Source organism: Methylosinus sp. Sm6 (assembly GCF_019802345.1).
GTDB lineage: Bacteria > Pseudomonadota > Alphaproteobacteria > Rhizobiales > Beijerinckiaceae > Methylosinus.
In genome coordinates this window covers 1-55,821 of sequence record NZ_JAINDZ010000015.1, presented here as the reverse complement: position 1 = coordinate 55,821, position 55,821 = coordinate 1, and the positions used below count along the sequence as shown (strand labels likewise).

General features: G+C 66.4%; 52 protein-coding genes, 1 tRNA gene and 1 riboswitch (1 of these 54 only partly in view). Of the genes, 31 read left to right on the top strand and 22 right to left on the bottom strand.

Annotated features, from left to right (window positions below):
* A protein-coding gene (rpoZ, locus tag K3F48_RS11840; protein ID WP_222575647.1) for a DNA-directed RNA polymerase subunit omega crosses the window boundary here: on the bottom strand, positions 1-65 show its start. 322 nt of this gene lie to the left of the window's left edge; 65 of the gene's 387 nt are visible here — the first part of the coding sequence; the start codon lies at positions 63-65; the stop codon falls past the left edge of the window.
* Between the two features lie 77 nt (positions 66-142).
* On the opposite strand from rpoZ, the gene K3F48_RS11835 reads away from it, so the two are divergent.
* The 3 genes from K3F48_RS11835 to K3F48_RS11825 all read left to right on the top strand — a co-directional run bounded on the left by K3F48_RS11835 (position 143) and on the right by K3F48_RS11825 (position 1,789).
* Entirely contained in the window at positions 143-286 is a 144-nt protein-coding gene (locus K3F48_RS11835) for a hypothetical protein (protein ID WP_222575646.1), read from the top strand.
* Positions 287-504: 218 nt separating this feature from the next.
* On the top strand, positions 505-1,113 hold the full coding sequence (locus tag K3F48_RS11830) for an NYN domain-containing protein (RefSeq protein ID WP_222575645.1): 609 nt from the start codon (positions 505-507) through the stop codon (positions 1,111-1,113).
* A gap of 76 nt (positions 1,114-1,189) precedes the next feature.
* Entirely contained in the window at positions 1,190-1,789 is a 600-nt protein-coding gene (locus K3F48_RS11825; protein ID WP_222575699.1) for a uracil-DNA glycosylase, read from the top strand.
* Positions 1,790-1,871: 82 nt separating this feature from the next.
* Here K3F48_RS11825 and smpB read toward each other — a convergent pair whose 3' ends face one another.
* Positions 1,872-2,348, bottom strand: a complete 477-nt coding sequence (gene smpB, locus K3F48_RS11820; RefSeq protein ID WP_222575644.1) for an SsrA-binding protein SmpB — start codon at positions 2,346-2,348, stop codon at positions 1,872-1,874.
* A 13-nt stretch (positions 2,349-2,361) separates the two neighbouring features.
* Positions 2,362-3,252: a 4-hydroxy-tetrahydrodipicolinate synthase gene (dapA, locus tag K3F48_RS11815; protein ID WP_222575643.1), complete on the bottom strand. Its 891-nt coding sequence runs from the start codon at positions 3,250-3,252 to the stop codon at positions 2,362-2,364.
* 405 nt (positions 3,253-3,657) lie between these two features.
* Between dapA and K3F48_RS11810 the strand changes: the two genes are divergently transcribed.
* Positions 3,658-5,856 carry a lytic transglycosylase domain-containing protein gene (locus tag K3F48_RS11810; RefSeq protein ID WP_222575642.1) on the top strand — a complete coding sequence of 733 codons (2,199 nt, stop codon included), beginning with the start codon at positions 3,658-3,660 and terminating at the stop codon, positions 5,854-5,856.
* A 153-nt stretch (positions 5,857-6,009) separates the two neighbouring features.
* On the top strand, positions 6,010-6,807 hold the full coding sequence (locus K3F48_RS11805; protein ID WP_255608883.1) for a hypothetical protein: 798 nt from the start codon (positions 6,010-6,012) through the stop codon (positions 6,805-6,807).
* A 44-nt stretch (positions 6,808-6,851) separates the two neighbouring features.
* On the opposite strand, the gene K3F48_RS11800 is transcribed toward K3F48_RS11805, so the two are convergent.
* From K3F48_RS11800 to K3F48_RS11780, 5 genes are all read right to left on the bottom strand, one after another.
* Positions 6,852-8,474: an ABC-F family ATP-binding cassette domain-containing protein gene (locus K3F48_RS11800; protein WP_222575641.1), complete on the bottom strand. Its 1,623-nt coding sequence runs from the start codon at positions 8,472-8,474 to the stop codon at positions 6,852-6,854.
* 101 nt (positions 8,475-8,575) lie between these two features.
* Positions 8,576-8,983 carry a bacteriohemerythrin gene (locus K3F48_RS11795; protein WP_222575640.1) on the bottom strand — a complete coding sequence of 136 codons (408 nt, stop codon included), beginning with the start codon at positions 8,981-8,983 and terminating at the stop codon, positions 8,576-8,578.
* 223 nt (positions 8,984-9,206) lie between these two features.
* On the bottom strand, positions 9,207-9,710 hold the full coding sequence (locus K3F48_RS11790; protein WP_222575639.1) for a class I SAM-dependent methyltransferase: 504 nt from the start codon (positions 9,708-9,710) through the stop codon (positions 9,207-9,209).
* Positions 9,711-9,785: 75 nt separating this feature from the next.
* Positions 9,786-10,325 carry a hypothetical protein gene (locus K3F48_RS11785; protein ID WP_222575638.1) on the bottom strand — a complete coding sequence of 180 codons (540 nt, stop codon included), beginning with the start codon at positions 10,323-10,325 and terminating at the stop codon, positions 9,786-9,788.
* 174 nt (positions 10,326-10,499) lie between these two features.
* Positions 10,500-10,688: a hypothetical protein gene (locus tag K3F48_RS11780; RefSeq protein WP_222575637.1), complete on the bottom strand. Its 189-nt coding sequence runs from the start codon at positions 10,686-10,688 to the stop codon at positions 10,500-10,502.
* A gap of 132 nt (positions 10,689-10,820) precedes the next feature.
* Positions 10,821-10,910: riboswitch (glycine riboswitch) on the top strand.
* A gap of 143 nt (positions 10,911-11,053) precedes the next feature.
* On the opposite strand from K3F48_RS11780, the gene gcvT reads away from it, so the two are divergent.
* The 4 genes from gcvT to gcvPB all read left to right on the top strand — a co-directional run bounded on the left by gcvT (position 11,054) and on the right by gcvPB (position 15,551).
* Entirely contained in the window at positions 11,054-12,223 is a 1,170-nt protein-coding gene (gcvT, locus tag K3F48_RS11775; RefSeq protein ID WP_255608882.1) for a glycine cleavage system aminomethyltransferase GcvT, read from the top strand.
* The gene (gcvH, locus tag K3F48_RS11770; protein WP_222575636.1) at positions 12,220-12,606 is read left to right on the top strand and encodes a glycine cleavage system protein GcvH; all 387 of its coding nucleotides are present in this window, start codon (positions 12,220-12,222) and stop codon (positions 12,604-12,606) included. The genes gcvT and gcvH overlap by 4 nt, the downstream gene beginning before the upstream one ends.
* 99 nt (positions 12,607-12,705) lie before the next feature.
* Entirely contained in the window at positions 12,706-14,040 is a 1,335-nt protein-coding gene (gcvPA, locus tag K3F48_RS11765) for an aminomethyl-transferring glycine dehydrogenase subunit GcvPA (RefSeq protein WP_222575635.1), read from the top strand.
* Positions 14,040-15,551 carry an aminomethyl-transferring glycine dehydrogenase subunit GcvPB gene (gene gcvPB, locus K3F48_RS11760; protein WP_222575634.1) on the top strand — a complete coding sequence of 504 codons (1,512 nt, stop codon included), beginning with the start codon at positions 14,040-14,042 and terminating at the stop codon, positions 15,549-15,551. Before gcvPA ends, gcvPB begins: the two co-directional genes overlap by 1 nt.
* 61 nt (positions 15,552-15,612) lie before the next feature.
* On the opposite strand, the gene K3F48_RS11755 is transcribed toward gcvPB, so the two are convergent.
* Entirely contained in the window at positions 15,613-16,809 is a 1,197-nt protein-coding gene (locus tag K3F48_RS11755; protein WP_222575633.1) for a sorbosone dehydrogenase family protein, read from the bottom strand.
* A 157-nt stretch (positions 16,810-16,966) separates the two neighbouring features.
* Between K3F48_RS11755 and K3F48_RS11750 the strand changes: the two genes are divergently transcribed.
* Entirely contained in the window at positions 16,967-17,581 is a 615-nt protein-coding gene (locus tag K3F48_RS11750) for a TetR/AcrR family transcriptional regulator (RefSeq protein ID WP_370631406.1), read from the top strand.
* 107 nt (positions 17,582-17,688) lie between these two features.
* The gene (locus K3F48_RS11745; RefSeq protein WP_222575631.1) at positions 17,689-18,825 is read left to right on the top strand and encodes a methyltransferase; all 1,137 of its coding nucleotides are present in this window, start codon (positions 17,689-17,691) and stop codon (positions 18,823-18,825) included.
* Between the two features lie 132 nt (positions 18,826-18,957).
* On the opposite strand, the gene K3F48_RS11740 is transcribed toward K3F48_RS11745, so the two are convergent.
* Together K3F48_RS11740 and K3F48_RS11735 are read right to left on the bottom strand one after the other, a co-directional pair.
* Positions 18,958-20,178: a glycosyltransferase family 2 protein gene (locus K3F48_RS11740; RefSeq protein ID WP_222575630.1), complete on the bottom strand. Its 1,221-nt coding sequence runs from the start codon at positions 20,176-20,178 to the stop codon at positions 18,958-18,960.
* 46 nt (positions 20,179-20,224) lie between these two features.
* On the bottom strand, positions 20,225-21,298 hold the full coding sequence (locus K3F48_RS11735; RefSeq protein ID WP_222575629.1) for a radical SAM protein: 1,074 nt from the start codon (positions 21,296-21,298) through the stop codon (positions 20,225-20,227).
* A gap of 310 nt (positions 21,299-21,608) precedes the next feature.
* Here K3F48_RS11735 and K3F48_RS11730 point away from each other — a divergent pair, with 310 nt between their 5' ends.
* Positions 21,609-22,349: a serine protease gene (locus tag K3F48_RS11730; RefSeq protein ID WP_222575628.1), complete on the top strand. Its 741-nt coding sequence runs from the start codon at positions 21,609-21,611 to the stop codon at positions 22,347-22,349.
* A gap of 68 nt (positions 22,350-22,417) precedes the next feature.
* Here the strand turns inward: K3F48_RS11730 and K3F48_RS11725 are convergent, their stop codons facing one another.
* A complete protein-coding gene (locus tag K3F48_RS11725) occupies positions 22,418-23,812 on the bottom strand; it encodes a chromosome condensation regulator RCC1 (protein ID WP_222575627.1) in 1,395 nt (464 codons plus the stop codon).
* 299 nt (positions 23,813-24,111) lie between these two features.
* Here K3F48_RS11725 and leuD point away from each other — a divergent pair, with 299 nt between their 5' ends.
* The 5 genes from leuD to ptsN all read left to right on the top strand — a co-directional run bounded on the left by leuD (position 24,112) and on the right by ptsN (position 29,039).
* A complete protein-coding gene (gene leuD, locus K3F48_RS11720) occupies positions 24,112-24,717 on the top strand; it encodes a 3-isopropylmalate dehydratase small subunit (RefSeq protein ID WP_222575626.1) in 606 nt (201 codons plus the stop codon).
* Positions 24,718-24,840: 123 nt separating this feature from the next.
* Positions 24,841-25,788: an LPS export ABC transporter ATP-binding protein gene (lptB, locus tag K3F48_RS11715; protein WP_222575625.1), complete on the top strand. Its 948-nt coding sequence runs from the start codon at positions 24,841-24,843 to the stop codon at positions 25,786-25,788.
* 167 nt (positions 25,789-25,955) lie between these two features.
* Positions 25,956-27,536, top strand: a complete 1,581-nt coding sequence (rpoN, locus tag K3F48_RS11710) for an RNA polymerase factor sigma-54 (RefSeq protein WP_222575624.1) — start codon at positions 25,956-25,958, stop codon at positions 27,534-27,536.
* A 261-nt stretch (positions 27,537-27,797) separates the two neighbouring features.
* Complete coding sequence (gene hpf / locus K3F48_RS11705) at positions 27,798-28,364, top strand: ribosome hibernation-promoting factor, HPF/YfiA family (RefSeq protein WP_222575623.1); 567 nt, start codon at positions 27,798-27,800, stop codon at positions 28,362-28,364.
* Between the two features lie 210 nt (positions 28,365-28,574).
* A complete protein-coding gene (ptsN, locus tag K3F48_RS11700; protein ID WP_222575622.1) occupies positions 28,575-29,039 on the top strand; it encodes a PTS IIA-like nitrogen regulatory protein PtsN in 465 nt (154 codons plus the stop codon).
* Between the two features lie 56 nt (positions 29,040-29,095).
* Here ptsN and K3F48_RS11695 read toward each other — a convergent pair whose 3' ends face one another.
* Both K3F48_RS11695 and K3F48_RS11690 read right to left on the bottom strand, forming a co-directional pair.
* Complete coding sequence (locus K3F48_RS11695) at positions 29,096-29,365, bottom strand: KGG domain-containing protein (protein ID WP_040567183.1); 270 nt, start codon at positions 29,363-29,365, stop codon at positions 29,096-29,098.
* A 164-nt stretch (positions 29,366-29,529) separates the two neighbouring features.
* Positions 29,530-30,345 (bottom strand): response regulator, encoded by an 816-nt coding sequence (locus K3F48_RS11690; protein WP_222575696.1) that lies wholly within the window; start codon positions 30,343-30,345, stop codon positions 29,530-29,532.
* 188 nt (positions 30,346-30,533) lie between these two features.
* On the opposite strand from K3F48_RS11690, the gene K3F48_RS11685 reads away from it, so the two are divergent.
* From K3F48_RS11685 to fumC, 3 genes are all read left to right on the top strand, one after another.
* Positions 30,534-30,893 carry a NepR family anti-sigma factor gene (locus K3F48_RS11685; protein ID WP_222575621.1) on the top strand — a complete coding sequence of 120 codons (360 nt, stop codon included), beginning with the start codon at positions 30,534-30,536 and terminating at the stop codon, positions 30,891-30,893.
* Positions 30,893-31,471, top strand: a complete 579-nt coding sequence (locus K3F48_RS11680) for a sigma-70 family RNA polymerase sigma factor (RefSeq protein WP_222575620.1) — start codon at positions 30,893-30,895, stop codon at positions 31,469-31,471. Before K3F48_RS11685 ends, K3F48_RS11680 begins: the two co-directional genes overlap by 1 nt.
* A 65-nt stretch (positions 31,472-31,536) precedes the next feature.
* Complete coding sequence (fumC, locus tag K3F48_RS11675) at positions 31,537-32,934, top strand: class II fumarate hydratase (RefSeq protein WP_222575619.1); 1,398 nt, start codon at positions 31,537-31,539, stop codon at positions 32,932-32,934.
* A gap of 45 nt (positions 32,935-32,979) precedes the next feature.
* Here fumC and K3F48_RS11670 read toward each other — a convergent pair whose 3' ends face one another.
* A complete protein-coding gene (locus K3F48_RS11670) occupies positions 32,980-35,229 on the bottom strand; it encodes a transglycosylase domain-containing protein (RefSeq protein ID WP_222575618.1) in 2,250 nt (749 codons plus the stop codon).
* 113 nt (positions 35,230-35,342) lie between these two features.
* On the opposite strand from K3F48_RS11670, the gene K3F48_RS11665 reads away from it, so the two are divergent.
* Both K3F48_RS11665 and K3F48_RS11660 read left to right on the top strand, forming a co-directional pair.
* On the top strand, positions 35,343-36,287 hold the full coding sequence (locus K3F48_RS11665; protein ID WP_222575617.1) for a metallophosphoesterase: 945 nt from the start codon (positions 35,343-35,345) through the stop codon (positions 36,285-36,287).
* A gap of 120 nt (positions 36,288-36,407) precedes the next feature.
* Positions 36,408-36,483, top strand: a tRNA-Lys gene (locus K3F48_RS11660).
* 42 nt (positions 36,484-36,525) lie between these two features.
* Here K3F48_RS11660 and rtcA read toward each other — a convergent pair.
* Positions 36,526-37,542: an RNA 3'-terminal phosphate cyclase gene (rtcA, locus tag K3F48_RS11655; protein WP_222575616.1), complete on the bottom strand. Its 1,017-nt coding sequence runs from the start codon at positions 37,540-37,542 to the stop codon at positions 36,526-36,528.
* 7 nt (positions 37,543-37,549) lie between these two features.
* Positions 37,550-38,806, bottom strand: a complete 1,257-nt coding sequence (locus K3F48_RS11650; RefSeq protein ID WP_222575615.1) for an RtcB family protein — start codon at positions 38,804-38,806, stop codon at positions 37,550-37,552.
* 218 nt (positions 38,807-39,024) lie between these two features.
* Between K3F48_RS11650 and rtcR the strand changes: the two genes are divergently transcribed.
* The 4 genes from rtcR (at position 39,025) to hemH (ending at position 43,619) form a co-directional block, all read left to right on the top strand.
* Positions 39,025-40,620, top strand: a complete 1,596-nt coding sequence (gene rtcR, locus K3F48_RS11645; protein ID WP_222575614.1) for an RNA repair transcriptional activator RtcR — start codon at positions 39,025-39,027, stop codon at positions 40,618-40,620.
* Between the two features lie 155 nt (positions 40,621-40,775).
* Positions 40,776-41,366: a L,D-transpeptidase gene (locus K3F48_RS11640; RefSeq protein WP_222575613.1), complete on the top strand. Its 591-nt coding sequence runs from the start codon at positions 40,776-40,778 to the stop codon at positions 41,364-41,366.
* A gap of 451 nt (positions 41,367-41,817) precedes the next feature.
* Positions 41,818-42,630: a 3-methyl-2-oxobutanoate hydroxymethyltransferase gene (gene panB, locus K3F48_RS11635; protein WP_222575612.1), complete on the top strand. Its 813-nt coding sequence runs from the start codon at positions 41,818-41,820 to the stop codon at positions 42,628-42,630.
* Entirely contained in the window at positions 42,627-43,619 is a 993-nt protein-coding gene (gene hemH / locus K3F48_RS11630) for a ferrochelatase (RefSeq protein WP_222575611.1), read from the top strand. Before panB ends, hemH begins: the two co-directional genes overlap by 4 nt.
* A 5-nt stretch (positions 43,620-43,624) precedes the next feature.
* Here hemH and K3F48_RS11625 read toward each other — a convergent pair whose 3' ends face one another.
* Positions 43,625-44,422 carry a uracil-DNA glycosylase family protein gene (locus tag K3F48_RS11625; protein WP_222575610.1) on the bottom strand — a complete coding sequence of 266 codons (798 nt, stop codon included), beginning with the start codon at positions 44,420-44,422 and terminating at the stop codon, positions 43,625-43,627.
* 161 nt (positions 44,423-44,583) lie between these two features.
* Between K3F48_RS11625 and K3F48_RS11620 the strand changes: the two genes are divergently transcribed.
* The 5 genes from K3F48_RS11620 (at position 44,584) to K3F48_RS11600 (ending at position 50,441) form a co-directional block, all read left to right on the top strand.
* Complete coding sequence (locus K3F48_RS11620) at positions 44,584-46,449, top strand: ATP-binding protein (protein WP_222575609.1); 1,866 nt, start codon at positions 44,584-44,586, stop codon at positions 46,447-46,449.
* A gap of 274 nt (positions 46,450-46,723) precedes the next feature.
* Positions 46,724-47,473 carry an ABC transporter ATP-binding protein gene (locus tag K3F48_RS11615; RefSeq protein WP_222575608.1) on the top strand — a complete coding sequence of 250 codons (750 nt, stop codon included), beginning with the start codon at positions 46,724-46,726 and terminating at the stop codon, positions 47,471-47,473.
* Positions 47,470-48,297 (top strand): ABC transporter permease, encoded by an 828-nt coding sequence (locus K3F48_RS11610; protein ID WP_370631405.1) that lies wholly within the window; start codon positions 47,470-47,472, stop codon positions 48,295-48,297. Before K3F48_RS11615 ends, K3F48_RS11610 begins: the two co-directional genes overlap by 4 nt.
* Positions 48,298-48,316: 19 nt before the next feature.
* On the top strand, positions 48,317-49,750 hold the full coding sequence (locus tag K3F48_RS11605) for a deoxyribodipyrimidine photo-lyase (protein WP_222575607.1): 1,434 nt from the start codon (positions 48,317-48,319) through the stop codon (positions 49,748-49,750).
* 37 nt (positions 49,751-49,787) lie between these two features.
* Positions 49,788-50,441, top strand: a complete 654-nt coding sequence (locus tag K3F48_RS11600) for a hypothetical protein (protein WP_222575606.1) — start codon at positions 49,788-49,790, stop codon at positions 50,439-50,441.
* 28 nt (positions 50,442-50,469) lie between these two features.
* Here the strand turns inward: K3F48_RS11600 and K3F48_RS11595 are convergent, their stop codons facing one another.
* The 4 genes from K3F48_RS11595 to K3F48_RS11580 form a co-directional block, all read right to left on the bottom strand.
* Positions 50,470-50,727 carry an acyl carrier protein gene (locus tag K3F48_RS11595; RefSeq protein WP_222575605.1) on the bottom strand — a complete coding sequence of 86 codons (258 nt, stop codon included), beginning with the start codon at positions 50,725-50,727 and terminating at the stop codon, positions 50,470-50,472.
* On the bottom strand, positions 50,724-52,649 hold the full coding sequence (locus K3F48_RS11590) for an HAD family hydrolase (protein ID WP_222575604.1): 1,926 nt from the start codon (positions 52,647-52,649) through the stop codon (positions 50,724-50,726). The genes K3F48_RS11595 and K3F48_RS11590 overlap by 4 nt, the downstream gene beginning before the upstream one ends.
* Complete coding sequence (locus K3F48_RS11585) at positions 52,646-54,025, bottom strand: lipopolysaccharide assembly protein LapB (RefSeq protein WP_222575603.1); 1,380 nt, start codon at positions 54,023-54,025, stop codon at positions 52,646-52,648. Before K3F48_RS11585 ends, K3F48_RS11590 begins: the two co-directional genes overlap by 4 nt.
* 293 nt (positions 54,026-54,318) lie before the next feature.
* Positions 54,319-55,260 (bottom strand): hypothetical protein, encoded by a 942-nt coding sequence (locus K3F48_RS11580; protein WP_222575602.1) that lies wholly within the window; start codon positions 55,258-55,260, stop codon positions 54,319-54,321.
* Positions 55,261-55,821: the final 561 nt, after the last annotated feature.

Sequence of the window (55,821 nt, the reverse complement as noted above, 5' to 3'; positions counted from 1 at the left end):
AGCAAAACGAGATCGAAGCGGTTCTCGATCTTGTCGATGCAGTCCTCGACGGTAACGCGCGCCATTTCGACGACTCCCCGAATGATCCCAGTCCGGCGGCTGCTACACCAATTTCGGTGAGGACGCAACGACGAGAACGAGCATGACCGAGACCATTGCACGCGCGGAAAACGCGCATGTCTCAATGTCGCCACAACTGCGGCTGATGATTGCTTCGTTATTTCTGAATGAAATTTGTATTCCCCTCTTGACGCCCGGCGTTTCATGGTCGATCTACAGCGATTAGGGACGTGTAAGTCCGCAGGCGCGATCGTCTGCGCGCCGCGATGAATGACTACGCCGGGACAGAGCGCAGAAACCATCGGGGCGACGCAGAAAAATTATCGCGCGAGGGGCCAAGGACGAAAAATCGTGCGAAGCGCTGCCGTTGGAAGGGTTGCACAGCGCATTCGTCGAGCCGCGATCCTCCCGATGGCTGGAACCCGATGAGCGAGAACGAGACAAATGGCAGACCCGGAACGCATTGCTCTATTCATTGACGGCGCCAACCTCTACGCGACAGCCAAATCGCTCGGCTTCGACATCGATTACAAGCGCCTGCTGCGTGAGTTCCAGTCCAAGGGACGCCTGATCCGTGCCTTCTATTACACCGCTCTGATCGAGGATCAGGAGTATTCCTCGATCCGGCCGCTGATCGACTGGCTCGATTACAACGGCTACGCCGTCGTGACCAAGCCGACGAAGGAGTTCGTCGATTCGCTCGGCCGCCGCAAGGTCAAGGGCAATATGGACATAGAGCTCGCGGTCGACGCGATGGAGATGGCCGAGCATATCGATCATCTGGTGCTGTTCTCCGGCGACGGCGACTTCCGGTCGCTGGTCGAGGCCGTGCAGCGCAAGGGCGTGCGGGTGTCGGTGATCTCGACGATCACCACGCAGCCGCCGATGATCGCCGATGAGCTTCGCCGCCAGGCCGACGAATTCGTCGATCTCATCCATCTCGTCGGCAAGATCGGCCGCGATCCCGGCGAGCGCGCCGAGCGCATGCAGCGCTTCCAGGAGCGCCGTCCGCAGCCGATCAGCCAGGGCGTGACGGAAGACGAGCACGACTGAGTCGTCTCGCCCCTACGGGGGCGAGCCCGACGCCGACTGCCCGCTCTGCCCGCGACTCGTCGCCCTTCGGCGCGAGCTGCGTGCGCGCGAGCCTGCTTGGCATAACGCTCCCGTCCTCGATTTCGGGCCGCGCCGCGCGCGGCTGTTGATCGCGGGGCTCGCGCCCGGGGTCCGCGGCGCCAATCGCACGGGCCGCGCCTTCACCGGGGACGAGGCGGGGCGGCTTCTCTATGCGACGTTCGCGGAGTTCGGCTTCTCGCGTGGCGACTATGACGCGCGCCCTGACGATGGCCTAGAGCTGGTCGACTGTCTCATCGCCAATGTCGTCCGCTGCGTGCCGCCGGGCAATCGGCCGCTGCCGGCCGAGATCGCCGCCTGCCGGCCTTTCCTCGTCGCGACGCTGGAGAGAATGCGCGATCTGCGCGGCGTCGTCGCATTGGGGCGCGTCGCTCATGAGGGCGTGCTGCGCGGCCTGTCGGCGCGGCCGCGCGACTATCCCTTCGCCCATGGCCGCGAGCATGTCGTCGCGTCGAATATGCTGCGAAGAGATATTTTTCTTATCGACAGCTATCATTGCTCTCGGCTCAACACGAATACCGGCGCGCTCACTCCGGAAATGTTTCGGGCGATCTTCGCGCGCGCGAGAGAATTGCTGGATCGCGACGTGCGAGCCTGAAGGCTCGCGGTCCAGTGGGGCGGTGCGCGGACGGCGAGCCGTTAGGCTCGCCGCCGACGACGCTTCGCTCCTCACATGATTCTCAGCCGCGCTCGCGCAAAAGCCGGCTTTTCTCCCGGCCCCAGTCGCGCTTCTTCTCGACCTCGCGCTTGTCGTGCAGCTTCTTGCCGCGGCCGAGCGCGATCTGAAGCTTGGCGCGGCCGCGCGCGTTGAAATACAGCCGCAGCGGCACGATGGTCATGCCCTCGCGCTCGACGCCCTGCGCCAGCTTGGCGATCTCGCGCTGCTTCAACAACAGCTTGCGCAGCCTTTTGGGCTCGTGGTTGAAGCGATTGCCGGCGAGATATTCGGGGATGTTGGCGTTGACGAGCCAAGCTTCGCCCTGCCGATCGACATGGGCGTAGCTCTCGGCGATCGTCGCTTTTCCGGTGCGCAGCGACTTCACCTCGGTTCCGGTCAGGGCGAGGCCGGCCTCGAAGGTCTCGCCGATCTCATAATCGAAGCGCGCGCGCCGATTATCGGCGACGACCTTGAAATTGGACGTCTGCTGCTCGGCCACGGCTTCCCCTCGCTCAGCCGATGAGGCCCGCGTGGACCATCGCCGCTCGGATCGCCGATCGGGTGGCCTCGCTCGAGGGGACGAGCGGCAGCCGCACCTCCTCGCGGATGCGGCCGAGCAGCGACAGGCCAAATTTCGCGCCGGTCACGCCCGCCTCGAGGAAGGTCGCCTGCTGCAGCGCCGTGAGCCGGTCCTGTATCGCGAGGGCCGCGGCGAAATCGCCGGCGAGGGCGGCGTTCTGCATATCCGCGCAGAGCCGCGGCGCAATGTTGGAGACGACCGAGATCACGCCGGTCGCGCCGACGGCGACGCTCGCGAGAGCGAGAATGTCGTCGCCCGAGAATTGGACGAACTGCGGCCCGATGGCGGCGCGCTGCTGCAGGATGCGTCCGACATTGCCGGTCGCGTCCTTCACGCCGACGATGTTCTCGAGCTGCGCGAGCCGGGCCAGAGTGTCGACGCTCATGTCGATCACCGAGCGCGGCGGGATGTTGTAGACGATGATCGGAATCGAGATCGCCTCGCTCACCGCCTTGAAATGCTCGAAGAGGCCGAGCTGATTGGGCTTGTTGTAATAAGGCGTGACCACCAGCACGCCGTCGGCCCCCGCCTGCTGGGCGTGGCGGCAGAGCTCCACCGCCTCCCGCGTGTTGTTGGAGCCGGCGCCGGCGATGACCGGAACCCGGCCGGCGGCCTGACGGATCACGGTCTCGACGACTTGCCTGTGTTCCTCATGGCTCAGCGTCGGGCTCTCGCCCGTCGTGCCGACGGGGACGAGGCCATGCGTGCCGCTGTCGATCTGCCAGTCGACCAGCGCGCGCAAGGCGGCGTAATCGACCGCGCCGCCGGCGAAAGGGGTGACCAGAGCCGTATAGGATCCGCGAAAGACTGCCGTGTCGTGCATATGCCGTCGCTTTCACTGCGCCTTGCCGGCGCCGCAATCGCCGGCCTAGATTATCGGGAAGTGTCTCGGAGAAGGAAGCGCCCTGTCCTCGCCGGGCGAGCCCGCGCAGCTACGGAGGGCGCAGCCGACTCCGCCCGTTCCGAGCCCGTCGCTCCGCCTCGAAGGGCGCGCTCGCTTCCTGTCATAGCCGCTGGGCGACGATGAGGAAAGGGGCCGCAGCCCGTGACGCGGCGTCGAATTGCTCAAAAATATCATCGAGCCGCGGCGGCGGCCGAATTTGCGCCCGGAGCGGGCGGAAGCTGAACAAAGGGTCACTTCGGCGCGGAACTTTTCGCTCTTGGTTGAGGTTTCGGAAACGAAATGGCCGCAGGCTGACGGTTCGTAGAGTATCGGAGCGTAACGTCGATGTCGAAGCGCTTTGGAGGCGCCGCGCGCCTCGTGTTGTGCCTGTCCGCGCTGGGCGCGGCGGCGTCCGTCTATTCGTTCGCGGTCCGCCGGCCCCCCGAGGCGTCCGACGGGGGGACGCAATCCGCCGCGCCGCCGCGGGACGCCAGAGCCTCCGCGCGCGAGGCGCTCGGCGGTTTCGCCGGCCATGTCCGCGATCAAGGTCGCGACGCGGCCGGCGCGCCCGCTCTCGCCTATGCGCCCGCCGACGGCGGCCTGGGCTCCGACACGGAGACGCCGCCGCCGGCCCTCGATCCCGCCGTTCTGCTGGGGCCGGACCTCGAGGCGTTCAATCTCGCGCTCGAAAGCTATAAGGCCGGAGAGTTCTCCGCCGGCGACGCGGCGCTGGCCTCGGTCGAGGCGCCGCTCGCGCGCACGACCGCGCAATGGGCCGGGCTGCGGCTGCATCCGCGCGAGGCGGGCTTTACGCGGCTGTCGCAATTTCTCGCCGAGCATCCCGCCTGGCCGGCGGCGGCCTGGCTGCGCCAGCGCGTCGAGGAGGCGCTCTATGGCGACAAGCATCCCGACCAGCTCGTCGTCGATTATTTCGCGGCGCAGCCGCCGAAGACGCCGGCCGGCAAGCTGGCGCTCGCCCGCGCGATGCTGCGCCGCAGCCAGCCGCTCGAAGTCGCCGCGCTGATCAAGCCGATGTGGCGCGCGGATGATTTCAACGAGGCGCTGGAGACGAGCGCGCGCAAGGAGTTTTCGGAGTTTCTCGACGCCGCCGACCACAAATATCGCGCCGACCGGCTGCTCTACGCCGAGAAGGCCGCCGCCGCTCTGCGCATCGCCGCCCATGCCGGCGCCGATGTGCTGGAGCTGGCCCGCGCCCGCGCCCTCGCTCTGAACGAAACCGCGACCGACAAGAGCTTCGCCGCCGTCCCCGCCGCGCTGCAGAACGACCCCGGGCTTGTGTTCGCGCGGGTCTACACGCTGCGTCACCATAAGAAATTCCTCGAGGCGGCGACGCTGCTGCGCGCCGCGCCGCGCGATCCGGCGCTGGTCGTCGACGGCGACGCCTGGTGGGTGGAGCGGCGGCTCCTCGCCCGCAAGCTGCTCGACCTCGGACGGCCGGCCGAGGCGTTCGAGCTCTGCGCCGGCCATGCGGCGCGCTCGCTCTCCTATCGCGTCGAGGCGGAGTTCCACGCCGGCTGGATCGCTCTGCGCTTCCTCGGCGATCCGGCCGAGGCGGAGCGGCGCTTCGAGACGATCCTGCGCATCGCCGAGACGCCGATCCAGAAATCGCGCGGCGCCTATTGGCTCGGCCGCGCGCGCGAGGCGAAAGCGACGCCAGAGGCGGTCGCCGCGGCGCGCGACGCCTTCGAGCAGGCGGCGCTGCAATCCACCACTTTCTACGGCCAGCTGGCGCGCGAGCGGCTCGGCGTCGCTGCGTCGCCGCTGCGCCCCGGGCCCGCGCCGGCGGTCGGCGAAGCCCGCGACGAAGCGGTGCGCGCCGTCGAATTGCTGTTCGCGCTCGACGAGCGCGCGCTCGCCGCGCCGCTCGCCGCCGACGCGGCCAAGACTCTGGACAATGACGCGCAGCTCGCGGCGCTCACCGCGGTCGCCGAGCGGCGGCGCGACGCCAAGACCTCGCTGACGCTCGGCAAGCTCGCCTCCTATCGCGGCTTCGCCATCGATGACGCCGCCTTTCCGGCCTTCGGCGTGCCGGCCTTCGCGGCGCTGCCGGGTTCGGCCTCGCGCTCGATCGTCTACGCCATCGCGCGGCAGGAGAGCGCGTTCGATCCGAAGGCGGTTTCGAGCGCGGGCGCCATGGGGTTGATGCAGATGATCGAATCGACGGCGCGTCAGACCGCGCGCCAGACCGGAGTCGGCTTCGACATCAAGCGCATGCTCGACGAGCCGGCCTTCAACGCCCGTCTCGGCGCCGCCCATCTCGGCCTGCTGCTCGGCGAGCACAAGGGCTCCTACATCCTCACCTTCGCCGCCTATAACGCCGGCGGCAAGCGCGTGAAGGAATGGATCGACGCTTATGGCGATCCGCGCCGCAAGGACGTCGATCCGGTCGATTGGGTGGAGCGCATTCCGATCAGCGAGACGCGCAATTATGTGCAGCGCGTGATGGAGAATCTGGTCGTCTATCGCGCGAAGTTCGACGACCGCGATCTGCGCTCGCCGCAGAGCGAATTGGCGCGGATGTAAATGTGCACTTCCCTCGGTTCGCGAGCGTTGCCGCTTGTATCGAATCAACAGCCTCGGGCTGAATCCTCAGCGGTTCGCGGCAGGCGAAAGCAGCTCGAGGACGGGAAGACGCGGGGCCACGCTGCGCGCCCGGGCGCTATAAGGGCACTCGGGATGCAGCGCCGTGCATCAGCAGTCGAGCGGGACCGTGAGCACGCTCGCGTGATGGCGAGCCGTTCTCGGAACGAAAACAGCGCGTCATTGCGAGCGAAGCGGATGAACAAAGAATTACTCCAGGTCCCCGATCGCATTCTCAACTTGGCGATGGCGGCTTTAGCACAAGCCAATACGCACGCGGTATTTCAAGATCCGGGCAATGAGCACTGGCTCGCAATGTCTGTCCTCAACACTGCGCATGCTGGCGAACTATTTTTGAAGGCTATAATAGCCAACGAGCATCCATTGCTTATCTTTAAAGACATTTTCAGCCTCGATGACAACAAGGCCGATGAGCTGAGCATTCAAAGCCTTCTGACGCGAGGACGAACACATGACTTTGAGAAGCTACCACAGGTGCTTTGGGCTACGACCGGCATTCGGATTCCAAATCCGAATTGCTACGAACGCTTACGAAAAGCTCGCAATGCGATTCAGCACTTCTGCTTACCTGACGATGACGACCTACGTAAATTGTCACTTGAATATATTTATACTATTATTGATCCATTGATCGCTCAGCGCTTTGGGTTATATGCAATCGATTACCACGATGACCATAACGTCGGATATGATTATGTTGTAGCATGTCTATTGCGGTGGGAGTTTCGCTTTTCTGTGCCCGACAACTTTTCGGTGACTGAAATTGATATTGCTGAGGAAACTGTAGAAGCGACGGCTGCGTATCGGTCATGGCTTCAAGACGAGCTTCGGCGCATAGGCAAGGCGGCGCTCCTCGACGGTCGCCGAAAATGATCAACCGATCGCACACATTCGTGGTGATCTGGAAAAATGCCCCCTCACCCATGCACCCCCGGCGCCTCGCGCCCGGTCCGCTCCACATATTCCACATAGCCGCCGCCGAACTGGTGCACGCCCTCCGGCGTCAGCTCCAGCACGCGGTTGGACAGCGCCGCCAGAAAGCGGCGGTCATGGGAGACGAACAGCATCGCACCCTCATAGGAGGCGAGCGCCGCGACCAGCATTTCCTTGGTGCCGAGGTCCAAATGATTGGTCGGCTCGTCCAGCACCAGAAAATTCGGCGGATCATAGAGCATTTTCGCCATGACGAGACGCGCCTTCTCGCCGCCCGAGAGCACGCGGCATTTCTTCTCCACATCGTCGCCGGAAAAGCCGAAGCAGCCGGCGAGGCTGCGCAGCGACCCCTGGCCCGCCTGCGGAAAGGAATCCTCGAGGCTTTCGAACACGCTGCGGTCGCCGTCCAGCAGCTCCATCGCGTGCTGGGCGAAATAGCCCATCTTCACATTGGCGCCGAGGCTCGCCGAGCCTTCGTCCGGCGCCACGGCGCCCGCGATCAGCTTCAGCAGCGTCGACTTGCCGGCGCCATTGACGCCCATCACGCACCAGCGCTCCTTGCGCCGCACCTGGAAATCGAGCCCCTCATAGATGCTGCGCGAGCCATAGCGCTTATGCACGCGCGCCAGCGTCGCCACCTCCTCGCCCGAGCGCGGCGCCGGCGCGAATTCGAAGGCCACCTGCTTGCGCCGGCGCGGCGGCTCGACGCGATCGATCTTGTCGAGCTTCTTCACCCGGCTCTGCACCTGCGCGGCGTGCGAGGCGCGCGCCTTGAAGCGCTCGATGAATTTGATCTCTTTCGCCAGCATCGCCTGCTGGCGCTCGAACTGCGCCTGCTGCTGCTCCTCGTTCTGCGCGCGCTGACGCTCGTAGAATTCGTAATCGCCGGAGAATGTGGTGAGCGAGCCGCCGTCGATCTCGATGATCTTGCCGACGATGCGATTCATGAACTCGCGATCATGCGAGGTCATCAGCAGAGCGCCGCCATAGCCCTTCAAAAAGCTCTCGAGCCAGATGAGGCTCTCGATGTCGAGATGGTTGCTCGGCTCGTCGAGCAGCATCACATCGGGGCGCATCAACAGAATGCGCGCCAGGGCGACGCGCATCTTCCAGCCGCCGGAGAGGCCGCCGACATCGCCGTCCATCATTTCTTCCGAGAAGCCGAGGCCGGCCAGCGCCTCGCGCGCGCGGCCGTCCAGCGCATAGCCGTCCAGCTCCTCGAAGCGCGACTGCGCCTCGCCATAGCGCTCGAGGATGTCGTCGAATTTGTCCAGCTGATCGGGGTCGGCCATTGCGGCTTCGAGCAACGCCAGCTCGGCGGCCACCGCGCTCGCGGGGCCGGCGCCGTCCATCGTCTCGGCGACGGCGCTGCGGCCGGCCATCTCGCCGACATTCTGGTCGAAATAGCCGATGGTGATCCCGCGATCGATCGACACTTGTCCTTCGTCGGGCGGCTCCTGCCCGGCGATCATGCGGAACAAGGTGGTCTTGCCGGCGCCATTGGGGCCGACGAGCCCGACCTTCTCGCCGGAAAGCAGCGCCGCCGAGGCTTCGACGAAGAGGAGCTGCTGGCCGTTCTGCTTGCTGATGTTCTCGAGGCGTATCATCGCTCAGGCTTTCAGGGTCGATTTGCGCGGCCCTTATGCCATGGGGAGCGGTATTTTTGAAATCGCCGCCCGCCGCCGACCAGGGCGGGCGGCGGCGCGTGTCAGTTCACGCCCTTCTCGTTGAGGAAGGAGCCATAGAGCTTGTCGACCTTCGGAATGTGATTGGTCAGCCAATCGACGAGGAAGGCGGCGGTGTCGGCGGTCACGTCCGCCTCGCCCGCATGAAACTTCTTCTGCAGGTCGAGCGCGGTGGCGACGAGCTTGTCATGCTCGACCTTATGGCCGGGCATGGCGGGATAGCCATAGGATTCGAAATTGGCTTCCTCGGCGGCGAAATGCTGCGCGACATAGGCGATCAGCGCGTCGAGATCGCGGCCGACGGCGGCGCGATCGCCGCTCGCGACCGAATCGCCGAGGACATTGAGCAGACGAAAGATCTCCTGATGCTCCGCGTCATGCGCGGAGACATTGGTCGCGAATTGCTCCCTGGTCCAGGTGATGAGCGGCATGAGCTTCCTTCCCATCTTATGTTTTCGTGCGATTCGATCGGAAGCGCGCGAGGAGGAGGCGCGCCTGACGATCGAATGTCGAATCGCTAACGCGGAACGATGGCGCGTGTAATTGACGAGCGTCAAAACGAGGCGAATAGCCGCATGCGTGCTTTGTCGAGGACGGCGGCTGCGCGGCGATAGGGACGCGCATTCATTCTCGTGCAACGAACAGGCGCGACGATCACGCCGCAGCGACATGCGCGAGATAATCGCGCGTGATCGGCGCCGCGTCGATGCTCTTGCTGAGCTGCAGCTGGAAGTTCACCAGTCCCGAATGGCGGAATCCCGCTTCGCAGCTCGCCAGATAAAACTCCCACATGCGGCAGAAGCGCTCGTCGTAGAGATCGGCGATGCGCGCGCGATTGGCGGCAAAGCGTGCGCGCCAGGCGCGCAGCGTCTCGGCATAGTGCAGCCGCATCACCTCGAGATCGGCGAGATAAAGCCCCGCGCGCTCGACATGCGGCGCGATCTCCGACAGCGAAGGAATATGACCGCCGGGGAAGATATATTTGTCGAGCCAGGGGCTGTCGCCGCCCGGCCCCGCCGCTGCAGCGATGGTGTCGACGAGGGCGACGCCGTCGTCGCGGAGCAGATCGCGCAGCCGCGACGAGCGCCATCTTGCGCCGCTGCGCCGCCTCCAGAGTGTCGTCGGGCGCAGCGAAATAGGCGCGGTCAGGACACACATATCGCGATGCGCCGGATTGCCAGCGCTCGGGAGCGGCGCCGGCGCCGCTCCGGAATGCTCATTCGCGCTGAAACGTCAGCGGCCCCAGCCTTCGAAGCTCGACGTGTGCTTGGCCCGCTCCAGCTCGTCGGCCTGGCCGTTCAGCTGAATATGGCGGCGCTCGGCCACGTCGCGCTGCAGCCCGTCGCTCAGGATCGCGATCTTCAGCTGCTCCGTGGCCTGGCGGCTCAGCGCATTGATCCAGCGGTTGATGTTGGCGACGACAATGTCCTTGCGCAGCGCGTCCGCTTCCTTGCCGGCGGCGTCGCTCTTGAGGATGTCGAGCTCCCTGACCGCGGCCGCCTTCTGCTTGTCGAGCTCGGCGAGCCTTGCCGTGAGCGCGGCGTCGCCCGGCGTCTTGTCGAGCTTCTCCTGCGTCTCGGCGCGGGCCTTGTCGATCGCCTTCACGCCGTCGGCGAGCCAGGACGTCTGCTGCTCGAGCAGGTCAGTCTTGGTCTTCTCGAAATAATTGGGCAGAGGGAAGAAGGGGCTGATCTCCACGGCCGGCGTGGGCGTCGCCACGAGGAGCGGCGCGCATACGGCGACGAGGCCGAGCGCGGCGGATTTGAACGTCATGTTTCTCTCCCATGCTGCGGGTCGTTCGGCCTTGCGAAGGCCGCCGGCCGTTTTCCGGCCGGGTTCCGCCCGCTTCGAGCGGCGTTCAACATGGGCTATAGCCCGGACGCTGGCAAGACGCTTCGCGACTCGTCGCGAGTGCGAGCCTTCAGGCTCGCTGTTCTCCCCGCGCCGTCAGCTCTGGTGTGGGCCGAGCGTCTCCTTGATGATCTGCTCGATCCGCCGCCATTTCTCGGCGTCCTCGCGTCGGCCCTGCTCCTCCAGCGCCCGCGCCTTTTGCGCGGCTTCGGCCACGGCCTTATCGCCATGCGCGTCATAGAGCCGGCGGGCGTAGTCCTGAAGATCGACGATGCTCGTGGCCATGGTTGGTCCCCTTTCGTGGCGCGCCTCGCGAAATGGCGCGGCTCAGCGGCGTTTCAATCGTTCCGCCTCGGGGCGCGACGAAATGCGCGTCCTTTCGTCTTGACGCGCGCGGGCTTCGAACTCACATTCGATACAGTCCTCGCGGGAGAGGCCGGCCGTCGCGCCGGAGCCGAAGGCGCAACCGCCCCGGAAACGCTCAGGCAAAAGGACCGCGAGGAAGGTAAACTCTGGAAAGCGGCGCGCTTGTTCGCAGGCGCACCCACCGACGGGCGCAACCTGCGGCGACGCGGGGAAATCTCTCAGGTCTCCAGACAGAGGGGGCGACAGGGCGGGACAACTGCGTCCCGCGCACGCCGGAGCGCCCCTTGGACGAGCACGCATCCTCCCCCGCTATCGCCGAGACGCCGACCGCCGAGCCCGCGCTCGCGACCACCCCGCTCGACGCGCTGCACCGCAGGCTCGGCGCGCGCATGGCGCCGTTCGCCGGCTATTCGCTGCCGCTGCATTATCCGAGCGGCGTCATCGCCGAGCATCTGCACACGCGCGAGAAGGCGAGCCTGTTCGATGTCTCGCATATGGGACAGGCGTTGCTGACCGGCCGCGGCGCCGCGCGCCTGCTCGAGACCTTGGTTCCCGCCGATCTCGAGAGTCTCACGCCGGGGCGCACGCGCTACACGCAACTGCTCGCCGAGGACGGCGGCATTCTCGACGATCTGATGGCGACGCGCCTGCCCGGACGCGAGGAGCGGCTGCTGCTCGTCGTCAACGCCGCCGCCAAGGAGCAGGACTTCGCGCTGCTCGGCCAGGAGCTGCCGCAGCTCTCGCTCACCGTGCTCGCCGGCCGCGCGCTGCTGGCGCTGCAGGGCCCGCGCGCGGCGTCCGTTCTCTCTCGAATTCTGCCGGGCGTCGAGGAGGCGCCCTTCATGGGCTGGGTCGCGACGGAATATGACGGCGCGTCGGCCTTCGTCTCGCGCTCGGGCTATACGGGCGAGGACGGCTTCGAGATCTCGATCCCCGGCCATCTCGCGACGGGACTGTTCGAGCGCCTGCTCGCCCATGAGGACGTGGCGCCGGCGGGCCTCGCAGCGCGCGATTCGCTGCGGCTAGAGGCGGGGCTCTGCCTCTACGGGCACGACATCGACGCGACGACCGATCCGGTGGAGGCCGGTCTGCTGTGGTCGATCGGCAAGCGCCGGCGCGAGGAAGGCGGCTTTCCCGGATTCGCACGCATTCGCGCCGCGATCGACAACGGCCCTGCGCGGCGGCGGGTCGGCCTGCTGCCGCAGAGCAAGGCGCCGCTGCGCGACGGCGCGATCCTGACGGCGCCGGACGGCCGCGTCGTCGGCGGCGTCACCTCCGGCGGCTATTCGCCCTGTCTCTCGCGGCCCATCGCCATGGGCTATGCCGAAAGCGCTTTCGCCGCGCCCGGCGTCCGGCTCGCGAGCGAGCTGCGCGGCAAGCCGGTCGAGGTCGAGGTCGCGGCCTTGCCTTTTGTCCCGCACCGATATGCGTCTCGAGGAAAGGGTCGAGCATGAGCGGCGAGCGATATACCAAGGATCATGAATATGTCCGGCTCGAAGGCCAGGGCGACGACGAGGTCGCCGTGGTCGGCGTCACCGATTATGCGCAGGCGCAGCTCGGCGACATCGTCTTCATCGAATTGCCCGAGCCCGGCGCGCGCGTCGACAAGGGCGGCCAATTGGCGACGATCGAAAGCGTGAAGGCGGCGAGCGAGGTCTATTCGCCGATTTCCGGCGAGATCATCTCCGCCAATGACGCGCTGGACGACGAGCCGGGGAGCGTCAACGAGGACCCGCTCGGCAGGGGCTGGCTGGCGAAGCTGCGCATTGTCGACGCCACGGAGCTCGAGGGGTTGATGGACGAGAACGCCTATCGCGCTTTCGTCGAGAGTCTGTAGCTCGAAGAGCGAGCCTGAAGGCACGCGGTTCAAATGGCGCACCCTGGACCGCGAGCCTTCAGGCTCGCGCTCGAGAAGCTTGCGACACGTGAGGGCGACATGCGCTATCTGCCTTTGACCGACGAAGACCGCGCAAAGATGCGCGAAGCGATCGGCGTCGCGACGATCGACGAGCTCTATGCGGATGTGCCGAAGGACGTGCTGCTGAAGGCGCCGCTCGATCTGCCGCGCGGCGCGCCGGAGATGGAGGTCGAGCGTCGTCTCGCCGCGCTGGCGCGCGAAAATGTTCCGGCGTCGCGCGCCTTTCTCGGCGCCGGCGCCTATCGGCATCATATCCCGGCGAGCGTCGATCATCTCATCCAGCGCTCGGAGTTCCTCACCAGCTACACGCCCTATCAGCCGGAGATTTCGCAGGGCACGCTGCAAGTCCTGTTCGAGTTCCAGACGCAGGTGGCGGCGCTGACCGGCATGGAGATCGCCAACGCCTCCATGTATGACGGCTCGACTGCCTGTGCCGAGGCGGCGCTGATGGCGCATCGCCTCACCAAGCGACGCAAGGCCGTGCTGTCCGGCGGCCTGCATCCGCATTACGCCGAGGTCGTGCGCACCATTTCGCGCTTCGCCGGCGACGAGGTCGTGACTCTGCCGCCGGATATTTTTGCACGAGAGGATGTCGCCGCGCACATAGACGCGGACGTTTCTTGCGTGATCGTGCAGACGCCGGACGTGTTCGGCAATCTGCGCGATCTCTCGCCGATTGCGGAAGCCTGCCACGCCGAGGGCGCGCTGCTCGTCGCCGTCTTCACCGAGGCGGTCTCGCTCGGCCTCCTGACGCCGCCGGGCGCGTTCGGCGCTGACATCGTCGTCGGCGAGGGCCAGTCGCTCGGCAATCCGCTCTCCTTCGGCGGGCCTTATGTCGGCCTGTTCGCGACGAAGCGCGAGCATCTGCGGCAGACGCCCGGCCGATTGTGCGGCGAGACCGCCGACGCCGACGGACGGCGCTCTTTCGTGCTGACGCTCTCGGCGCGTGAGCAGCACATTCGCCGCGACAAGGCGACGTCCAATATCTGCACCAATTCGGGCCTCTGCGCGCTCGCCTTCAGCATCCACCTCACCCTGCTCGGCGAGACGGGACTGCGTCGTCTCGCGCGAGCCAATCATGCGAGCGCCGTGCGTCTCGCGGAGCGACTCGCGCCTATCGCCGGAGTCGACGTGTTGAACGATGCCTTCTTCAACGAATTCACGCTGCGCGTGCGCGGCGACGCCGCGGCGCTCGTCGAAACGATGGCGGCGCGGGGCGTGCTCGCGGGCGTGCCGGTCTCGCGGCTTCTGCCCGGCGCCGGACTCGATGATCTGCTCATCGTCGCCAGCACCGAGGTCGTGACGGAAGCGGATCGGGACGCCTTCGTCGCCGCAATCGAAGGAGCGCTGTAATGCTCGATCATGCCAATCACCCGGCGGCGCCGGAGACGTTCAGCGGCGACCGCGGGCTCGATCACGAGGAGCCGCTGCTGTTCGAGATCGGCCGCGCCGATGTGACCGGCGTCGACATCGCCGAGCCGGAGCCCTTCGCATCGCGTCTCGGCGCGCTCGAGCGCAAAGGACCGATCGGCCTGCCGGGGCTGACCGAGCCGGAGGCGGTGCGTCATTACATTCGGCTGTCGCGGAAGAACTATTCGATCGATGCGGGCCTCTATCCGCTCGGCTCCTGCACGATGAAGCACAATCCGCGCCTCGGCGAGAAGATGGCGCGGCTCGACGGCTTCGCCGACATTCATCCGCTGCAGCCGCAGTCGACCGCGCGCGGCGCGCTCGCGCTGATGGAGGAGCTCTCACGCTTTCTGCTGGCGCTCACCAATATGAGCGCGGTGGCGCTCTCGCCGAAGGCCGGCGCGCATGGCGAGCTGTGCGGGCTGATGACGATCGAGGCGGCGCTGCGCGCGCGCGGCGAGGCGAGGACGCGCCGCACCGTGCTCATTCCGCAATCGGCGCATGGCACCAATCCGGCGAGCGCCGCTCTGCTCGGCTTCGAGGTGCGCGCCATTCCCGCGGGCGAGGACGGAATCGTTCACGCCGATGCAGTCGCCGCCGCGCTCGACGACAGCGTCGCCGCGATCATGCTGACCAATCCCAACACTTGCGGCCTGTTCGAGCGAGATGTGGTCGAAATCGCGCGGCTCGTGCATGAGGCGGGCGGCTATTTCTATTGCGACGGCGCCAATTTCAACGCCATCGCCGGCGTCGCGCGGCCGGGCGACATGGGCGTCGATGCGATGCATCTCAATCTGCACAAGACGTTTTCGACCCCGCATGGCGGCGGCGGTCCCGGCGCCGGACCCGTCGTGCTGTCGGCGCGCCTCGCGCGTTTCGCGCCGGTTCCGTTCCTCCTGCGAGAGGGCGGAGAACTGCGGCTCGTCGAGCATGCGAACGAAACGCAGAGCTTAGGGCGGCTCACGGCCTTTCACGGACAGATGGGCATGTTCGTGCGCGCGCTCTCCTATCTGCTCTCGCATGGCGGCGACGGCGTCGCGCAGGCTTCGCGCGACGCCGTGCTCGCGGCCAATTATCTGCGCGCGCGCCTGCGCGACGTGATGACGCAGCCCTTCGGCGATCGAATCTGCATGCATGAGGCGCTGTTCGACGACAGCTTTCTGAAAGGAACGGGCGTGACGACGCTCGATTTCGCCAAGGCGATGATCGACGAAGGCTATCATCCGATGACGATCTATTTTCCGCTCGTCGTTCACGGCGCCATGCTGATCGAGCCGACCGAATCGGAATCGAAAAGCTCGCTCGACCGCTTCGTCTCGACCTTGCGCGCGCTGGCCGAGAGCGCCAAGCGCGGCGAGACGGAGCGCTTCACGCAGGCGCCGCGCCACGCGCCGCGCCGGCGGCCGGACGAGACAGCGGCGGCGCGCAAGCCGGTGCTGAGGTGGCGCGGCTGATCGCGTGCCCAGGTCGAAGCGACCCTGAAGGCTCGCTCTCGAATTCTCGATGGCGGCGAGGTCAGCGTGCGACGTAAGCAATGCGATAGACAGCTCCGTTCTGATCATCCGTCACGAGCAGCGAGCCATCGGGCAACTGCGCGACATCGACGGGGCGGCCGAGATAATGCGGATCGGTGGTGTTCCATCCTTCCGCGAAGGGCTCGCTCGCCGAGGCCTTGCGATCGGCGCCGACCGGCGTGAACATCACCCGCGCGCCGACCGGCATGGCGCGGTCCCAGGAGCCGTGCTGCGCGGAGAAGACGCCGCCGCGATAGCGCGGAGGGAACATGTCGCCCGTATAGAAGATCATGCCGAGATCGGCGGCGTGCGGCGCCTCCTCGACCTCGGGAAAGACGACGTCGGCGGGCGGCGTCTCGCGCGCATATTCGCGCGTGCGCACCTTGCCGCCGCCGTACCAGGGAAAGCCGAAGTTCAGACCGGCGCGCGGCGCGCGATTGATCTCGCCGGGCGGCGTGTCGTCGCCCATGCTGTCGACCTGATTGTCGGTGAACCAGAGGACGCCGTCGGACGGATCGAAATCCATGCCGACCGAATTGCGGATTCCTCTCGCGAACACCTCGCGGCCGGAGCCGTCGCGATTCATGCGGATGATTCCGCCCATGCCGATGCGATCGTAGAGCGCGAGCTTGTCGGGCGGCGGGACATTGTGCGGCTGACCGAGCGAGACATAGAGCTTCCCGTCGGGGCCGACGCGGCAGATGCGGGCCGAGTGGAACGGGCTCTGCTCGGCGGGGGGGATCAGCGCGCCCTGCGGCACGAGAATGCGCGCGTCGGCGGCGCGCAGCCGGTGGCGGTCGGACGCCGCTCTGGCGAAGCTCGACACACGATTCTGCTCGGCGACGAACAAGGTTCCGTCCTTGTCGAAACACAGGCCGTGCGGCATCACGAAAGCGGCGTCGCTCGCAAAGGGCTCCACCGCCGCCGCCCGCTCGCCGCCGGGGGTCAGCGCGAAAATGCGGCGCTCGTCCGTGCCGACGAAGATCGCTTCGCCGCCGGGCGCGACGGCGAGGCTGCGCGCATGCGGAACGAGCGCGTAGAGCGAGATGGAGAAGCCGTCCGGCAGGCGAATGCGGCGCAGCGTGGCCTCGACCTCCTCCGCCCGGCTCGCTGTGGGCTCGGCGCGCGCATATGCGAAGAGCGCCAGCAGCGCGAGGACGGCGGCGCCGAAGGCGAGCTTGCGAACGGCATCATGCATGGATCGCCTCCGTGCGCGGCGCGCCCGCGCTGCAATCATCACAAATAGGCCCGAGCGGTGTCGCGGGCAGGGGCGTCTTCCCTTTGCGGCGAGACTGTGCGACGGCTCGGTCTCCGTCCCTCGCCGCGCATTCTCGCTCCCTGTCCGCCCCATGTCGATGAAGCGAAAATACCATCATGGCGCGCTCAAGGAAGCGCTGGTCGAAGCGGCGCTGGAGCTGCTGGCCGAGGGCGGACCCGCCAATCTCAGCCTCGGCGAGGCCGCGCGGCGCGTCGGCGTGACCGCCGCGGCCCCCTACCGCCATTTCGCCAGCCGCGACGAGCTGCTGAACGAGGTGGCGCGGCGCGGCTTCCTCTCCTTCGCGGCGGCGCTCGAAAAGGGCTGGGACGAGGGCCGGCCGGACGCGGCGACGGCCATGTGGCGCATGTGCGAGGCCTATATCGCCTTCGCCCGCGCCGAGCCGGGCCTCTATGCGGCAATGTTCGGCTCGGCGGCGACGCTCGCGGCGAAGGCTTCGGCCGACGCCGCCGATCATGCGCTGGAGATTCTCTGGCGCTCCGTGGTGGCCTTTCTGCAGATGCGCGGCGTCTCCGCCCAAGGCGCGCGCAAGCTGGCGCTGCAGGTCTGGGCGCTCGCCCATGGCGTCGCCATGCTGGCGGTCTCCGGCCATCTCGATTCGGCCAAGGGACTGGACCCGACGCCTGTGCTCGACGGCGCGATCCGCAATCTGATGGAGAGCGCGGTTCGCCGGGCCGAGCCGGCGCCGCCGTGAAATTCGACGTTCCTATGCCCGCGCATTTGGGCTAGAGCGTTATCCGAGCCAATCGGATCGGAAACTGCTCTAGGAGCGCCTTATCTTCTCGCGACGGAGGGCCGTCCATGGGTCAGTTCTGGCGGGACAGGCTGCGGCGCATCCGCGATCGGCTGGCGTCGAGCCCGCGCTTCCAGCGCCTCGCGGCGACGCATCCGCTCACCCGCAAGGCGGCCAAGCGCAGGGCCAGGGCCGCGCTCGATCTTTGCGCGGGCTTCGTCTACTCCCAGGTGCTGCTCGCCTGCGTGCGGCTGAAGCTGCTCGAGCTGCTGCTCGAATCGCCGCGGAGCCTCGAGCAGATCGCCGAGAAGACCGAGCTGTCGCCGGAAGCGGCGGCGCGGCTCCTGGACGCCGCCGCCTCGCTCGGCCTCGTCGACCGCCGCGGCAAGGGCCGCTACGGCCTCGGCGACATCGGCGCGGCGCTCGTCGGCAACAAGGCCGCATTGGCGCTCGTCGACCATCAGCCGATGCTCTACGCCGATCTCGCCGACCCCGTCGCTCTGCTGCGCGGGGCGGAGGACGCCGAGCCGAAGCTCGCCGATTATTGGCCCTATTCGGCCGCCGAGCGTCCGACCGAGCTGACGGCCGAGCAGGTCGCGCCCTATAGCGCGCTGATGGCGGAATCGCAGCCGCTGGTCGCGCAGGAGGCGATCGCCGCCTACAGCTTTCGCCGCCATCGCCGGCTCATGGACGTCGGCGGCGGCGAGGGCGCCTTTCTCGCGGCCGTGGCGGCGCGCTATCCGAAGCTGCAGCTGATGCTGTTCGATCTGCCGGCCGTCGTCGAGCGCGCCCGCGCCCGGCTGAAGGCGGCCGGCCTCGCCGAGCGGACGGCCTTCTTCATGGGCGATTTTTTGACCGATCCCTTGCCTCAGGGCGCCGATGTGATCGCCCTGGTGCGCATCGTCCATGATCACGACGACGCTTCGGCGCTGGAGCTCCTGCGCAATGCGCGCCGCGCTCTGCCCCGCGACGGCGTGTTGCTCATTATCGAGGCCATGTCCGGGATGGAGGGCGCCGAGCCGCTCGACGCCTATTACGGCTTCTACACTCTGGCCATGGGCCGCGGCGAGCCGCGCACGGTCGCCGAGTTGGAGCGCATCGCGCGCAAGGCCGGCTTCGGCCGCTTCCGCCTGCTGCGCAATCCGATGCCGATCGTCGCCGGCATTCTCGTCGCCCGTCCCGATCCGGATTATCACGGGCCTTAGTGACTTGTGTCGGCCGAACCGAGGGGGGCGAAGAGCGAGTCTGAAGGCTCGCGGTCCAAGGCGCGTGTGGACCGCGAGCCTTCAGGCTCGCTCTCGAGAGATCGCAAATCGGCTGACGCGAGACGCGCCGGCTCAGATCTGTTCGGTGGCCTCCGCGAGGCGTCTCGTCGCGCGATTGAACACCTCGGCGCCGTAAAGGCGGACGCCGATCGAGCACAGGAATTTCGCCACCTCGAGCTCCGCCTTGGGAGGCAGCTTGGCGAGAAAGGCGAGCGGGCCGCCGCCGTGGGAGTCTCCCTTCGACCGCTCGAGCCAGGCGATCGCCAGCTCGTGACCGAGCGCCGCGACGATGTCCTCGAAATGATGCGACAACATGGCATGGAGCGATAACGCCGCTTTCGCCGGGGCGGAGCGTTCGTCGCGCGTTCGACTCGCCATCTCGCAAATCGCGCGAAGATGGCCGGCATCGTCCAAGATCGCATGGAAGCGCGCGAAATTCTTCAGGAGATGCGAGAGAAAGAGGCGGTCCGCGCGACCGTCGAAGGTGAGGCCTGCGCGGCCGGGCCGGATATTGTTGAGCGATGGCCGCTCCGCGAAGCCGTTGGCGCCGTGGATGCGATAGATCATCATCGGCCGTTCGACGAGAACGCTGCCGGTGAGCCGGTTGACCGACCAGGCGAGGTAGCAATCCGTGCCGATGCGCATTTGCGCAAAGCCTTCGGCGTCGATGACGAGATCGAGGGCGTCGCGACGAAACATCATCGCCGACATCGTCGACCAGGGCCACCATTTCTCGTCCCAGGGGATGAAACGGATCGAACGCGCCTTCACCTCCGGCGCCTCGAAGCCCATCCGCTTCAGAGTCTCGGCAGTGTGATTGCCGATCAGCGTCGAATCGATCGGTCGATTGATGAAACGAGCCGAAAGATAGCGCGAGGTCGCGCAAATGATTCGATCGTCCGTCATGGTGAGCGCGTCGCAGCAGGTGAGGCCCACCGGCACGCGCAGCGAAAGATGCGTTGCGACGTGAGTCGCGACGAATTCGGGCAGGATCAGATCGTCGGAATCCAGAAAGACGATATATTGGCCGCTCGCACGCGCAAAGCCGGCGATGCTCGACGCCGATTGCCCACCGTTGGTTTCCATATAGACGACGATCAGCTCCGGCCACGAAAGCGCCGCGCGCTCGAGCACCTCGCGGCTGTCGTCCGCGGAGCAATCGTCGACGACGACGCATTCGATATGCGGATAGGTTTGGTTTCTCACGGCGGCCAGCGCCCCTGTGAGAAATCGTCCGTAATTATAGTTGGTGATGATAACGGAAACGAGCGGTGGGCGACAGAGAGCGTTCATTGAAGCACCGAAGGACGAAAACTGCGGTTCTGTTCGAGCGCGCCCTCTACATGCGCGACTTCGCCGCATTCCACAGTCGTGTTCCGGTGCGGGTGAGGCCGATGGTGCAGAGAAACTTCGCCAGCTCGAGCTCGATCCTCGACGTCGTCGACGCGGAGCGTGGCCGGGGGATTGCGATCGTCGCCGCCTCGTGAGCGCAATCGGCGCCGTGCGCCTGCGCCTCGGCGCGCAGCTTGGGCGAATATTCCGTCACCTTGTGGTCGAGGAACCGGGCCTCGGCCTTGTCGAGCACGATAATCTTGCGTTTTTTGCGGAGCGAGGCTTCGGCAATATCGGCGTTGGTCTGCGTGTAGGTGTCGATCTCCTCGAAATCCATATGGCCGATCACCTTGGCCGGAACGCCGCAGCCGGGACAGAAGCGAGCCACCTGATCATCGAAGCTCGCCACATTTCGCCGCCACCAGCCGGGCTCCACATCGACGCCGAAATCCGTTCCACGCGCGAGATCGAAAGACGCGGCGACTTCGCAGAAATAGGCCCGCAAGCGCCCGTTGTTCTCGACGATGGAGGCCGACCAGTTGTGATTGATGTCGCAGCGCCCGATGCGCTCCCACATCTCCGTCTCGTCGAAGAGGTCCTGCATCGCCGTCAGCAGCGGCGAATGCGACGAATGGCCGGCGTGATACCAGCTGCCTTCCCGCAGAGGCTCCAGCGATTTGACGCCGCGCTCGACGCCATGCGGGTTCAAATTGAATATGCCGAAGGTCTCCTTGGCGAGCTCGGCGAATTTGAACACATTGTTGGTCCACAGTCCGCGCCGCTCCTTCTCGGGAATCTCCTCGACGAGGATGGCGCAGATGTCCTCGAAACGCCGATGCATGACCGGATTGCCGCCGATGATCGCGACGATTCCGGGATAGTCGGCGAGGCTGCGCGCCGCGAGACGGAAGTTCTCGAGCGACATGTCCCAGAAGCCGTCTTGATTGGCGAGCAGCCGGGTGCAGTTGGAGCAGGCCAGATCGCATTTATTCGTGATGTCGATGCAGATGATCCCCATGTCGTAGGGACTACGCATATTGGCGATCGCATTGCGGCGAAGGATTTCGGAAGACGTGCTCATCTCACCACCGCTCCCGGCTGTTTCGAGGAAGTGTCGGGCTGCGGCAAAGCCGATCGGGACGTGATGAAAGCCATCGTCATCGAGAATTTCCGCAACATCGAACTCGTAATTCCGGCCGCCGTCGACGCGAGGGCCACGCGGCTGGGACTTTAGCGTGTATAGCAGGCGGACTGCCGCGGAGCAATGCACCGGTACGCCAGGGCGAGGCCCGCCTTCGCGCGGGCGGGACTTGGCGGGGTCGGGACTTGGCGCGGTCGGGACTTGGCGGGGCGCGCCGAAGCGGCATTTTTCGAGCGAGAGGAGATCTGTGATGAGCAACGAGCCTCTGCTGCTCACCGCCACGCGCGTTTGCACGTTCGAGGGGCCGGCGCTGCTCACCAACGCCAGCGGCTTCTTCTTCGCGCGCGAGGAGCGGCTGTTCCTGGTGACGAGCCGCCATGTGCTGAGCGACGCGCCGAGCAAACATTTCCCGGACCGCATCGAGATCGAGCTGCATGTCGACGCCGATAATCTGGCCAAGGCCGAGAATGTGTCGATCGCGCTCTATGGCGGCGAAAATCGCCAGCCGCGCTGGCGCCAGGGCGTCGACGGCGGCGGCGAGGTCGATGTCGCGGCGATGGAGATCGCGCCCGGCGCCTTGCCTGAGGCGGCCGTTTATCGCGCCTTCACCCCGGCGCATCTGTGCCGCGCCTTCGATAGGGTGGAAATCGGGTCGTCCGTGCTCGTGGTCGGCTTTCCGCTCGGCTTTCACGACACGCTGCACCATATGCCGGTGGCGCGGCAGGGCGTCGTCGCCTCCTCCTTCGGGCTGCGCTTCCAGGGCCTCGGCTATTTCCTCACCGACGCGCGCACCCACCGCGGCGCCAGCGGCGCGCCGGTGGTCGCGCGGGTTCCGGCGCTGGAGAGCATCCAGGGCGATCTGCCCTGGACGCTGCTCGGCGTCCATTCCGCCCGCCTCGACGTCGGCTCTAGAGACATCGGCCAGGACGAGGCGCTGGGGCTCAATTGCGCGTGGTATGCAGATATTCTGCTGACGCTGACGGAGGCCTGAGAGGTCGAGCGCGCCTCCGCGAGGGGGCGCGCCGCAGAGGCGCCGACCGCCGAATCTGCCGCCTCGATCTATTGCATCCGCTGGCAGACGGCGCCGGAGCGCGACGCCGTATGGGTCGCGTCGCCGAGATAATTCGCGCGCAGCGAGTGGCAGCCGGCGCCGAGCGTCGAGGTGGCGAATCGGGCGCGGCCGCGCAGGATGGCCGAGAAGCCCGTCACCGGAGCCGGGAGGCTGCGGTTCGTCGTGGAACCGTCGCCGATCTCGCCGACTTCATTATAGCCCCAGCATTTCGCCGCCCGGGACGACAGCAGCGCGCAGGTATAGTCCCAGCCGGCGGCGATCGCGACCGCCGGACCGCCGAGATTTACGACGGGTCTCGGTGTGGCGAGATGGTGGGCGGTCGTGCCGTCGCCGAGCTGCCCAAAGCGGTTCGAGCCCCAGCAGCGCACGCCGCCGTCGATCAGCAGGGCGCAGTCGTGCGAACGTCCCGAAGTGATCGCCACGACGCGGCTCGAAAGTCCGGAGACCAGCTTCGCCGACGAGCTCGCGGTCCACGGCCCGCGCCAGCATTTTACCGCGCCTGCCTTGGTGATGGCGCAGCTGTGATCGACGCCGGCCGTCACCGCGACGATTCCGCTCTGAGCCCCGGCGATCGGCACGGGGAGAGCGCCGAATCCCTCGCCCCAGCACAGCACCGCGCCCGTGTTCGTCAGCCCGCAGCTATGCAATTGGCCCGCGGCCACGGCCTTGTAGATTTTGGCCGGTCCGCCGATGCGCGTCGGCGGCGCGTAAAAGGCTGGATCGCCGCCGATGCCGAGCTGACCCTCGGCGTTGCGGCCCCAGCACATGACGCCGCCCGCGATGGTCACAGCGCAACTGTGGGCCGAGCCGGCGGCGATGGCGACGACGCCGCTCGTGAGGCCGGGGACGGGCGCGGGAGTGGAACGAACTCGGGCCGAGGAGTCGCCGAGCTGCCTCCACGAATTATCGCCCCAGCACTCGACGGCGCCATTGATGGTCAGCGCGCAGCTATGACTGCCGCCCGCCGCCAATTCGACTGCTCGCGCGGAGAGGCCCGTGACCGGAACCGGCGTAAAATGGTCGGAGGTCGAGCCGTCGCCGAGCTGTCCGTACCTGTTCCAGCCCCAGCAGTGGACGCCGGCGGGGCTGGCGAGCGCGCAAGTGTGCGCGAGACCTGTCGTCAGCGTCGCCTGGCCGGCGCCGAAGACGCTCAGCGGAGCCGAGCCCAGCACCGTGTCGCCTTCGGTGAAGGACGCCGTTCCGGTGGGCGCGCCGCCGGCCGGCGTATCGACCTCGGCCGTCAATGTGACGGCCTGGCCGACGGGGGCGGGGCTGATGGCGATGAGCCTCGTGCGGGTCGGGGCCTTGGCGACGGCCGGAACGGCCGGCAGAGCGACCAGCGCGCAGGCGATAGAATATCGTGCAAGAGCTTTGAAATACATGACCGCCTCGTTCAAAGTTATTCATCACATATTCCGATCGTAAGCTCGGCCTTGCCGATTGTCGAACGGCAATACACGTTAACATTAACGTAGCAGAGGGGCCGAGATCCGCGCGCTCGACAGTCGAACATCGGCGCTTCGGCCGCGCGATAGACGAGCCTGCGCGCGTTGTGCGGTCGGAGCGCGCGCTCATCGCTGCGGGCGGCGTCGTCGGCTGCGCGCGCCCCTCGCTTTGCGAAACGGCCGCGATCTGTTAGAGGCGGTTCGAGATCAACCCCCCGCGCGAAGGCCTTCCGAGCATGGAAAAATTCGTCAAGCTGACCGGCGTCGCCGCGCCAATGCCGATCATGAACGTCGACACGGACATGATCATTCCCAAGCAATATCTGAAGACGATCGCCCGCACTGGCCTCGGCAAGGGATTGTTCTCGGAGCTGCGCTACCGCGAGGACGGCTCGGAAAATCCGGATTTCGTGCTGAACAAGCCCGCTTATCGCAAGGCGCAGATCCTCGTTGCGGGCGACAATTTCGGCTGCGGCTCCTCGCGCGAGCATGCGCCCTGGGCGCTGCTCGACTTCGGCGTGCGCGCAGTGATCTCCACCAGCTTCGCCGATATTTTCTATAACAACTGCTTCAAGAACGGCATTCTTCCGATCAAGGTCGCGCAGGTCGAGCTCGACAAGCTCATGGACGACGCCGAGCGCGGGGCCAACGCCACGCTGACGATCGATCTCGAGGCGCAGGAAATCCGCGGGCCGGACGGCGGCGTGATCCGTTTCGAGATCGATCCGTTCCGCAAGCAATGCCTGCTCGAGGGCCTCGACGAGATCGGCCTCACGCTTCAGAAAGAAGCGGCGATCGAGAGCTTCGAGAAGAAGGCCGCCGCCGCGCGCCCCTGGGCCTGAGCCTCGGCGAACGCCAGATTGCCGATTTTTAATGGGGAGGTCGCCTCCCGACGATCTAAACAAACAGCGGCGGCGACCCGGCGCGGACGCGCCGCTTCCGCTCGTTTCGAGGACGCCTCCGACTTGCGCTTGAAGCCCTATCCATCGGCGAGCGAGACCGGGCGCGGCGGGTTCCTCACCCGCCTCGCCGAGCGGTTTCTCGCCCGGCGGGGCGCGCCGAACGCGGAGGGAGCGCCGCCCGCCGCCCGGGAACTCGACGAGCGGCGCGACGAGGGCGCCCAAAATTCAGGCGCCGATTTGGCTCCGGGGACAATGGCCGCCGAGCCGGCCGAGGGCGCGGACGACCGGCAAGGCGTCCTCTCGATCCGCCATCTCGCCAAATCCTATAAGCAGCGCCGCGTGGTCGAGGATGTGAGCCTGCATGTGGCGCGCGGCGAGGCGGTCGGACTTCTCGGCCCCAACGGAGCCGGCAAGACCACGGTGTTCTACATGATCACCGGGCTGGTGAAGCCCGACAAAGGGGTCATCGCGCTCGATGGTTACGACGTGACGGGCCTGCCGATGTATCGGCGGGCTCGGCTCGGCATCGGCTATCTGCCACAGGAGGCCTCGATCTTCCGCGGCCTCAGCGTCGAGGACAATATTCGCGCCGTGCTGGAAATCACCCAGCCGGACAAGAAGCTGCGCGAGCAGGAGCTCGACGCTCTGCTCGAGGAGTTCAAGCTCGAGCGGCTGCGGCGCTCGCCCGCGATCGCTCTCTCGGGCGGCGAGCGGCGGCGTTGCGAGATCGCCCGCGCGCTCGCCGGCCGGCCCGCCTTCATGCTGCTCGACGAGCCCTTCGCCGGCATCGACCCCATCGCCGTCGGCGGCATTCAGGATCTCGTGCGGCATTTGAAGAAGCGCGGCATCGGCGTGCTGATCACCGACCACAGCGTGCGCGAGACCCTCGGCCTCACCGACCGCGCCTACATCATCTACAACGGCCATGTGCTCACCGAGGGAACGCCCGAGGAGATCGTCGCCGATCCGGACGTTCGCCGCATCTATCTCGGCGAAGACTTCCGCATGTGAGCCGGGGGCGGAGATTGTCGCTGCGATTAACCGCTAGGCGGTTTTTCGGGGAGGCGCCGAATAATTGGCCCTGCGAACGAAGCCGCATCGTGCTATAGCAAGAAACAGGCCGAGAATGCCGTCGCCGCCCGCGGCCGACGCGCGGCAGAGGTTTCGAGTAGCAGATCATGGCGATTTCCACCAAACTGATGATGCGTCAGGGCCAGGCCCTGGTGATGACGCCCCAGCTGCTGCAGGCGATCAAGCTTCTCCAATTCTCCAATCTCGAGCTCTCGGCTTTTCTCCATGAGGAGCTCGAGCGCAATCCGCTGCTCGAGGCGGTGGACGCCAATGATTTCCCCGACGCGCCGCAGGAGGCGCATGGCGACGGCGCCGCGGCGGGCGAGCCGGGCGGCGAGAGCCTCGGCGAGCCGGCCGAAGGCGATTGGGCGCGCGACAGCCTCGCCGTCGACGCAACGCAGCTCGCCGCCGAGCTCGGCACCGAGCTCGGCAACGCCTTCGAGCTGGACGCCGCGCGCAGCCCCGCGGATGCGGCCGGCGCGCTCGAAGGGGCCGGCCTCTCCGCCAATTCCTGGACCGGCGCCGGCGGCGCGCCGGCAGACGGCGAGGCGCCCAATCTCGAAGCCTATGTCGCCCACCAGGCCAGCCTCCACGATCATCTCGCCGAGCAGCTGGCGCTGGCCTGCGCGGATCCGATCGACCGGCTGATCGGCCAGGCGATCATCGACGCCATCGACGAGATCGGCTATCTGCGCGAGGACGTCGCCGAGATCGCCGCGCGGCTCGACGCCGATCCGGCGCGCGTCGCGGCGGTGCTCGCCACCGTGCAGCGCTTCGACCCCTCGGGCGTCGGCGCGCGCGATCTTTCCGAATGTCTCGCCATTCAGCTGCGCGAGCGCGACCGGCTCGATCCGGCGATGCAGATTTTCATCTCCAACCTGCCGCTGCTCGCGAAGCGCGATTTCGTCCAGCTCGCGCGCCTGTGCGGCGTCGACGACGAGGACATCGCCGATATGGCGGCGGAGGTGCGCCGCCTCGATCCCAAGCCCGGCCGCGCCTTCGGCGGCGCGCCGCTTCAGCCGCTCGTCGCCGATGTGATCGTGCGTCCGGCGAGCGACGGCTCCTGGATCGTCGAATTGAACTCGGACGCGCTGCCGCGCGTGCTGGTCAATCATTCCTATGCGGCGCAGGTGAGCGCCGGCGCCAAGCGCGACGGCGACAAGACCTTCATCTCGAGCTGTCTGCAGAACGCCAATTGGCTGACGAAGAGCCTCGAGCAGCGCTCGCGCACCATATTGAAGGTCGCCTCCGAGATCGTGCGGCTGCAGGACGCCTTTCTCGCCAAGGGTGTCGAGCATTTGCGGCCGCTCAATCTTCGCACCATCGCCGACGCCATCGGCATGCACGAATCGACCGTCTCGCGCGTCACCTCGAACAAATATATGATGACCCCGCGCGGCATTTTCGAGCTCAAATATTTCTTCTCCGCCTCCATCGCGACCACCAGCGGCGGCGAGGCCCATTCGGCCGAGGCGGTGCGCTATAAGATCAAGCAGATGATCGACAAGGAGAGCCCGCTCGACGTGCTGTCGGACGACGCCATCGTCGCCAGGCTCAAGGAAGTCGACATCGACATCGCCCGGCGCACGGTCGCCAAATATCGCGACAGTCTGCGCATTCCGTCATCGGTCGACCGCCGCAGGGCCAAGCAGAGTCAGCTGCGCGAGACCGCGCAGCCGGCGCTCTGAAGCAGCAATCCGGGGGCGGCCATTGACTTCGCCCGCCCGGCAACTTAACGCTTCCGGCCAATGGTTGGGCATTCGCACGGCTGGGCGCCCGAATTTCCGCCACGTTCGAGCGGCAGAAGGGACAGCCGAGAGGAAAGCGCCGATCCAGCGGGGGCAGGCGGTCCCGCTTCGAAACGACGGCGAGCATGAATTAAGGGACATTTCCGAGAGCAGCGCGCGCCGCCGCGGCGACCGCGCGCGGCCCGATGAGATGGAGCAGGCATGTCTTTGCGGGTGTCCGGCAAGAATATCAACATCGGCGAGGCTCTGCGCGCGCATGTCGCCGAGCGGCTCGGCGCCGCCGCCGCCAAATATTTCGACGGCGAGATCAGCGGCCATGTGACGATCGCGCCCGAAGGGTCGGGCTATCGCGCCGATTGCAGCCTGCATCTCACCTCCGGCATCGTTCTGCAGGCCGACGGCCGCGCTCAGGAGCCCTACGCCTGCTTCGATCAGGCCGCCGACCGCATCGAGAAGCGGCTGCGCCGCTACAAGAGCCGGCTGAAGAATCATCATGCGCCCGGCGCCGAGGTCGGCGAAGTCGCCGCCAGCTATGTGCTCGAGGCTCCGGATCAGGACGTCGAGGCGGTCGAGGAATTCGCGCCGGCCATCGTCGCCGAATCGACGGCGCGCCTGCGCCGCCTCAGCGTGTCCGCTGCGGTGCTCGATCTCGATCTGACCGGGGCGCCGGTCGTCGTCTTCCGGCACGCGGACACGGGCCGTCTCAACGTTGTCTATCGGCGCAGCGACGACCATATCGGTTGGATCGACGCGCCGGGCGGGGAATAGGCGGCATATATCTTGCCACGAATCGGGGAAGCTGCGGCGATGAGACTGCGACCGCTCCAGAAGCGCGATGTGACGCAGCGCGATGGCGGCGCGAAGCCCCGTTCCGACGCGCTGTCCGACAGTCGAATAGCTCCGCGGACCCAGCCTTCGCCGCTCGCGGCTCGGGCGAGTTCTCACGCCGAATAAGATCGTGAATAGGATTGACGCCTCATGCGGCTCGCTGATCTGCTCACATCGGAAGCGATTATTCCGGCGCTCAAGGCCAACACCAAGAAGCAGGCGCTCCAGGAACTGAGCGAAAAGGCCGCGGAGATCTCCGGCCTGCCGGCGCGCGAGATTTTCGACGCTCTGCTGCAGCGCGAGCGATTGGGCTCCACCGGCATCGGCAACGGCATCGCCATTCCGCACGGCAAGCTGGCGCGAATCAAATCGATTTTCGGGATTTTCGCGCGGCTCGAGCGCCCGATCGATTTCGACGCGCTGGACGGCGCGCCGGTCGATCTGGTTTTTCTGTTGATCGCCCCCGAGTCCTCGGGGGCCGATCATTTGAAAGCGCTCGCTTGCGCTGCGCGCGTTCTGCGCGATCCGGGGGTGGTCGCGACCATTCGCGCGACCCGCGACTCTTCGGCGCTCTATTCCGTCATCGCGCAAACCACCAAGCCTCACGCCGCATAGGGCGGCCGGCGCTCGACACGCCGAATCGCTCCTTGGTCGACGCGAACGGCCGCGGATTACTCCGCGGCTGTTCTCGGCTTGGAATGCGATGCGTGCCCACCCTTTCGCCCGGCTTCGGACGCGAGCGTGTGATCGCGGGAAAAGCTGCGCTTCGTCGGGTCGACGCTCTGGCCGCCCTTCCGTCCCGCTTTGGCCGCGAGCTCCGGATTTTGCGAAAAGCTGCGCTTCTCGTCGGGGACGTTCTGGCCGCCCTTGCGTGCGATGGCGCGCTGCTTCTCGGGATCCATTGAAGCAAAGCCGCGGTTCGACTTCTTGGGTTCCTGCATAGCGGTCATCTTATCTACCTTCTCCTGTCCCCCGGGAGGTCAACGCCCGAGTGAAGACAAGGTTGCGCTCTCTTCGCGCCGGATAGAAGTTTTTTTTGATCTAACTTGACCTGTGGTCTATACGTACGAAATCTAACTGCTGCTCAAGCTGTCGCTTTTTGCTTTCAATTGTGTGTATTATTGCATTTGACATGGGAACGTCTGTCGAAGAACAAAGCTTGGCTGATGATGGCTTTCAGACTGTCGACGCTGAACGGTTTGGCGATCAGAAATGCGGGTTCCGGCGGCTCGCCTTTGAGGAAGCGTTCCGGATAGGCGGTGACGAAGATCACCGGCGTCGACACCGAGCCGAGGATTTCGTTCACCGCTTCCAGGCCCGAGCTGTTGTCGGCGAGTTGTATGTCGGCCAATATCAGGCCGGGCGGAGACTTCGCAATGGCGGCCACGGCGTCCTTATGCGTGCGAGCCACGGCGATGACGCGATGCCCGAGCTCCTCGACGAGGGCGCGCAGATCGAGCGCGATCAGCGGCTCGTCCTCGATGATGAGCACGTCGGTCGCCAATTGGCAGGCGATCTCCGCGCTGGCGGCGTCGATGAGAGCCGCGGCGCGCGCTTCGGGCACGCAGAGCGCGCGGGCGATCTCGGGGAGCGAAAAGCCTTCGAGGGCGTGGAGGAGAAAGGCGATGCGCGGCTGTAGCGAAATGGCTTCGAGATTGCGCTGCGCTCCCGCCTCCTCGGCCGGAGCGACGCCCGAGTGGTCCGTATGCGCGTTGATCGGGCTCGACGTCCAGACGTCGAGGAAGAGCCGATATAGAGCAACGCGCAGGTCCTCGCCCGCCTCGATGCGGCCAGGATCGGCGACCATCGTCTCCAGCGTGGCGAGCACATAGGCGTCGCCGCCCTCGCGGCTGCCCGAAAGGGCGCGCGCAAAACGGCGGAGATAGGGGAGGTGCCTTAGAATAGCCTGAGATACGGACATCATGTGTCCTCGCTTTGCCGCAGTGCGGAATTTCCGCCGGCTTTCAAGCCCCCCGCTGCGTCAAATCGTCGCCCCGACCCGGGGAACCTTTTGGTAAAATTAGCGTTGTCGTGGCGTCGGCGCAATGCAGTATGGCGCGGTCGCGTCAGCTCGTCAGGGCATGGACTTATGCAATTCTCGAGGAGCCGATGGGAAAAAGCACCCGCAAAACCATTGCCGCCGCGCTCAGCAATTCCGATAGCCGAGAGGTCGGGGAGGAGATGACGTTTGGTCCGGTGGTCACGCAAGAGGAACAGCTTTCCGCGGCCGACCGCGACGGATTGGTGGCTTTGAACTCCCGCCGCCCGCCGCGTGAGCGGAGCCCGCGCCAGAAATCTAGGCGCGATGACGACAGGAACAAGGTCGGCGCGCAAATCGGCGACCAGCTACGTAATTTATACAAGGATGTGCTCGAGCAGCCTGTGCCCGAGCGGTTTCTCGAGCTCTTGAACAGGCTCGAAGCGGATACGATATCCCCACCGAGCTCGAAAGCGCCCGGGGAGAGATAGTGCCGGAATCCGAGGCGGCGAAAGCCGGGGGCAAGGGAACGAAAGCCGACCTCGTCTCGGCGATCCCGAATCTGCGCGCCTTCGCGGTCTCGCTCTGCGGCAACGCCGACCGCGCCGACGATCTGGTCCAGGAAACGCTGGTCAAGGCCTGGAGCAGCCTCGCCTCCTTCACCGAAGGCACCAATCTCACGGCGTGGCTGTTCACGATTCTCCGCAATATCCACTACAGCGAATTTCGCAAGCGCCGCCGCGAGACGCCCGACCCCGACGGGCTCATCGCCGCGCGGCTCGTGTCCTTGCCGGCGCAGAACGCGCATATGGATTTTCTCGATTTCCGCGCGGCGCTGCAAAAGCTGCCGCTCGACCAGCGCGAGGCGCTGATTCTCGTCGCCGCCTCCGGCCTCTCCTATGAAGAAGCCGCTTCCATCTGCAACTGCGCCCCCGGCACGATGAAGAGCCGGGTCAATCGCGCCCGCAACCGCCTCGCCGACGTTCTTTCGCTCACGAGCGGGGCCGATATCGGCGACGCTTTTTTCCTCGGCGAGCCGACGGCGCTGCCGCGCGCCGGCAATGATTGATAGACAGGCGGAAATGCCGCATAGGGAAGCTCGAGCCTTTCCTCGAGTTCCACGAGCGTAGAGCGATGACCGACCCTTTCCGTATCGAGCGCGACTCCTTCGGCGACATCGAAGTCCCGGCCTCCGCCTATTGGGGCGCGCAGACCGAGCGCTCGCGGCGCAATTTTCCGATCGGGGTCGGCCGCATGCCGATCGAGGTCGTCCATGCGCTGGCGCGGGTGAAGCTCGCCGCCGCCGAGGCCAACGCCGAGAAGGGCCTATTGAAGGCCGAGGTCGCGGCGGCCATCGCCGCCGCCGCCCGCGAGGTGATCGAGGGCAAGCTCGACGAGCAGTTTCCGCTGGTCGTCTGGCAGACCGGCTCCGGCACGCAGTCCAATATGAACGTCAACGAGGTGATCGCCAATCGCGCCAATGAGAGCTTGGGCGCGGGGCGCGGGGCCAAGTCTCCGGTTCACCCCAATGATCACGTCAATCTCGGCCAGTCGTCCAACGACAGCTTTCCGACCGCGATTCACGTCGCCGGCGCCATCGCCATTTCTCGGCGCCTGCTGCCGGCGGTGGAGCGGCTGCACGCTGCGCTGGAAGCGAAGGCGAAGGCTTTCGACCATATCGTCAAGATCGGCCGCACCCATCTGCAGGATGCGACGCCGGTGACGCTCGGCCAGGAGTTTTCGGGCTATGCCGCGCAGGCGCAGTTCGGCGCGCGGCGCATTCGCGAAGGGCTGGCCGATCTCTTCCTGCTCGCCCAGGGCGGCACGGCGGTCGGCACCGGCGTCAACACCTACAAGGGCTTCGCCGAGGCCGTCGCGGCCAGGATCGCGGCGCAGACCGGACTGCCCTTCGTCACCGCGCCGAACAAGTTCGAGGCGCTCGCCGCGCATGACGCCGCGGTGTTCGCCCATGGCGCGCTGAACGCGCTCGCCGCCGGCCTCTACAAGATCGCCTGCGATATTCGTCTGCTCGGCTGCGGTCCGCGCGCCGGCTTCGCCGAGCTGAAGCTGCCGGAGAACGAGCCCGGCTCGTCGATCATGCCGGGCAAGGTCAATCCGACGCAGGTCGAATCGCTGACCATGGTGTGCACGCGCGTCTTCGGCAATCATGCGACGATCACCTTCGCCGCTTCGCAGGGCCATCTCGAGCTCAATGTGCTGAAGCCGGTCATTGCTCTCGCCCTGCTCGAATCGACGATTCTGCTCGCCGACGGAATCGACAGCTTCGTCACGCGCTGCATCGACGGCATCGAGCCGGACGAGGCCAACATTAAGAGCTTCCTCGAGCGCTCGCTGATGCTGGTGACCGCGCTCGCGCCCAGGATCGGCTATGACGCCGCCTCCAAGATCGCCCGCGCCGCCCATCACAATGGCACGACCTTGCGCGAGGAGGCGCTGAAGTCCGGCAAGGTGACCGAGGCCGAGTTCGACGAATTGGTGCGGCCGGAGAAGATGCTCGCGCCGAATGATTGAGGGACAGGGATGCGAGCCTGAAGGCTCGCTCCTTCCTCGCACGTCTCACTCCACCGTGATCTCGACGATGCGCGACGCCTCGGGTCGCATCGGCGCTCGCGCCTGGATGCGGTGTGTCCCCGGACGCATCGGCCAGTAGACCGCCGCGTCGGCCTCGGCGAGCGCGAAGGGCTCGCCGTCGACATACCAGAGGATTTGCCCGACCGAAGGCGTCGCCGAAGCTTTGAGCGCGAGACGGTTCAGCGCCGCCGGCTGCTCGGGGTTTCGCCAGATATGGGTGCGATGCTCGGGCGTCGTGATGGCCAGCGCCGCCGGCTGCGTCGGGCCGGCGGCCAATGCGGGCGCCGCGAGAGCCGCCGCAGGACGCTCGTGCGGCTTCACCCATTCGACCAGCGTCTCGTTGCAGGCGCCGCCATTGGCCCCGCCGGCGAGGCACATTTCGACCGGGATGCGTCCCTCCGGCGCCGGAAAGGAATCCTCGGAAAGATCGCCGGGCTTCGCGCCATGCATATGGGCGAGCACGGCATGGGCGAGCCGCGCGGCGGAGGCGGCGCCGCTCAAGCGGTTCATCACGCCGGCGTCGCCGCGGCCGAGCCACACGCCGACGATCGCCTTGCGCGAGAAAGCAATGGTCCAGGCGTCGCGATAGCCTTGCGAGGTTCCCGTCTTCACCGCCACGGCAAAGGGATATTCGAGCGGCCCATAGCGCGGGAAGCTCGGCAGGCGCGCGAGCGGATCGGCGAGCATGGAGGTGACGAGCCGCGCCGTATCGGTCGACATCACGCGGATGGAGCGGCGCCGCGTCTGCTCTGTCGCGAACACCAGATCGGAGAGCACGCCATCCTCGGCGAGCGCGCCATAAGCGGCGACCAGCCGCTCGAGCCGCGTCGGCAGCGCGCCGATCGCCATGGCGACGCCGAAGGATTCGGCCGGCGCTTCGAGATCATGCAGGCGCAAATCGTGCAGGAAGCGGAAATTGGCCTCGAGCCCGACACGGCGCAGCAGATTGGTCGCCGGCACATTGCGCGAATTGGCGAGCGCCTGGCGCGGCAGCATGGGGCCGAGGAACAGGCCGTCGGCGTTGTCGACGCCGGAGGCGCCTTCGGGAATATCCGAGACGATGTCGGTCGCCCGCAGCGCGTCGCGCTCGAAGGCGAGCGCATAGACGAAGGGCTTCAGCGTCGAGCCGGGCGAGCGCTGCACGCGGGTGAAGTCGATGGCGCCCTCGCGTGGATCGCGATAATCGGAGGAGCCGACATCGGCGAGCACGGCGCCGGTCCCGCGCTCGACCACCATCACCGCGGCCTGCCTTGCGCCGGCGCCGCGCCAGAGCGAGAGATAGCGCCGCGCGAGCGCTGCGACCCGCTCCTGCAGCGACAGATCGATGCTCGCATGAATGCGCGGATCGTCTTTCGAGCGCGCCATGATCGCGCCGTCGCCGATCAGCGACTCATAGCGCAAGGCGAGATGCAGCGCGTCCAGCCGCCGCGCCGCGCCGATGGGACGCAGCGTCGCGAGCTGACGTTCGGCGAGCGCAACTTGCGCGGCGTCGACGGCGCCTTCTTCGCGCAAATGCGCAAGGGCTCGCGCCGCGCGCGCCCGCGCGAGCGTGAGGCCGTGCTCGCGGAACAGATTCATCCGTCCCGGCGATTGCGGCACGGCGGCGAGCAATGCGATCTCGGCGAGCGAGAGGTCCTCGACCGGCTTGTCGAAATAAAACCGCGCGGCGTGAGCGACGCCATGGCTGCCATTGCCGTAAGGGGCGAGGCGCAGATAATGGGCGAGCACGGCCTCATGGCCATGACGCGAGATCAGCGCCAGCGCGGTCGCCGCCTCCATGAGCTTGGCGCCGAAGCTGCGCGGCGCCGGCGCCTGCATGCGCGCGACCTGCATGGCGATGGTCGAGGCGCCCTCGCGCCGTCCGCGCCCGGAGACGTTGCGCCACGCGGCGCGCAGCACGGCGCGCGCCTCGACGCCGGGATGGGAGAAGAAGCGCCGATCCTCGAGCGCCAGCGTCGCCAGAGCGACGCGCGCGGGAATGGCGCGCAGCGGCCAATAGCCATGCTCCGCGCCTGCGCCGATCTGCGCGAGGAAAGCGCCATTGCGGTCATAGACGATCGGCGTCGGCTCGGGCGCGACGAGCGGCGCGGGCAGGAAGAGCCCGGACGCGCAGAGCGCGACGACGCCGAAGAAAAGGCAGAGAAGCAGGCGCTCCCTCCTTCTCCCGCGCGCGGGAGCAGCCAGCCCCGCGGAGCGGGGCCAGATGACGGCTCTCGCGGCTCTCGGCGTCCTCATCCGGCCCGTCGCCTTCGCTGCGCGCGGGACAGGGCGATGCGAACATTCTTCATCTCGCGCGGCCTGATGTGCGATGAGTCGCGTCGGGGCGTCCCGAGGAGACCGACCGACCGATGACCGACGATGACATTCAGCGCTGGCTCGAGGCGCGCCTCGGGCCGCAGCGCGCCCGCGAGCGGCTCGCCGTGGAACGCGAGCACGAGGCGCAGGCGTTCGGACAGGGCCTCAATTTCTTCCATATCGAGAATGTCGCCTATTCGCCGCGCGTCATTCGCGCCGCCCTCGCTCTCGCCGGGCTCTACCGCCGCGGCCGCGGCAACGCCGAAAAGGTCGCGCTGCGGGAGAACCTCGTCGTCTCGGCGAGTTTGCCGGCGGCCTTCGACGACTTCACGATCCTACATCTCAGCGATCTGCATGTCGATCTCAACCCCGGCGCAATGGCGCGCGCGCGCGCTCTGATCGAGGAGCTGCGCTATGATCTCTGCGTGCTGACCGGCGATTATCGCGGCGCGACCAAGGGGCCCTTCGAGGCGGCGCTCGCCGGGCTCGCCACGCTGCGCGAGGCGATCGCGGCGCCGATCCTCGCCGTGCTCGGCAATCACGACACGATCCGCATGGCGCCTGGGCTCGAGGCGATGGGCATGAGCGTGCTGCTCAACGAGCGGCAGGAGATCGAGCGCGGTGGCGCGCGCATTCTCGTGGCGGGCGTGGACGACCCGCATTTCTTTCGCGCCGACGACATCGGCCGCGCCCTCGCCGGCGCGCCGCGCGCGGAGTTCTCGATCCTGCTGTCGCATACGCCCGAGATTTACGCCCGCGCCGCCGAAGCCGGCGTCGATCTGCTGCTGGCCGGCCACACGCATGGCGGCCAGATCTGCCTGCCGGGCGGCGCGCCCGTGACGCTCGACTCGGCGCTGCCGCGCGCCTTCGGCGCGGGCGCCTGGCGCCATGGCGGGATGCAGGGCTACACCTCGGTCGGCGCCGGCTCCTCGGTCGTGCCGGTCCGCTTCAATTGTCCGCCCGAGATCACCCTGCACCGGCTGCGCAAGGCGGACTGAGCCGCCCGCCGCCGCCGCCCGGTCGGCGCGATTTTTTTCGCCGGCGGCATTTTTTTCGCTGACGGCTGGACATGCCCAAATCGATTTGTTATGTCCGCGCCTCGTTCGCACCACGCGAACGGGCGCATAGCTCAGTTGGTAGAGCAGCTGACTCTTAATCAGCGGGTCCAAGGTTCGAGCCCTTGTGCGCCCACCAATAAGCAGACGCGGCCGAAGGGCGGCGAGGCTGCCGGCCGACCTACCGAATCTGCGCCCGCCAGCCGCCGCTTCCGAGATCGGCGATCGTGATCCTCTCGCCGAGGAACGCCTCGACGATCGCCATATTCGTCAGCATATGCCGCGAGGGCGCGCAGGTGACGAAGGAGCCGCCCGCGCCGAGCGCCATCGGCACGAGCAGTTGATCCGCGAGATGCGCGCCGACCGGATGCTCGCCGCGAAGATAGGACGCGACTTGCGCAGCGCATTCCTCGGCGACCTGCTCGGCGCTCGCGCCGATGCGGCCGAAGGCGGAGCAGACCTCGGTCACATGCTCATAGGCGAGCGTGGCGACGAGAATATTGCCGGGTCCCGTCGCGCGCCTCTCCGTCATCGGACGCACGCTCTCCTGCGGCCAATCCAACAGAGCGCATAGCGTCTCCGCCTCGCGGCAGGCGATCGATTCGGCGAGATTGGCGACGATCGCTCGCGCCCGGCGCTCGACCGTCGCGCCGCGCTCCGCGATGTCGATCCGACGCTTCTCTCCCGAGGCGCCGATTTCGACCCTGATCTCGCCGCCGCCGGCAGGATAGAAGCCGGGGCGCGTCAAAGTCGCCGTGACGTCATAGCCCATGCGTCGCAGCTGCGGCACAAAGGCGCGATCGATGAATTCGAAGGGCGGCGCCGCGAGATTATGGGTCCCGCCGCGAATGGCGACACGCGAGGGCGCGCCAGCGAGCACCAGCGGAACGAGCACGGCTTGAAGCACGAGGCTGGTCGAGCCCGCGGAGCCGATATCGAAGACATAATCGCCCGGCCGCACGGCGCCGGGCGCGAAGGTCAAGCGCGTCGAGCCGACCTCGTCGCCCGTCGCCTTCGCGCCGCAGATCTGCTTGGCCGCCCTCACGGCGGCGAGGTGCTGCCGCATCAGGCCCGGCTTGGCGCGGCCGGCGCGAATCCTGTCGATGACGAAGGGTTTCCCCGTCGCCATCGACAGGCCGAGCGCCGAGCGCAGGATTTGGCCGCCGCCCTCGCCGAGGGCGCCGTCGATCGTGATCATCGCGGCCTCACCCTTTCACGCAGACGAGCTGACGCAACGTGTGCACGATCTCGACGAGATCGGCCTGCGCCGCCATCACGGCGTCGATATCCTTGTAAGCCTTCGGCGTCTCGTCGATCACATCGGCGTCCTTGCGGCATTCGACGCCCGCGGTCGCCGCGACATGATCCTCGACCGTGAAGCGACGCTTCGCCTCGGCGCGCGACATCACGCGCCCGGCCCCATGCGAGCAGGAGCAGAAGCTCTCGACATTGCCCTTGCCGCGCACGATGAAGGACTTCGCCCCCATCGAGCCGGGGATGATCCCCATCACGCCCGCGGCCGCCCGCACGGCGCCCTTGCGCGTCACCAGCACATTCTCGCCGAAGTGATGCTCGCGCGCGACATAGTTATGATGGCAGTTCACCGCCTCGAGACGCGCCTCGAAGGGCTTGGCGATCACCTTGTGCGCGGCCTCGACGGCGTGGCGCATCATCACCTCGCGATTGGCCATGGCGAAGGACTGCGCCCAGTCCACCGCCTCGACATAATCGTCGAAGCCTTGCGTTCCCTCCGGCAGATAAGCGAGATCCTTGTCCGGCAGATTGATGAAGTAGCGGCGCATCTCCTCTCTGGCGCGCTCGATGAAATAAGAGCCGATGGCGTTGCCGACGCCGCGCGAGCCCGAATGCAGCATGAGCCACACGCGATCCTCCTGATCGAGACAGAGCTCGATGAAATGATTGCCCGTGCCGAGCGTGCCGAGATGATTGGCGGTGTTGGCCTTGGCGAGCTTTTGATGCTTGTCGACGATGCGCGTAAATCCCGCCTCGAGCGCGGACCAGGCCTGCGCCGTCGCCTCGGGCAATTCGCTCCAGGCGCCGGTGTCGCGCTTGTCGTGTCCGACGCTGCGGCCATGCGGCACGGCCTTTTCCAGCTCCGCGCGCAAGCCCGCCAGATTGTCGGGCAGGTCCGCTGCCGAGAGCGAGGTGCGCGCCGCCATCATGCCGCAGCCGAGATCGACGCCGACAGCCGCGGGAATGATCGCGCCCTTGGTCGGGATCACCGAGCCGATGGTCGAGCCCTTGCCGTAATGAACATCGGGCATCACCGCGAGCCATTTGTAGATGAAGGGCATGCGCGCCGTGTCGAGCAGCTGCTGCTTCGACGCCTCGTCCACCGGCACGCCCCGCGTCCACATTTTTATCGGCGCCGCATCCTGCGCCCTGGCGGCGTCGAAGGCCTCCGCGAGAAAATCATAAGAGCGATCGGCGGTCGTCTGCATCGGTCATTCCTCGTTTTGAAAGCGCTCCTCGCGGACTGTCGCTGGTCCCGTGACGGAGGCTCCATGGCGACGGGCGTGCCAGAGCGTCCGCATCGGCGACGTCATCGTACAACACACTGTTTTGAAGCGTGAAAAATTTCGGCCGGCGCAAGATTGCGCGATTGCCGCGCGCTCAATGCCGATATAAAAATATCGTCTTTAGATTTTAGGATAGACTCATGGCGCGGCCCCGGGTGGTGATCGGCTTCCTCGGCACGACGATGGACGCCGGCAAGGACAATCGCTGGGAGCGCTGGCGTCCGACCGTGGCGCTCTGCCAGCATGAAGATTTTCTGGTCGACCGGCTGGAGCTCCTTCACGACGATCACGCCGCATCGCTCGCCGAGCGCGTCGCGCGCGACATCGCGCAGGTCTCGCCGGAAACGAAGGTCCGCGCGCATATTTTGAACTTTTCAGACCCCTGGGATTTTCAGGAGGTCTATGGCGCCATGCGCGACTTCGCCGACGCCTTTCCTTTCGACACGGAGAAGGAGGATTATCTCGTCAACATCACCACGGGCACGCATGTCGCGCAGATCTGCTGGTTCCTGCTCGTCGAGGCGCATTACGTTCCGGCAAAAATCCTGCAGCTGACGCCGCCCAAGCGCTGGCGCGACGGCGGAGCCGGCAAATACGACATCATCGATCTCGATCTCGCGCGCTACGACAAGATTGCGACGCGCTTCGCCGCGGAGAAGGCGGAGGCGACGTCTTTCCTCAAATCGGGCATCTCCACGCGCAACGAGGCGTTCAATCGGATGATCGAGCGCATCGAGCAGGTCGCGGCCCTCTCCAAGGCGCCGCTGCTGCTCACGGGTCCGACGGGAGCCGGCAAATCGCGGCTCGCGAGCCGCATCTATGAATTGAAGAAGACGCGCCATCGCCTCAGAGGTCCCTTTGTCGAAGTGAATTGCGCGACGCTGCGCGGCGACGGCGCGATGTCGGCGCTGTTCGGCCATGCGAAGGGCGCCTTCACCGGCGCGCTCGCCGATCGGCCCGGCCTGCTGCGCAAGGCGGATGGCGGGATTCTCTTTCTCGACGAGATCGGCGAGCTCGGCCTCGACGAGCAGGCGATGATCCTGCGCGCCATAGAAGAGAAGCGTTTCCTGCCGCTCGGCGCCGACAAGGAAGCGATGAGCGATTTCCAGCTCATCGTCGGCACCAATCGCGACCTTTCGCTCGACGTCGCCAAAGGGAAATTCCGCGAGGATTTGCTGGCGCGTCTCGATCTCTGGACCTTCGAGCTGCCGGCGCTGAAGGACCGTCGCGAGGACATAGAGCCCAATCTCGATTTCGAGCTGACGCGCTTTTCCGAGCGCGAAGGCGCCCGCGCGACCTTCAATCGCGAAGCGCGAGAGCGCTATCTCGCCTTCGCGCGCTCCGACCGCGCGCTCTGGCGCGGGAATTTCCGTGATCTCGGCGCCTCGGTGACGCGCATGGCCACCTTGGCGCCGGCGCGCCGCATCACCGAGGACATCGTCGTCGAAGAGATCGCGCGGCTGGAGAGATCATGGTCGCGCGGCGGCGCGGAGGGACCGGAGGCCTTGCTGCGCCAATTCTTCGACGAGGACGCGCTCGCCGGCGTCGATCTTTTCGATCGCGTTCAGCTCGCGGCCGTGGTGCGGGTCTGCCGCGCGCATTCCTCCCTCAGCGCCGCCGGCCGCGCGCTGTTTTCGGCCTCTCGCGCGCAACGCTCGAGCGTCAATGACGCCGATCGATTGCGCAAATATCTCGCGCGCTTCGAGCTCGATTGGAAAGCAATCACGACGACATAGGCTGCAGGGACGGGCTCCGGTCCGGAATTCGCCACATGCGCCGCATCCGCCGCCGCCGCATCGATGATCGGCTCGGAAGGAGCCCGCTCCCTATCCCCACTTCGGCCGCATTCCCCGCCGACAACCGCCCTCCACCGTTCACGAGGGAAGTCTTCATGACCTCGACCGACCGGGCGCGCATCGCCGGCGCCCTCGCTCTTCTCTTTGCCCTCGCTCTTCTCCTCTCCCCTGCCGCGCCGGCGGCTGCGAACCCCTTCGATCGTGGGCCGGTCGCCGATTTCATCAATCAGTTCCGTATCCAGTCCATCCCGCGTCAGACCGTCCTCTGGAAGCATCCGGAATTTCCACGGGGCTCGGTGGTCGTCTCCACCAAGGAGCGGCGGCTCTATTACGTGCTGAGCCGGACGCGGGCCATCGAATATGGCGTCGGCGTCGGGCGCGAGGGGTTCGAATGGGCGGGGATCAAGACCATCACCGCCAAGCGCGAATGGCCCGATTGGCGCCCGCCCGCGACCATGCTGAAGCGCCGGCCGGATCTGCCCCGCCATATGGAGGGCGGCATGGACAATCCGCTCGGGGCGCGGGCGATGTATCTGGGCTCCAGCCAATATCGCATCCACGGCTCCAACGAGCCGGATACGATGGGCGCCGCCGTCTCCTCCGGCTGCATCCGCATGACCAACGCCGATGCGGTCGACCTCTATGACCGGGTGAAGGTCGGGACCAAGGTGTTCGTGCTGCGGTGAGGGGCCGGGTGAAGCTTTCCCTCGCTGAGGCGCTCCATTCCAGGACGATCGGGTGAAGGACAGAAATCCCGAACCTCGTCCTGAGCCGCCGCAGGCGGCGTCTCGAAGGACGGCCTCAGTGCGAAATCAAAGCCTTCTCCCCGCTGCCGTCCTTGCCCGCTTCGCGAGCGCCTCAGGACCAGGGCATAGGTGTATATTCCCTTATCCGATCGCCTTGCGCTTCCTTCTCGCGCTGTTAATCGTCCCTTGCTAAAATGCCTCCGCGATGGGGTCGCGGGGAGTGCGGGTCTTGCGTAGGTTCCTTGTTCCGGCGGTCTTGGCCGCGGCGTTTGCGCTGCTTTCCGGTTGCGACAAATGCAGCTATGAGCTTCAGGACATCCGCCTGCCCATGCCGCCGCACGCCTGCTCGCGCTGAAGCAGCGGGCGCGGGCGGCGCAGCCCACGGAAGCCCATGTCCAGAGCGCAAGCATATCGCCTCATGAAAGCGCGCGGCGAGAAAATCGTCGTGCTCACTGCCTATGACGCGCCGACCGCCAGGGACGAGGCCGAGGCCGGCGTCGACATCATCATGGTCGGCGACAGCGTCGGCACGAATGTGCTCGGCTATGCGAGCGAGCGCGAGGTGACGCTCGCCGACATGGCTCATCACATCGCCGCCGTGCGCCGCGGCGCGCCCGGCGCCTATATCATCGGCGATCTTCCCTACGCGACCTATGACACGCCCGAACAGGCGCAGGAGAGCGCCGCGCGTCTCGCCGCGGCCGGCGCCGATTGCGTGAAATTCGAGGGCGCGCGGCTCGACATCGTGCGCGCGCTGAAGGACGGCGGGCATGACGTGTGCTGCCACGTCGGGCTCGAGTCGCAGCATCAAGCGGCCAAGCGCCGGCAGGGCAAGACCGCGCAGACGGCGCGCAAGCTGCTCGACGACGCGGTGGCGCTCGATGAAGCGGGGCAGGATTTCCTCGTGCTGGAGCTCATTCCGCGCGAGCTCGCCGCGCGCATCACCGAGACCCTGCACGCCCCGACCATCGGCATCGGCGCCGGCGCGCAATGCGACGGGCAGGTGCTCGTCCTGCATGATCTCGCGGCGCTCGGACGGCGCGAGTACAAGCATAACCGCCGCTATGGCGAGATCGGCGCGGCGCTGCGCGGCGCCGTCGCCGCTTATGCGCGCGACGTGCGCGAAGGGCGCTTTCCGGCGCAGGAGCATGGCTTCTCGCTGGCGCCCGAAGAGCTCGCCGCATTCGAGAAGGGCTTTTCATGAGCGATACGCCCGTCGGCGCGCTGCTCGTCAATCTGGGCACTCCGCGCGGCGCCGATTACTGGTCCGTGCGGCGCTATTTGCGCGAGTTCCTGTCCGATCGCCGCGTCGTCGATCTGCCGCCGCTGATGTGGCGGCCGCTGCTCGAGACATTGGTGCTGACCGTTCGTCCGCTGCGCTCGGCGCGCGCCTATCGCGCGGTGTGGAACGACGAGCGCGACGAAGGCCCGCTGAAGACGATCACGCGCGCGCAGGCGGAACGGCTCGCCGCGCGACTTTCTCCGCAGGGCGTCGTCGTCGATTTCGCCATGCGCTACGCCGGGCCGTCGATCGGCGAGCGGCTGCATTCGCTATGCGCGCAAGGGTGCGAGCGCATTGTCGTGCTGCCGGCCTATCCGCAATATGCGGCCTCCACCAACGCCTCCGTCGCCGACGAAGCCTTTCGCGTGCTGATGACGATGCGCGCGCAGCCGGCGCTGCGCATCGCCGCGCCTTTCTATGACGATCCCGCCTATATCGACGCGCTCGCGACCTCGGCGCGCGCCGCGCTCGCGGCGCTCGAATTCGAGCCCGAGGTTCTCGTCGCCTCCTTTCACGGACTGCCGCAGGCGCAGATCGATCGCGGCGATCCTTATCGGCGCCATTGCGAGACGACTTTCGAATTGCTGCGCACAGCGCTCTGTCTACCGCCGGAGCGGATGCGGCTCACCTTTCAATCGCGCTTCGGCCGCGCGCAATGGACCGGGCCTTATACGGCGAGCCTGGTGCGAGAGCTGGCCGACAGCGGCGTGAAGCGCATCGCTCTGCTGACGCCGGGCTTCGTCGCCGATTGCCTCGAAACTATGGAGGAGATCGGCGTCGAGCTGCGCCATTCGTTCCTCGCGGCGGGCGGCGAGAAATTCGCCCGGCTCCCGTGTCTCAACGACAGCCATGACGGGATCTCTGCGCTGGAGTCGATTCTGCGGCGCGAGCTTGCGGGCTGGCTGGGATAGAGCCTTCAGCTGAGCGCTGCGGCGACGGCGCGCAGCTCGCGCCAGGCGCGGCGTTTCAGCGCCGGCGTCTTCAGCAGGCCGTCGAGCGAGGGCGCGAGCAGCGCGCGCGGCCGCGCTGCGCCGGCGTCATAATCGAACCATTGGCCGCGCAGCTTCGCCACATCGGTCGCGCCGAGCGCCGCGCGGGCGGCGTAGTCGCCGAGCAGCAGCAGGATTTTCGGAGCCGCCAGCTCCACATGCCGGCGCAGGAAGGGCTGCAGCGCCGCCGCCTCACCCGCGTTCAGCTCGCGCGCGCCGGGCGGGCGCCAGGGCGTCGCATAAGCGAGATAGGCGCTGGATCGGTCGCGCCCGATCGCCTTCAGCATATTGTCCAGGAGCCGCGCCTCTTTGCCGGCGAAGGCCGCGCCCGAGCGCTCGTCCTCCTCGCCGGGCGCGAAATCGAGCGTCATCAGCGGAGCGCCGGGCGCGCCGGCCGAGAACAGAAAATGCGCCGCCGCCGCCTTCAGCTGCGCGCAGCCGTCGAAATCGGCGAGCCGCGCGCGCAGCGTCTCGAGATCGCCGGCGCCGGCCGCGGCCTCGCGCGCCTCTCGCGCCGCTTCCTCGGGAAACACCGGCGCTCCGGCGCCGCGCCGGGCGGGCGTCGGGGCGACCGCGAGCGGCTCGCGGCGCGGCGCGGAAGGGGCCGCGGGCGGGGGCGACGCGGCGCTCTCGGCGAAACGGTCGTGCGGCGTCTCGTCGACGGCGATGTCGACGCCGACCGCGACATACCAGTCGAGCAGCGCCGCGAGGTTCTCCCTGTCCATGGCCGCGAGTGTGGCGAGGAGGCGGGCGCTGTCAAGCGCGCCAGCGATACGACGATTTTTAATTTTAGAAAATGGATTGTTGCCTCGAGACAAGACCTAGGATTTGTGTCGCTTGTGGTGATCTACCATGTATGATAGGGCGCTGACCCTGGGGCGTGACTATGATCTCCGCAAAAAGCGCCACGGCGCTCATTCAAGAACTAAACGAGACGGACGAAACAGAGCACCTCGAAGCTAAGGAGATTTCAGGCGCTGATGTCGGAAAGTCGTTTTACGAAACAGTCTGCGCCTTAAGCAACGAGCCAGATCTGGGCGGGGGCACGATTTTACTAGGGATTGAGAAAGAGCAGGCACTGTTCCCGCTCTACAGCGTGTCTGGCGTTTCTGGACCCGACAAGATCGCTTCTGACATCGCGTCAGGTTGCACGACAATTTTCAACATTCCTGTCCGCGTGGATATCTCGCAAGAGAAAGTCGGAGAGAAGATCGTCGTAAAGGTCGACGTCCCGGAGCTACAGCGCAATCAGAAGCCTCTCTACTTCAAGAGCCAAGGGCTTCCTCGAGGGGCGTTTCGCCGAAACGGACCAACAGACGTCCGTTGCACTGACGAGGATTTACTCGCATTTTTTCACAACAAGACACATGAGCCTTACGACTCCTGCATCGTTGCTGATGCCGTTTATGACGATTTGGATGAATTGGCGATCGGGGCCTACAGGCGCGCGAGAGCAGAAGTTAACAGGCTGGCGGAGGAACTAACTTGGACAGACGAGGACATGTTATACGCTCTAGGAGCTATAAAAAGGTCTAATGAATCGGTTAGGGTCACGGTAACAGGACTTGTTATGTTTGGCAAGCAGGCCGCGTTGCGTCGATTGTTTCCTAGTAATAGAGTTGATTACGTAAGAATACCCGGAAATGCATGGGTTTCTGACCCTGAAAGGGTTTTTGAGTCTGTTGACATGCGTGGGCCAGTGCTTACGCTACTCCCGCGCGTCATTGCGGCGATAATTGACGACCTGCCAAAAGCGTTTGGCATTGATGAAAATGGCTCCGGGCAGCGGACAGAGCTTCCAGTCATTCCTTATCGGGTGATACGCGAAGCCGTTGTGAACTCGCTGATGCACAGGAGTTACCAGATAGCCCAACCGATTCAAATCATCAGGTACTCAAATCGCATTGAGATTAAAAACCCCGGATACTCTCTCAAATCGCAGGAACGGTTCGACGAACCGGGTTCGCTGATCCGCAACCCCCATATTGCTGAAATCTTGCATGAAACCCGCTTCGCCGAGACAAAAGGCAGCGGTATCCGCGTCATGAGAAAGTATATGGCGAATAGCGGATTATCATCTCCAACGTTTGATTCCGACCGAGATAATGACGAATTTAGAGCTATATTCCTACTACACCACTTTCTTAATGAAAATGACTGGGAATGGCTTTCGCAATTTAAGTCTATGGACTTAACAGAAGACCAAATGAGAGCTCTTATATTTATGCGAGAAGTTGGGGCTATCGATAATTCGACCTACAGAAGCCTTACGCAGTCCGACACGCTAGGCGCCAGTAAGAGCCTCAGGCATCTGAGATCGTTGTATCTCATATCGGATAGGGGCAGCGGAGCGAGGACGTACTATGTGCCTGGGCGTTCATTTCCAGCTCAAGGGGCCGCTAACATGGATGCTAGCATGGATGTTAGTGGACATAAGATGTATGGTAAGAGTGGGGACAGGCTAGCTTTGGCTTCCGATCTACCCCCGGAGCTTAGGCTCCGCGTCCAGGCAATTGGTAAGAGACTGGAACCCGAAAAGGCTCGAGCACTTATTATCGATTTATGCCGGTGGCGGCCGTTGTCAGCGGAAGAGATCGCCTCATTTATCAGGAAAACAACATCCTACGTTTCTCAGAAGTATCTCTATGGGATGGTGCGCGATGGGCGACTAGTCTATCTTTACCCGGAAATGGTCAAACATCCGGGCCAAAAATACCGGGTGGCTGACAATCACAACGAACAGGCAGTTTGAATTGCTAACCGCGGCTGATGCGACTAAGTCCATAAAGTTGCATGTTTTTATCTCCCAAGAGGAGGCGCGCCGCATCGACCATGCAGAGTTCAATGCCTCAGCTACGGTGCTGATCACAGGCAAGAGTGACGCCATTCATTCTTTCTGATTTTGTTACCAGAGCCTAGCAGTCTGACAATTCCGGCTTTCCGCCTTCGGCTTGGTCACGCGACGCGAAGATTGCATTTCTCCGCCCGCTTTCGCATAAGGGCGCGCTCCTCGGCGAGGTCCTTTCATGGCGTCATCCACCCCCGCTCTGCGCGTCACGGGCCTCTCCAAATCCTATGGCGCGACCGTCGCCGTGCATCCTTCGAGCTTCGCGCTTCCCGCCGGCTCGGTGACCGGGCTGCTCGGCGGCAATGGCGCCGGCAAGACCACCACCATCGGCATGATCATGGGGCTCATCGCGCCGACGGCCGGCTCCATCGAAATTTTCGGCCGTGACTTTTTGAAGGACCGCTACTCTGCGCTCGGCCGCATGAATTTCGAGAGTCCTTATGTCGACATGCCGCATCGCCTGACGGTGCGGCAGAATCTCGCCGTGTTCGCGCGCCTCTATGGCGTCGCCGACGTAGAGGCCAAGATCGCCGGGCTCGCCGAGAGCCTCGCGCTGACCGAATTCCTCGATCGCCCGAGCGGAAAGCTCTCCGCCGGGCAGAAGACGCGCGTCGCGCTCGCCAAGGCGCTGATCAATGATCCGGAGCTGCTGCTGCTCGACGAGCCGACCGCCTCGCTCGATCCCGACACCGCCGATTGGGTGCGCTCGCGCCTCGAGGATCATCGCCTGAGGCGCAATTGCACGATCCTGCTCGCCTCGCACAATATGGCCGAGGTCGAGCGCCTCTGCGACCGCGTGCTGATGCTGAAGGCAGGCCGGCTCGTCGACGACGCCGCGCCCGCCGAGCTGCTCGCCCGCTACGGCCGCACCAATCTCGAGGAGGTGTTCCTCGATGTCGCGCGCGGGCGCGCGGGAGCGGCGTCATGATGCGCGAGCAGAGCTTCTCGCTGCGGCGCGTCGGCGCGATGACCTTGCGCTATTCCTATCTCTTGCGCTCGTCCTATCCGCGCATGCTGGAGATGATGTATTGGCCGCTGGTGCAGATGCTCACCTGGGGCTTTCTGCAGGCCTATCTGATCGGCCGGCCGGGCGGGCTCGCCGGGGCGGACGCCACGGCGATCGGCGCGGGCTCGCTCATCGGCGCCGTGCTGCTTTGGGACATTTTGCTGCGCGGACAGCAGGGCTTCTCCTTCTCCTTCCTCGAGGAGCTGTGGGCGCGCAACATCCCCAATCTGTTCATGAGCCCGCTGCGGCCGACGGAATTCGTCGTCTCGATGATGACGATGAGCCTGATGCGGCTCGTCGTCGGCATGGTTCCGGTGACGCTGCTGGCGATCTGGTTCTTCGGCTTCAATCTCTGGGCGCTCGGCCTCGCCTTCGGGGCCTTCTTCGCCATATTGATCCTGTTCGCCTGGAGCGTCGGACTGTTCGTCGCCGGCCTCCTGCTGCGCTACGGCCTCGGCGCGGAGAATCTGGTCTGGTCGCTGATGTTCGTCATCCAGCCGCTCGGCTGCGTCTATTATCCGGTCGCCGTGCTGCCCGCATGGGTGCAGCCGATCTCATGGGCGCTGCCGCCGACCTATGTGTTCGAAGGGCTGCGCAGCGTGCTGATCGATCACGCGCTGCGCGCCGATCTGATGGCGATGGGGCTGGCGCTGGACGCGGTTCTGTTCGCGCTCGCCTGGTGGTCGTTCTCGCGCCTGCTGGAGAGCGCGCGCGAGGCCGGCAGCCTGCTGCAGACGGGCGAATAGACACGGCGCGGGACCGGCGATGACAGAGGCGCCGGCGATCCTGTGGTTCCGCCGCGATCTGCGCCTTGCCGATAATCTCGCGCTCGCGGCGGCGGCCGATACAGGCGCGCCGGTCGTCGCTCTGTTCATCTTGGACGAAACCGATGATCCTTCGCTCGGCGGCGCCGCGCGCTGGTGGCTGCATCACAGCCTCGCCTCGCTCGGCGCCGATCTTTCGCGGCTCGGCGTTGCGCTCACGCTGCGGCGCGGGCCGGCGGCGGCGGCTCTCGCGCGCATCGTCGAGGAGACCGGCGCGCGACGCGTCTTCTGGAGCCGCGTCTATGAGCCGGCCGCGTTGCGGCTCGACGCCGAAATCGAAGCGATGCTGCGCCGGCGCGCGGTCGCAGCGGCGAGCTTTCCCGGCGCGCTATTGTTCGAGCCCGGCGAGATTCGCTCGGCCGAAGGGCGCGCGTTCCGCGTCTTCGCGCCCTTCTGGCGCAGGGCTGTCGCCGCCCTCGCGCCCGGGGCGCCCGTGCGCGCGCCGGCCGCGCTGCGCGCCGCGTCCGCGCCGCCGAGCGAGAGCCTCGACGACCTCGGCCTGACGCCGCGCAAGCCCGATTGGGCCGGCGGTCTGCGCGAAGCCTGGCGGCCGGGCGAGAGGGGAGCGCGAGCGCGGCTCGACGAATTCATGGAGGAGGGCGCGCGCGGCTATGCGGCGGCGCGCGATTTTCCCGCGCGCGAGGGCGTCTCGCGGCTCTCGCCGCATCTGCATTGGGGCGAGATCGGTCCGCGGCAGGTCTGGCGCGCGATCGCACGCGCCGACGCGCCGCGGAGCGACATCGCCGTCTTTTTGCGCGAGCTCGGCTGGCGCGACTTCTGCCATCACATTCTGCTCGCCTATCCGGGCCTGCCGGACACGCCGCTCGACCAAGCCTTCACGCGCTTTCCCTGGGCGCAGGACGACGCGGCCTTGCGCGCCTGGACGCGCGGAGCGACCGGCTATCCCTTCGTCGACGCCGGCATGCGCCAGCTCTGGCTCACGGGCTGGATGCACAATCGCCTGCGCATGGTCGCCGCCTCCTTCCTCGTCAAGCATCTGCTGCTGGACTGGCGCGACGGCGAGCGCTGGTTCTTCGACACTCTCGTCGACGCCGATCTCGCGAGCAACGCCTTCAACTGGCAATGGTCCGCCGGCTGCGGCGCCGACGCCGCGCCCTGGTTCCGCATCTTCAATCCCGTGGCGCAGGGCGAGAAATTCGATCCGGAGGGGGCCTTCGTGCGCCGCTTTGTTCCCGAGCTGGCGCGGCTCGACGCCAAATTCATTCATGCGCCTTGGACTGCGCCGGAACACAGGCTGCGCGACGCCGGCGTGCGGCTCGGCGAGACCTATCCGCTCCCGATCGTCGATCATGCGGCGGCGCGCCGCCGCGCGCTCGACGCCTTCGACTCTTGCCGTGGCGCGCGCCGCGACTAGTTCCCGAGCGAGGGTTTTGAAGCTCGAGGAGAGTCCCATGTCACTGACGCTCAGAGAGGCCGCCTCCATAGACACCGGCTACGCCTATGGCGGCGCGGCGGACGCGATCGGCGGCGTCGCCACATTGGTGCTCGCGATCTGCGGCCTCGCCGGCATCAATCCGCCGCTGATGGCGGTGATCGCGACGATCGTGTTCGGCGCGGCTCTGCTGATTCACAGCGCTTCGCTGCGCGCGCATTATAGCCAGGCCAGTCTCCCGACGGGCCGCACGGAGGGCTTTTCCGGCGACGGCGGCGGCGCCTTCTCCGGCATATTTCTGGCGGGCGCGGCGGGCGTGGTGCTCGGCGTGCTCGCGCTGCTCGGCGTCGAATCCGCCGTGCTCGCGCCCGCCGCGGCGATCGCCTATGGCGCCGCGCTGATGCTCGGCGCCGCCACCACGCGGCGTCTGCGCGCGCTGCGCCATGTGATGACGGGGGCAGCCGGCGACATGGCCTGGGGCTCCGCCAATATTCAGGCGCTCGGCGGATTGGCGGCGATCGTGCTCGGCGTGCTCGCGGTGCTCGGCAACAACGTGAATGATCTCCTGCTCGATCTCATCGCGCTGCTCACGCTCGCGGTGGCGATCATTCTGACCGGAAGCACGTTCAACGCGGCGATGATGGGCGCGGCGCGGAGCTGGACGCGGCTCTGACGCCGCCGCGGCGGGCGGCCCGCGCTGCTCAGGCGGCGCCGGGCAGCCGGCCCCTCTGCGCGACAATGCGCGCGAGATCGCCGAGATTGCGCAGGTCGTCCAGCTCGGCGGAGGTGAACTTCATGGCGAAACGCTCCTCGGTCGCCATGACGATCTCGATCTGCTTGAACGAATCCCAGCCGGCGACGTCGCGCGCCGAGAGCGTCGCCGACAGCGCGACGTCTCTCATGAACACATCCGCGAAGATGACGGCGAGTTCGTCATAGATGGCGCTGTCGGGGATCATTCGCGCCCCGCGCAGATTCGGATCGCGGTCGCGCGCGGAGAAAATGCGCCGAGAGCGAGCGCGCTCGTCGATTCCGCCTCGCTCTCGCCGAGGAGCGCGAAGCCGAGACGCTCGTAATGGCGCTCGACCATCGCGTTTCGCGCCGTGCGCAGAAAGACGCCGATGATCTCGCGCGCGCCCGCCCGCTTCGCTTGCTCGACGACCACATTCAACGCCGCCTCCTCCACTCGCCGGCCGAGCACGCGGCAGCTCATCAGCCAAGTATCGATTTGTATTCTGTCGCTCTGCATCGCGCCCTCCGAGCCCGCGCGGAGAATGATCACCGAAACGAGGCCATTGTCGCCGAAACGATCGAGCAGGCGAAACTGCAGCACGAGGCTCGACGGCTCCGCCATGATCGCGCGCAGCTCGGGCTCGCCATAGCGGCGCGTGGTCAAATTGAATTGATTGGTCTTGTTGATCAGCTGAACGACGCGCGGCAGAGAGGCCTCGTCGACCTCGCCCCAGACGAGGCGCATGTCGAGACTCTCGAGATAAGCGGCGAGATCCGTGGCGGAGGCGCCGTCAGCCGGCGGCCGACGCGCCGGATCATAATGGCTCGCGCGGGCGAAATCCTCATCCGTCAGCGCGACGCTCTCGAAATATCCCGAGTCTGCGAGGCAGGCGACATAGTTTTCCGGCTCGGCCGGCAATTCCGGAACGGCGACCATCGGCAATTCGCGACGCACGAGCGCGCGCTCGAACGGATTGTCGTCGACGAAGACGAGCGCGTCGAGGCCGATGTTCAGCACGCGCGCGATCTCGCGCAAATTCGTGGCCTTGTCGTTCCAATTGGCGGTGAAGCAGCCGAAATCCGCGAGCTTCAGCACCATCTCCGGATTGGTCTCGAAAGGCGAGCGCGCCACGGCTTCGTCGTTCTTCGAGCACACGGCGAGGATGACGCCGCGTCGGCGCAGCTCCTGCGCATATTTCTGCACGGCGACGAAGGCCTCGCCCCGCGCGCTGCCTTGGCCGACGACGACGCCGGAAGCGCCATCGTCGCCCACGACGCCGCCCCATAGCGTGTTGTCGAGATCGAGCACGCAGCATTTGGCGACGCGGCCGCGGCGCGCGGCGATGAGACGCGCGACCAGCTCGCCATACATCGGCGCCGCGGTCAGCGTGATCTCCTGCTTCGCCTTGAGCCAATAGGCGCGACTGTGCCAAGCGGCGAGGCCGTCGATCACGATGCGGGCGTCGACGCCGACGAGATCGACGCCATGCGCGTCGCAGGCTTCGCGCAGGCGATGATTGGCCGCGGCGATGAAGGCGGCGGCGGAGCCGGGATGGCGGTGCTCGTTGGAGCCGATGAGCGCCGGCGCGCGCGGCACGATGGCCTGCTGCATGAGCGTGCAGCCGAAGCGCTCGCGCGCGAGCCGCCACAGCTCGGCGAGATCGTGGAGGAAGCGCGCAAGATGTTCCGCAGCCTGCTCGCGGCTGCGGCAGGCGCCGACGCTCGCCGCGACATGATCGGCGTCGAGCGCGAAGAGAACCGAAGTCGGCGCGAAGCCGTGCAGCGGCGATGCGCGATCGACGAGCTCCTGGCGATAGAGGCCATAGGAATTCTCGTAGAGATCGAGCCACAGCCCGCGGCGGAGGGCGGCCATTTTGATGGCCGGGAGGAGATGCGTCGTCGTGGATGAGGAGAGCAGCGCCAGCCGCTCCGGCGTCGTGGCCAGCGCCTCGACCGGCGCGGCGGGAAAGACGTCGCCGACGGCCGAGGCCAACATATTGGTCAGCTGGAAATTCAGCCGGTGATCGGCGAGCGCGGACGCCAGCGAGAGAGCCGCGGCGTCGCCGCGCATGCGGGCAAGATCGCGGACGCGCGCGCGCCAATCATCGGCGGGGCTCGCGAGCCAGTAGAGCTCGGCGCCGCCGCTCATGCGGACGCCCCGAGCGCGGCGGCCGGCTCGGCGAGCGCGGCCGCGCCTCTCAATCTCGCTGTCGCGCGACAGATGTCCAGCCACTCGTCGAAGGGAACGTTCCACTCGCCTCTCGCATTGGAGCCGGGCCGCGAGAGATAGCCGACGAACAATCGCGGACGCGCCTCGATCACGCGCCCGGCCTCGCCTCGCGGGAAGCCCGCGGACGGCGCGCCGATCGGGCGCACATGCAGAAGCGCGACGTCGCCGCATGAAGCGAGCGCCGAATGCAGCATCAGCAATTGCTCGAAACGCAGCGTGCTCGAGGAGAAGACGAAAGTCTTGCGGCCTTCGGCGAGATCGGCCAACAGCTTGTCCTTCAAGAAGGCGACGCGGCGACAGAGCTTGGGATGCAGGCGCTCGGCGTCCTCGCTCCATTTGTAGATGAATGTGTGCATGGCGAGGCCCCAACGCCGATCCTCGATGAAATACTCGCCGTTGGGGTGGGTGGTGAGCGCGGTGCGCCCGGGCGCGCCCATGCCGTCGAAGCGATTGGCCGCCGCTTCGATCAAGCCGCCGATCTCGACCCGATTGAAACGCAGCAGGCCGAGCGGCTCGGCGCCGAAGCGGCGCTGCACGAGGCCGAGCTCGCAATTGTGTCCGAGACTCTCGAACGAGAGCAGCAGCGTGCGGGCGTCCTCGTTCTCGACCACGTCGATGTGAACGGGAGCCGCGATCTCGTGTCGGGAATCGTTCTGCTCGGCGCGCTCGAGCGCAAGGTTGTGCTCGGCGAGGCCCGAATGCTCCCAGCCGTACGCATCACCGGGGCGAAGACGCGAATACTCCCGCCAGAGGGTCAGCGCCCGATCCCACTGCTCCCGGCGCATCGCCAGCTGCGCTTCGGTCGAGAACGCGGCGGGGCTGTCGGGGAAGCGCTTGCGAATGAGGCGCAGCGCTTCCTCGAGCCGATCGTCGCGCCCCAGCACGAAGGCCGCGAGCGCATAGGTCTCGAGATAGATCGCGCCGCAGTCGCGTCGATGGATGATCTTCTCCCAGAACTCCAATGCGCGCGGCCAATCGAAGCGCGATTGAGCGAGGGCGGCCGCTTCCGCGATCACCGAGCTATTGTTCGGGAACCGCTCCAGAGCGCGCTCGACCAGCTGCTGGGCGTGATCATAGCGCTGCAGAGCGCGATTGCAGGCAATGGCGCCGCAATGGACGGAGGGCTCGAAAGGCCAATGGTCGCGCGCGGCCTCGAACTGCGCGAGCGCCTCCTCGAGCCGGCCCGCGGCGATCGCCTTCAGCGCCGCAGCCTTGCGCGCCTCGAGGTCGCGCTTGTCGCCACGAAGGGAGGCCGCCGCCATCGCGAGCGCGGCGACGATGTTCGGGATCCGCATCAGCGGCCGTCCGGGCAGGCGACGGGGACGCGGCCTCGATGTGGGAAACGCCATCGGCGTGTGGGCATGGGAGCGGTCCTCGCGTCGAAATCAATCGCGCCTTCCCGCCGGCGCGATCAGCGAGCGGAGGCTGAAATAATTTCGCCCGCAGAATAAACTCCGGCGACGGCGATGGTCAATCGACCGCTGCGCTCGCGCCAGCGCGAGCCTCCAGCCTCGCTCTCGCGCGCGTTCGGATCGATCGACGCGCGCCATGACGGCGGTCGGGCGATTCCCGGGTGGATCGTAGAGGTTCACATCGGCGGCGCCGAGCCCCGCATTCGCGCCGTCGCGCGACAGACGCCCAGCCATTCGTCGAAGGGAATGTTCCACTCGCCTCTCGCATTATTGCCGTAGCGGCTCACGAAGCCGACGAACAGGCGCGGCCGGATCTCGATCGCCTCCCCTGCCTTCCCTCCTTCGAGGCCGGCGGCGCGCGCGCCGATCGGGCGCACATGCAGCAGCGCAATGTCGCCGAATCCGGACAAGGCCGCATGCAGCATCAGCAGTTCGTCGAGCTGCAGCGCGCTCGAGGAGAAGACGAAAATCTTGCGGCCTTCGGCGAGATCGGCCAGCAGCTTGTCCTTCAAGAAGACGACGCGGCGGCAGAGCTTCGCATGCAGGCGCTCGGCGTCCTCGCAGCCTTCATAGAGGAAAGTGTGCATGGCGAGGCCCCATCGACGATCGCGAATGAAATACTCGCCTTTCGAGGTTCCGAGCGCGGTGTGCTCGGGCTCGCCCATGCCGTCGAAGCGATGCGCGAGGGCCTCGACGAGCCCGCCGACCTGCACCGAGTTGAACCGCAGCAGGCCGAGCGGCTCGGCGCCGAAGCGGCGCTGCACGAGGCCGAACTCGCAATCGAACCCCATGCTCTCGAAACCGAGCATCAGCTTGCGCGCGTCGTCGTCCTCGACCACGTCGATCTGCGCGCGATCGACCTGGTCGATCTCGGGCTCCACGCCGCCGCGCTCAAGAAGCGCGAGCCGCCGGCCCTGCGAGGCGGAGCCATATCCTTGCCATCCCGCCGCATCCTCCGGATCGAGGCGCATATGTTCCCGCCACAGATCCAGCGCCCGATCCCAATCCTCCCGCCGCGTCGCGAGCATCGCCTCGGCGGCGATGCGCAGAGGGCTCTGCGGAAAACGCGCGTCGAGCAGCGCGATCGCCTCCTCCAGCCGATCGTCGCGGCCGAGCACGAACAGTGCGTGGACGTACAGCGCGCGGGTGCAGGTGATGGCGCCGCAATAGCCGACGGTCTCGCCCGGTCAGCGCTCGCGCATGGTTTCCCACAGCGCGAGCGCCTCATCGAGCCGGCCGTCCGTCGTCGCCTGGAGCGCCGAGGCCTTGCAGGCCGCAAAGGCGCGCTTGTCGCTCACGAGGAAGACCGCAGCCCTCTCGATCAGCGGCCGCCCGCGTGCGAAAAATCATCACGGCGTCGCGGCATGGCGCGCCAATGACGTGTCGGCATGAATATGTCCTCGCGCCCTCCCGCCGGCGAGACGATCGAGCTCCAGGGTCGGGGAGCGTTTCAATCGGCGCAATCGCGGGGAGCGATGAAAATGTTCTCGCATGGTCAGAATTAGTCCCCGCGTCGGCGACGGTCAATCCACTGCTGCGCTCACGCACGGCTTCGAATCCAGGTTAACAAATTCCGTGCAACCGCGTCATGCCCGCGCTTGTCGCACGGCTGTCCGGCACAAAAATTGGTTGTACAAGCGCATGACATTGATTCTAATCCGGTCCTGAGTTTGGCGACT

Coding starts and splice junctions, on each gene's coding strand:
- K3F48_RS11835 (WP_222575646.1), top strand. CDS start 143: ATGACCGAGACCATTGCACGCGCGGAAAACGCGCATGTCTCAATGTCG.
- K3F48_RS11830 (WP_222575645.1), top strand. CDS start 505: ATGGCAGACCCGGAACGCATTGCTCTATTCATTGACGGCGCCAACCTC.
- dapA (WP_222575643.1), bottom strand. CDS start 3,252: ATGCACGACACGGCAGTCTTTCGCGGATCCTATACGGCTCTGGTCACC.
- K3F48_RS11810 (WP_222575642.1), top strand. CDS start 3,658: ATGTCGAAGCGCTTTGGAGGCGCCGCGCGCCTCGTGTTGTGCCTGTCC.
- K3F48_RS11805 (WP_255608883.1), top strand. CDS start 6,010: ATGCAGCGCCGTGCATCAGCAGTCGAGCGGGACCGTGAGCACGCTCGC.
- K3F48_RS11800 (WP_222575641.1), bottom strand. CDS start 8,474: ATGATACGCCTCGAGAACATCAGCAAGCAGAACGGCCAGCAGCTCCTC.
- K3F48_RS11795 (WP_222575640.1), bottom strand. CDS start 8,983: ATGCCGCTCATCACCTGGACCAGGGAGCAATTCGCGACCAATGTCTCC.
- K3F48_RS11790 (WP_222575639.1), bottom strand. CDS start 9,710: ATGTGTGTCCTGACCGCGCCTATTTCGCTGCGCCCGACGACACTCTGG.
- K3F48_RS11785 (WP_222575638.1), bottom strand. CDS start 10,325: ATGACGTTCAAATCCGCCGCGCTCGGCCTCGTCGCCGTATGCGCGCCG.
- K3F48_RS11780 (WP_222575637.1), bottom strand. CDS start 10,688: ATGGCCACGAGCATCGTCGATCTTCAGGACTACGCCCGCCGGCTCTAT.
- gcvH (WP_222575636.1), top strand. CDS start 12,220: ATGAGCGGCGAGCGATATACCAAGGATCATGAATATGTCCGGCTCGAA.
- gcvPA (WP_222575635.1), top strand. CDS start 12,706: ATGCGCTATCTGCCTTTGACCGACGAAGACCGCGCAAAGATGCGCGAA.
- gcvPB (WP_222575634.1), top strand. CDS start 14,040: ATGCTCGATCATGCCAATCACCCGGCGGCGCCGGAGACGTTCAGCGGC.
- K3F48_RS11755 (WP_222575633.1), bottom strand. CDS start 16,809: ATGCATGATGCCGTTCGCAAGCTCGCCTTCGGCGCCGCCGTCCTCGCG.
- K3F48_RS11750 (WP_370631406.1), top strand. CDS start 16,967: ATGAAGCGAAAATACCATCATGGCGCGCTCAAGGAAGCGCTGGTCGAA.
- K3F48_RS11745 (WP_222575631.1), top strand. CDS start 17,689: ATGGGTCAGTTCTGGCGGGACAGGCTGCGGCGCATCCGCGATCGGCTG.
- K3F48_RS11740 (WP_222575630.1), bottom strand. CDS start 20,178: ATGAACGCTCTCTGTCGCCCACCGCTCGTTTCCGTTATCATCACCAAC.
- K3F48_RS11735 (WP_222575629.1), bottom strand. CDS start 21,298: ATGAGCACGTCTTCCGAAATCCTTCGCCGCAATGCGATCGCCAATATG.
- K3F48_RS11730 (WP_222575628.1), top strand. CDS start 21,609: ATGAGCAACGAGCCTCTGCTGCTCACCGCCACGCGCGTTTGCACGTTC.
- K3F48_RS11725 (WP_222575627.1), bottom strand. CDS start 23,812: ATGTATTTCAAAGCTCTTGCACGATATTCTATCGCCTGCGCGCTGGTC.
- leuD (WP_222575626.1), top strand. CDS start 24,112: ATGGAAAAATTCGTCAAGCTGACCGGCGTCGCCGCGCCAATGCCGATC.
- rpoN (WP_222575624.1), top strand. CDS start 25,956: ATGGCGATTTCCACCAAACTGATGATGCGTCAGGGCCAGGCCCTGGTG.
- hpf (WP_222575623.1), top strand. CDS start 27,798: ATGTCTTTGCGGGTGTCCGGCAAGAATATCAACATCGGCGAGGCTCTG.
- ptsN (WP_222575622.1), top strand. CDS start 28,575: ATGCGGCTCGCTGATCTGCTCACATCGGAAGCGATTATTCCGGCGCTC.
- K3F48_RS11695 (WP_040567183.1), bottom strand. CDS start 29,365: ATGCAGGAACCCAAGAAGTCGAACCGCGGCTTTGCTTCAATGGATCCC.
- K3F48_RS11690 (WP_222575696.1), bottom strand. CDS start 30,345: ATGTCCGTATCTCAGGCTATTCTAAGGCACCTCCCCTATCTCCGCCGT.
- K3F48_RS11685 (WP_222575621.1), top strand. CDS start 30,534: ATGGGAAAAAGCACCCGCAAAACCATTGCCGCCGCGCTCAGCAATTCC.
- fumC (WP_222575619.1), top strand. CDS start 31,537: ATGACCGACCCTTTCCGTATCGAGCGCGACTCCTTCGGCGACATCGAA.
- K3F48_RS11670 (WP_222575618.1), bottom strand. CDS start 35,229: ATGAGGACGCCGAGAGCCGCGAGAGCCGTCATCTGGCCCCGCTCCGCG.
- K3F48_RS11665 (WP_222575617.1), top strand. CDS start 35,343: ATGACCGACGATGACATTCAGCGCTGGCTCGAGGCGCGCCTCGGGCCG.
- rtcA (WP_222575616.1), bottom strand. CDS start 37,542: ATGATCACGATCGACGGCGCCCTCGGCGAGGGCGGCGGCCAAATCCTG.
- K3F48_RS11650 (WP_222575615.1), bottom strand. CDS start 38,806: ATGCAGACGACCGCCGATCGCTCTTATGATTTTCTCGCGGAGGCCTTC.
- rtcR (WP_222575614.1), top strand. CDS start 39,025: ATGGCGCGGCCCCGGGTGGTGATCGGCTTCCTCGGCACGACGATGGAC.
- K3F48_RS11640 (WP_222575613.1), top strand. CDS start 40,776: ATGACCTCGACCGACCGGGCGCGCATCGCCGGCGCCCTCGCTCTTCTC.
- panB (WP_222575612.1), top strand. CDS start 41,818: ATGTCCAGAGCGCAAGCATATCGCCTCATGAAAGCGCGCGGCGAGAAA.
- hemH (WP_222575611.1), top strand. CDS start 42,627: ATGAGCGATACGCCCGTCGGCGCGCTGCTCGTCAATCTGGGCACTCCG.
- K3F48_RS11625 (WP_222575610.1), bottom strand. CDS start 44,422: ATGGACAGGGAGAACCTCGCGGCGCTGCTCGACTGGTATGTCGCGGTC.
- K3F48_RS11620 (WP_222575609.1), top strand. CDS start 44,584: ATGATCTCCGCAAAAAGCGCCACGGCGCTCATTCAAGAACTAAACGAG.
- K3F48_RS11615 (WP_222575608.1), top strand. CDS start 46,724: ATGGCGTCATCCACCCCCGCTCTGCGCGTCACGGGCCTCTCCAAATCC.
- K3F48_RS11610 (WP_370631405.1), top strand. CDS start 47,470: ATGATGCGCGAGCAGAGCTTCTCGCTGCGGCGCGTCGGCGCGATGACC.
- K3F48_RS11605 (WP_222575607.1), top strand. CDS start 48,317: ATGACAGAGGCGCCGGCGATCCTGTGGTTCCGCCGCGATCTGCGCCTT.
- K3F48_RS11600 (WP_222575606.1), top strand. CDS start 49,788: ATGTCACTGACGCTCAGAGAGGCCGCCTCCATAGACACCGGCTACGCC.
- K3F48_RS11595 (WP_222575605.1), bottom strand. CDS start 50,727: ATGATCCCCGACAGCGCCATCTATGACGAACTCGCCGTCATCTTCGCG.
- K3F48_RS11590 (WP_222575604.1), bottom strand. CDS start 52,649: ATGAGCGGCGGCGCCGAGCTCTACTGGCTCGCGAGCCCCGCCGATGAT.
- K3F48_RS11585 (WP_222575603.1), bottom strand. CDS start 54,025: ATGCGGATCCCGAACATCGTCGCCGCGCTCGCGATGGCGGCGGCCTCC.